This is a genomic window from Burkholderia pyrrocinia (genome assembly GCF_001028665.1).
Lineage (GTDB): Bacteria > Pseudomonadota > Gammaproteobacteria > Burkholderiales > Burkholderiaceae > Burkholderia > Burkholderia pyrrocinia.
In genome coordinates this window covers 3101425-3157958 of record NZ_CP011504.1, presented here as the reverse complement: position 1 = coordinate 3157958, position 56534 = coordinate 3101425, and the positions used below count along the sequence as shown (strand labels likewise).

Below are 56534 nucleotides of genomic sequence, written 5' to 3'. Positions count from 1 at the left end.
GAAGACGGCGTCGCGCCCGACCTGCTGACGATCGCGAAAGGGCTCGGCGCGGGCTACCAGCCGATCGGCGCGACGCTCGTCAGCGACCGCATCTACCGGACGATCGTCGACGGGTCGGGCTTCTTCCAGCACGGCCATACGTACCTCGGCCACGCGACCGCATGCGCAGCCGCACTCGAAGTGCAGCGCGTGATCGCCGAAGAGAAGCTGCTCGACAACGTGAAGGCGCGCGGCGAGCAGTTGCGCGCATCGCTCCGCGAGCACTACGGCGCGCATCCGCATGTCGGCGACGTGCGCGGCCGCGGGCTGTTCGTCGGCGTCGAGCTCGTGCGCGATCGCGACAGCAAGGCGACGTTCGATCCGGCGCTGAAGCTGCACGCGGCAGTCAAGCGCGAAGCGATGCAGCGCGGCCTGATGGTGTATCCGATGGGCGGGACGATCGACGGCGTCCACGGCGATCACATCCTGATCGCGCCGCCGTTCGTCTGCACCGCGCAGCAGATCGATACGATCGTCGAGCGGCTGTCGGGCGCGATCGACGCGGCGCTCGCCGCGGCCGGCGCGTGACGGCATCGATGCACTGAACCCTTACCGGAATCACCATGACAGACAGACTGCCGCCGTTCGATCCCGAATCGGCCACCGACGCCCAGAAGGCCGTGCTGGCCGACATTCTCAGCGGCCCGCGCGGCAATTTGAACGGGCCGTTTCTCGGCTGGATCGCCAGCCCCGAGGTGGCCCAGCACGCGCAGAAGCTCGGCGCGTTCTGCCGCTATCGCACGGGCCTGCCGCTGCGGCTGTCGGAGCTCGCGATTCTCGTGACGGCCGCGCGCTGGCGCTCGCAGGCCGAGTGGCACATCCACCATCCGATCGCGCTCGACGCGGGTGTACCGGCCGCGACCGCCGACGCGATCCGGCGGGGCATCGAACCTGCATTCGAGTCGGATGACGACGCGTTGATCCATGCGTTCGCGAGCGAGCTGTACGACACGCGGCGCGTCAGCGACGCGACGTTCGCGCGCGCGCAAGCGCGCTTCGGCCACGAAACCGTCGTGAATCTCGTTGCGCTGCTCGGCTATTACGCGCTCGTCGCGATGACGTTGAACACGTTCGGCATGCGTGCGGAAGGGCAAACCGATTTGCCGTTTCCGGAGTAATGGTCGTGCAAATGATCGTGCATTGATCGTGCCGGAACAGCGGCGCGATACGTCTGACGATCGCGCCGCCGGCATCAATGCAACCAAATGTATTCATGCGGGATCAACGGCCGATGGCCGCGTATGATGGCTTGTTCACGTCGACATGATCGGTGAACAAGCATGACGAGTACCCGCAAGACCTTGATGATTGCCGGTGGGCTCCTGGTAGCCGCTGCCGGCACTGCCTACGTGATGCTGCTGCGCGCGGACCACCGTGCGATCGAAGATTCGGGCATCGGCGATTCGTCCGCGCCGGTTGCCACGGCGCCCGTGAACAACGATCACGCGGTGCAGGGCGCTATCGCGCCGCCGGCACCGGCTGCCGCGACGGCAGCCCACGCCGATACGGCGCAGAAACAGGCAGCTGTTCCGCCGCCGCCACCCGCACCGGCGCAGAAACAGGTGGCTGTTCCGCCACCATCCGCACCGGCGCCCGCGCCGGCAGCACCCGCGCGCGTCAGCGCCGCACCTGCATCTGTCCCCGCCGTTCCGGTTGTCAGCGAGAAAGCGCAGCCGGTGACGAAGCCGAGCGCACCGCCGCCGAAGGTCAACGTCGTGACGGTTGATGCGCAGGATTCGACCCCGCCGGCCGCACAACCGGCACAGCCGGCACAGCCGGCCCCGCCGTCGCAGGCCACGCAACGCGCACCGCGCAAGCGCGACGGCCTCGAACGCCACGCGGCCGCAGCACCTTCAGCAACGAAATCCGAAACGGCGGAGACGGCCGCGCTCGTCAAGGAATCGGCGAAGCTCGACCCGTCGTTGCCGCCGCCGCCGATGTCGTCGATGTCGGCGGGTTCCGGTTCGGCTCGGCAGGGCGGTTCGTCGTCGGGCTCGAACCCGGTTGCCGCCGCGATGACCGAGCAACTGGTCAGGCAGTCGAGCAGTATCAAGGCGTCGCCGTCGGCGAATGGCGATTCGCCTGCGACCAAGTGAGCCGCGCGATTCGAGCGTGTATTTTTTGCGAAGATGATCGGGTTTCCTGCATTTGATTGACGCGCCCATTGCCCGGCAGTCGCAGGCGGTTTGACCTGTCCTGCGCAGGTACGCATCCTTGCGGTTTCCGATTCCTTACCTTAAAGTAAGGAAATCTGAATCGGAGGCGCTATGGCATCGGCAACCGTGACATCGAAGGGGCAGGTCACCATACCCGTGGACGTGAGAACCCGCCTGGGTCTTGCGACCGGGGATCGAATCGAGTTCATTCTCAACGAAAAGACCGGGCGGTACGAAGTCGTTCCCGCCACGGGTTCGATTACTTCTCTCAAAGGCATCATTCGCAAGCCGGCAAAACCCGTGTCGATCGAAGACATGAATGCTGCGATCGCGGAGCGGGGAGCGTCGGCGCGATGATCGGTCTCGACACGAATGTGCTCGTGAGATATCTCGTGCAGGATGACCCGGTCCAATCGAAGAAGGCGACCCGGCTGGTCGAATCGCTGACTGCCGAGCATCCCGGCTATATCACGCAGGTTGCGTTGGTCGAGGTCGTTTGGGTGCTTGCGCGGGCCTACGGTTCGGACCGCGACGAGATCGCGCAGGTGATCGAGGCGCTATTGCGAACGAAGGAACTGGTGGTCGAAGCCGCGGAAACGGTCTGGAAGGCATTGCGTGTGTATTCCGGCTCGTCCGCGGATTTCTCCGATTGTCTGATCGAACGGACGTGCCATGAGGCGCAATGCCAATACACGATGACGTTTGACGCGAAAGCGGCCAAGGTTGCCGGGATGCGACTCGTCAGTTAAGGACAATTCGCTATTTTTCTGCGCCTCCAGGCGTCGACACAAAAAAAGGACCCCGCACGCCGACCAAAGCATGCGGGGCCAAGAGAGACAAACCGTTGCGACGATGCGCTGAGGTGCGTTAAGCGGCGACCGCTTCTTCGGCCTGCGGCTGAGCCGCTGCTGCCGGCGTCACGTCCTGCCGGATCAGGTGGTCGAACGCGCCGAGCGATGCCTTCGCGCCTTCACCCACCGCGATCACGATCTGCTTGAACGGCACCGTCGTCACGTCGCCGGCCGCGAACACGCCGGGCACCGACGTCGCGCCGCGTGCATCGACGACGATCTCGCCGTGCTTCGACAGTTCGACCGTGCCTTTCAGCCATTCGGTGTTCGGCACGAGGCCGATCTGCACGAACACGCCTTCGAGATCGATGCGCTGCGTTTCGCCCGAGCGCAGGTCCTTGTAGACGAGCCCATTCAGCTTGCTGCCGTCGCCGGTCAGCTCGATTGTCTGCGCCTGCGTGACGATCGTCACGTTCGGCAGGCTGCGCAGCTTGCGCTGCAGCACTTCGTCCGCGCGCAGTTGCGCGCCGTATTCGATCAGCGTGACTTCCTTCACGATGCCGGCGAGGTCGATCGCGGCCTCGACGCCCGAGTTGCCGCCGCCGACCACCGCGACGCGCTTGCCCTTGAACAACGGGCCGTCGCAGTGCGGGCAGTAAGCGACACCGCGATTGCGGTATTCGCGCTCGCCCGGCACGTTGATTTCGCGCCAGCGCGCGCCGGTCGCGAGGATGATCGTCTTCGCCTTCAGCACCGCGCCGTTCGCGAGGCGGATCTGGTGCACGTCGCCCGGGATCAGCGCGTCGGCGCGCTGTACGTCCATGATGTCGACGTCGTATTGCTTCACGTGCTGCTCGAGCGCGGTCGCGAACTTGGGCCCTTCGGTTTCCTGCACCGACACGAAGTTCTCGATCGCCATCGTGTCGAGCACCTGGCCGCCGAAACGCTCGGCGACGACGCCCGTCGCGATGCCCTTGCGCGCCGAGTAGATTGCCGCGGCCGCGCCTGCCGGGCCGCCGCCGACGATCAGCGTGTCGAACACCGGCTTGTTCTCGAGCGACTTCGCGGCACGGGCGCTCGCGCCCGTATCGAGCTTCGCGAGGATTTCCTTCACGCTGCTGCGGCCCTGGCCGAACGATGCGCCGTTCAGGAACATCGTCGGCACGGCCATGATCTGGCGCGACTCGACTTCATTCTGGAACAGTGCGCCGTCGATCGCGACGTGGCGGATGCGCGGGTTGATCAGCGACATCACGTTCAGCGCCTGCACGACTTCCGGGCAGTTCTGGCACGACAGCGAAAAGTACGTCTCGAACGCGTAGTCGCCGTCGAGCGAGCGGATCTGTTCGATCACGTCGTCGTCGAGCTTGATCGGGTGGCCGCCCGTCTGCAGCAGCGCGAGCACGAGCGACGTGAATTCATGGCCCATCGGAATGCCGGCGAAGCGGATGCCGGACGGCTTGCCGGGCTCGCCGATCGAGAACGACGGCTTGCGCTCGGCGTCGTCGCGGCGTTCGGTCACGGTCACGCGATCCGTCAGCGACGCAATCTCGTTCAGCAGCGCATGCAGTTCCTGCGATTTCGCGCTGTCGTCGAGCGAGGCGACGAGTTCGATCGGGCGCGTGATCTTTTCGAGGTACGCTTTCAGTTGGTTCTTGAGATTGGCGTCGAGCATGGCGTTTCGGATTCCGTATTAATGATTATGGTCGGGCACGTCGTGCCGGAGGAGGGCGCGGGCCGCGCGATGCGGCGGCCCGTATTCGTGTGTCTCGCGCGCCTCGTGCGAGGCGCGCGGAGCGATCGTCAGATCTTGCCGATCAGGTCGAGCGACGGGGTCAGCGTTTCCGCACCCGGCGTCCACTTGGCCGGGCACACTTCACCCGGGTGCGCCGCGATGTATTGCGCAGCCTGCACCTTGCGCAGCAGTTCGCCTGCGTCGCGGCCGATGCCGTTGTCGTGGATTTCGCACAGCTTGATCTCGCCTTCCGGGTTGATCACGAACGTGCCGCGCAGCGCCATCCCTTCTTCCTCGATCAGCACGTCGAAGTTGCGCGACAGCGTGAGCGTCGGGTCGCCGATCATCGGGTACTTGATCTTGCCGATCGTGTCCGACGTGTCGTGCCATGCCTTGTGCGTGAAGTGCGTGTCGGTCGACACGCCGTAGATTTCGACACCCAGCTTCTGGAATTCCGCGTAACGGTCGGCGAGGTCGCCCAGCTCGGTCGGGCAGACGAACGTGAAGTCGGCCGGGTAGAACACGACGACGGACCACTTGCCCTTGAAGTTCTCTTCGGAGACGGGCACGAAATCGCCGTTGTGGTAAGCGGTTGCCTTGAACGGCTTGATTTGGGTGTTGATGATCGGCATGGGGTGGTTTCCTTTGCTTCAGTGGTGAGTGGAGTGTTGCCAGTATCCGGGTTCACCCTGATTTAGGGAAATTGCTTGTTTCAATCCAGGGCATCGAGAATTTCTATCTGCTTCCGGCCCTTGATTGGGTGGGGTGGGCGGAGGGCGCTTGAGACATTGCGCGTGCGGGCCGTGAGCCCGTTTGATGCGAGTGCGAGGGGGAGAGGGTGCGCAGCCGCGTGGATCGACGCCTTCAATCCGGATGCAAAGCGGCTCTGCGAGCGATTCGGTTACGCCGTGTTCGGGGAGCTGACCGGTTTTCCGGCGGGACGCTGCGCTACTTTTTGCAGAAGTGGTTCGGGGCGAATGCGTCGAGTTGACGCGTTTGCATTGCCGCCGCGCAGATAGGCTCAGACCTGATAGGGCACGCGAACGCCGGGTTCGGTGGCGGGAAAGTCTTTCGTGTTGCGCGACACGAGCAGCAGCCCGTTCACTTGCGCCGATGCCCAGACGATCGCGTCGGGCAGGCGTATGCGGCGTTCCTTGCGGATAGTCACGGCGCGATTCGCAATCGTGCTGTCGAGCGCGATGACATCGAATGACGAGAGCCATGCGCGAGTCGGGGCTTCGTCATGTGCGGACGTGCCGACCAGGACCTCCATCCACGAGATCGTGCTGATCGCACGATAGTGGTAGCGGGCCAACTCTACGCGTGCGGATTCCACGCCGCCCAGATAGTCGATCAGGATGTTGGTGTCGAAGAGAGCTTTTACCATTCCGAGCGCATTTCCTCCTGATACGCGAGCCCATCGACCGTGCGATCTTTCCAGAGACCGAATACGTCGTCGGCGAGCGGGCGCTTGTGCAGGGCAATGTAGGCATCAATCGCGTCGCGGATGATCGCGGCGCGGGGACGACGTTCAGTCTCGACGATGACGGCCAACTCGTCGAGCTGGCCATCCGACAGATCAACCAGAATCCGGCTCATGACAGCCTCCGATATATGATATGCATATCATATATACCAGATCGAGGGCATGCAAGACCCGGACTGGGTGCGGCGGGAGGCGCCTTCGCGTAAACCGTTGTCCGGCAAGGCGACAGGGCGCCTTCGCTCAAATCCCCGCCATCCTCCTCAACCACGCCGCCAGCCGCCGTGCCCCGTCCGGCATGTCCGCGTCCTCGCGCGTGCACAGGTAGTAATCGCGCCCGTCGTCGAGCGCGTGATCGAACAGCTGCACGAGTTCCCCGTTCGCCAGTTCGCGCTCGACCAGCGGCGCGCGCAGCAGCGCGGCGCCGAGATCCGCGCGTGCCGCGCTCAACGTCAACTGACCATCTTCGAACATCGGCCCGACCGCGTGCGACACATGCCGCACGCCGGCGCCCTGCAGCCAGTTGACCCACGTGCTGCGATCCTCGTCGTGCACGAGCGGCGCGCGCGCGAGATCGGCCGGCGTGCGGAACGGCCCGTGGCGCTTCAGGAACGACGGGCTGCACATCGGCACCATCGCGCCCGGCAGCAGCCGCTCGCAGCGGTAGCCGGGCCAGTCGCCGGTGCCGAAGCGGATCGACAGGTCCGACGCATCGCTTCGGTAGTTGCGGTGATGCGCATACAGCACGGTCACGTCGACATCCGTGTTGTCGGCCAGGAACGCGTGCAGCCGTGGAATGAACCAGCCAATGCCGAGCAACGGGATCAGGCTGACTGTGATCTGCCGCAGCGACGACCGGTCGCGCACGAAGCGCGTCGCGCTGCGCAGCACCGAGAACGCGGCGCTGATCGAGCGGTAGTAGTCGCGTCCTTCATCGGTGAGCGCGAGCAGCCGGCCCTCGCGCACCGTCAGTGGCGTCTGGATGAACGCTTCGAGCAGTTGCAGCTGATGGCTGACCGCCGATGGTGTGATGTCGAGTTCGCCCGCCGCCGCGGTGACCGACCCGAGACGAGCAAACGCTTCGAACGCACGCACCGCGCGCAACGGCGGATCGTGCGGCAATTGTTCGATATTTTTCATGTGTCGAATTTTATCGAAAAGTCGGGGTAGGCGACAACAAGGAAATATCTTGTGTTTACATGGTGTTGCGCTGATGTGTCGAGAACGGCATAAGCATCCAACAATTGAGTATTTGGGGTGTGAGTGATGAATATTTAATATTTTTCATGTTTTGATCCGATTCACCGATCCCCGCACATGAAAATCCCCTTCCTTCACGCCAGCCTCGTTTTCTCGGCGGCCGCCCTGGTCGCCTCCGTTCCCGCGTTCGCGCAATCCGCGCCGCAGACGATCTTGATCGGTCTCGCCGCGCCGCTCACCGGCCCGTCCGCGCGTATCGGCAAGGACCTGCAGAACGGCGCGCAACTCGCGATCGACGACGCGAATGCCAAGCATCCGACCATCGGCGGCAAGCCGGTCGTCTACAAGCTCGTCGCGGCCGACGACCAGTCCGATCCGCGCACGGCCGTCGCGGTCGCGCAGCAGCTCGTCGACCAGCACGTGATCGGCGTCGTCGGTCACTGGAACACGGGCTGCAGCGTGCCGGCGTCGCGCGTGTATCGCGATGCGGGCATTCCGCAGATCGCGCCGGCGTCCACCGGCCATCAATACACGCAGCAGGGCTACGCAACGGCGTTCCGCATCATGGGTCACGACGATGCGGGCGGCACCTTCACCGGCGCGTATGCGGTGAAGACGCTGAAGGCGAAGCGCGTCGCGGTGATCGACGATCGCACGTCGTTCGGCGCGGGGCTGGCCGACCAGTTCATCAAGGGCGTGCAGGCGAACGGCGGCGCGATCGTCGATCGCCAGTACGTGAACGACAAGACGACCGACTTCAGTGGCGTGCTGACCGCGATCAAGGGCAAGCGCGCGGATCTCGTGTTCTTCGGCGGCCTCGATGCACAGGCCGCGCCGATCGCGCGCCGGATGCGCCAGCTCGGCGTGAACGCGCCGCTGCTCGGCGCGGGCGGCTTCGTGAGCCAGACCTTCCTGTCGCTCGCGGGCAAGGACGGCGACGGCGTCACGGCGCTCGAACCGGGCCTGCCGCTCGAGCGGATGCCGGGCGGCAACGCGTTCGACACGCAATACCAGGCACGTTTCCGCGTACCGATCGAACTGCACGCGCCGTTCGCGTACGACGCGGCGGCCACGCTGATCGCGGCCGCGCAGAAGGCCGGCACGACGCAGCCGGCAAAGCTGGTCGCGGCGGTCCGTGCGATCGACCGGCCCGGCGTGACGGGCCGGATTGCGTTCGACGGCGAAGGCAACCTGAAGGATCCGGCCTTCACGATCTACCAGGTGCGCGGCGGCAAGTGGACCGTCGTCGACGTGCTCGGCGGCACGCGCACCGCGACCAAATAAACGACACGGACGATCCCCATGACCGAACCGACCCAGACATCCGCCGCCGCACCCGAGGACACGCGCCTCGGGATCCTCGCGCGGCGCCGCATCGAAGCGGAAATCATCAAGCCGATCTACGAGATCATGAAACGCGAGTTCGGCGCCGAGCGCGCGCAGGCCGTGATCGCGGAAGCCGTGCGCGGCGCAGCCGTCGACGCGGGCCGCACGTTCGCCGCGCAGGAGCCGGACGGCACGAGCGTGAAGTCGTTCATCGCGCTGCAGGTGCTGTGGGAGAAGGACGATGCGCTCGACGTCGAGGTGCGGCGTGCGGACGACGCGCACTACGACTACGACGTGCATCGCTGCAGCTACGCGGAGATGTATCACGCGATGGGGCTCGGCGAGATCGGCCACCTGCTGAGCTGCGCGCGCGACAGCTATTTCATCCAGGGTTATGCGCCGGGCATCGCGCTCACGCGTACGAGCACGATCATGCAGGGCGGCAAGCGCTGCGATTTCCGCTACGCGCTGCAGCGCGCGCCGGAGAACGGCGATGCGTGACGACAACGTGAGCGCGCCGCGCGTCGACAGCGACCGCCTGTGGGCGTCACTCGACCGGATGGCGCAGATCGGCGCGACGCCGAAGGGCGGCGTCTGCCGTCTCGCGCTGACCGATCTCGATCGCGAGTCGCGCGACCTGTTCGTGCAGTGGGCGCGCGACGCCGGTTGCACGGTGCGCGTGGACCGGATGGGCAACGTGTTCGCGCGCCGCGCGGGCCGCAATCCCGACGCCGCGCCGGTACTGACGGGATCGCACGCCGATTCGCAGCCGACGGGTGGCCGCTACGACGGCATCTACGGCGTGCTCGGCGGGCTCGAGGTCGTGCGCGCGCTGAACGACGCGGGCATCGAGACCGAACGCCCGATCGACGTCGTGATCTGGACCAACGAGGAAGGTTCGCGTTTCGCGCCGGCGATGATCTCGGCCGGCGTGTTCTCGGGCGTCTATACGCTCGAATACGGGCTGTCGCGTACCGACGGCGCAGGCAAGACGATCGGCGAGGAACTGGCGCGAATCGGCTACGCGGGCGCCGAGCCCGTCGGCGGTTATCCGGTGCATGCGGCGTACGAACTGCATATCGAGCAAGGCGCGATTCTCGAACGGGCCGGCAAGACGATCGGCGTCGTGACGGCCGGGCAGGGGCAGCGCTGGTATGAGGTGACGCTCACCGGTGTCGACGCGCACGCGGGCACGACACCGATGGAATTCCGTCGCGACGCGCTGGTCGGCGCCGCGCGGATGATCTCGTTCATCGACGCGCTCGGCCGCCGTTACGCGCCGTACGCGCGCGCGACGGTCGGGATGATCGACGCGCGGCCGAATTCGCGCAACACGGTGCCGGGCGGCTGTTTCTTCACGGTCGAATTCCGTCACCCCGACGATGCGGTGCTCGACGAACTGGACGCGGCGCTGCGCGCGGAACTCGCGCGCGTGGCGGAAGAGTCCGGCCTCGGCGCGCAGATCGAACAGATCTTCAAGTACCCGCCGATCCCGTTCGCGCCGCGCTGCATCGACGCGGTGCGTGACGCGGCCCGGGCGCTCGGGCTGTCGCACATGGATATCGTGTCCGGTGCGGGCCATGACGCGTGCTACGTTGCGCGCGTCGCGCCGGCCGGGATGATCTTCGTGCCGTGCGTCGACGGGCTGAGCCACAACGAAGCCGAAGCGATTACGCCGGAATGGGCGGCGGCGGGTGCCGACGTGTTGTTGCGTGCGGTATTGCAGAGCGCGGAGGAAGCCTGAGCGTGATATGTGCGGTCCGGCACGAGGGTGTTCGCCGGGCCGCGCCGATTCTGTCCCGATGATGCAAACGCGCGGTCCGCTTCAGGCAGGCGGCGCGTGCCGATCGATGTATCGCCGCATCACATGGAACGCGGTATCGGTGCGCCCCGGCATCGTCACCGGCGCGCCATCGGCTGCAAAGCCGAGCTTTTCGTAGAAGCGGTACGCTGATTCACGTGCCGTGCACCACACGAGCGCGGCACCGCGTTCCTCCGCGTGCCGCACGCACACCTGCACCAGCACGCGCCCGAAGCCCATGCCGCGCACGGCAGGGTCGACGGCCATTCCGCGAAGTCGCCACGCCGGCCGCGCACGGTCGTCGTCGCGCGGTTCCTCGCAGAGCGACGCGACCGCGACGATGCCCGACGGGTCGCATACACCGACGTGCAGCGTCGTCGGCGCATGGTCGCCGGGCAGTTCGCACGCGTTCAGATCGCCGTTCAGCAGGACCATCGCCCTGAGCGGGTGCGTCTGCGCGGCCTCGATCGATGCGATGGTGAACAGCGTGTCGCCTGACGTCATCAACGTTCCTTCTATTGTCCGGTCGCGCGTTACTTGTCCGCCTTGCGCCGCGCCATATACGCGAGATACGCGACGATCTGGTCGAGTTCCCGGTCGCTCAACTGATCGGGCGGAAACGCCGGCATGCTCCGGCCCGGCCAGTCGCGCACCGATGCCGGGTTGCGGATGTAGCGGCGCAGCGCGGCGGGCTGGAAGTAGTCGACCGGATTCATCGGTGCGTTCAGGTCGGGGCCGGCATGGCTGCTGCCCGCGCCGTCGACGCGGTGGCACGCGAGGCATTGCGTGACGAACAGGTGCTGGCCCGCGCGGGCCGGATCGTTTTCGGGCAGCGCGGGATCGACGGCGAGCGACGGCCAGCGCGCGACCGGCGACGATTCGATCGTGACGCGCACGATCTGGTACGGCCACTGCTCGCCGCGCACGGACGACGCATCCGGCCCGAGCCACACGAGATAGAACGGCCCGGCGCTGACCTGCTTGCCGGGCAGCTTCGGCCATGGATGGGCCGAATCCTCGATCGCGAGCCATGCGACGGCGCCAGCCGGCGCGCGGCGGCGCACGAGATCCAGCGGCAGTTGCGCGGCGAAGCCGTCGGACGCGCGCGTTTCGAGCACGCCGTCGGCCGGCAGCGGCGTGTCGCCGAGCAGTGCGGCGAACGGCACGGCGCGGAATGTCATCGGCCGGCCGTATGCGATGTCGTGCGGCACGTGGATCTCCGTCGCATCGGGGCGCGCGAGCAGCGTCTGCCGCGTGAGGGCGCGGGCCGTGCCGTCGGTCTCGAGCTCGAGCGTGGACTGGGCCGACGCGCGTTGTCCGATCAGGCAAACCGTCAGCAGCACAAGCGAAAACCACTGGCGCTTCAGCATTCGTTCTCCGGGAAAGGGCGTTGCGGCGGCGGCAGGACGCGGAAGCCGCGGCCGATGGAAGGAATCGGGCGACAGTCTATCCGGTACGCGCGGCGCTGGCGACTTCGGCGCGGGGAAGGTGGGGCGGGCACGATAGGACAGGCCCGCGACAGCGGGTCCGGCTACCAGGCCGCCAATTTGGTGTTGCGTTGTCGTCGCGCGGTTCAGGCAGGGAGAAAACGAAGGGCAGCGTGTCGAACACGCGGATTGCCGGCGTTCACGACATCCCCGTTACCGGGGCGTCGTCAACGACTCGTACACGGCATTTCGTTCTTCGGCAGCGGCGTGTCCTGCTGCGGCTCGAAATCGGCTTCGCGCGCGCCCGACGGCGTCAGCGACACGAAATGCATCACAGCGCCTTGCGCCGGGAAACCGGCAATGCCCGTCGTGCCCCACGGAATCGGCGAACGTTGCGCACCGCTCACTGAAATCTCCGCCGGCGCAAGCGCCAGCGTCAGCAGCCGCCCGTCGCGGGTCGGCACATACGCATGCGTGCCGGAAACGCCGATGCCGGATTCGCGCACCGACGCCGGCAGGCAGTCGAGCGTCGCCGTGCGGCGGCCATCCGGGGCAATCAGCATCGCGACGCCGCGATCGTTCGCGGTCGTCGTGACGACGATGAAGCGGTCGATCGCCGGCACGTAGGCCGACGCGTACACGTAGTACCGGATCGCGTCGTTCAGCGCCCCGAGCTTGTCCAGCTTCGCCGTGACCGGATCGAACATCGCGTATTCGAGCATCGCGTCCGTACTGCCTGCGATGAATTTCTGCCAGACGAGCAGCGCGTTGCGCGGCGAGCCTGCGATCACGGGCCACCATTCGCGGCGGTGCGGCGCGACCGCGACGTGGTTCAGTACGTGCCCGGTCGCGTCGTAGGTTTTCAGGTAGACGCCGTTGCCGGTGCCGAGGTTGCCGACGCCGCCGCCGTCGATCCAGTCGGCGGAATAGAACACGACGAAGCGTTCGCCGACCGTCGCGACATGCCCCGAGTGGCCGCCCGATTCGACGTCGTTCGGGTAGGGCTTGACGGGCTTCAGGTCGCGGCGGTAGACGCCGTAGCGCTGGCTGACTTCCTGCGGCGCGTTCCAGCCGTCCTCGAACGTGACGAAGATGTTGCCGCGCGCGTCCTGCGCGATCGACACGGGCTCCTGCGCCTCGGGGCGGCTGATGAACGGCCGGACGTGCAGCAGGTGCGGCTTGCCGGGCAGCCATTCGCCGACGTACACGTCGTGCGGCCAGTTGCCGTTGCGCATCGCGCCGCGCGGCACGACGCCGGAGCTGCTGAAGAATACCCAGCGTTTGCCGTTGCCCGCGTCGGCCACGCCGATGCCGTGCATGAAGCGCCGCGGGTCGCCGGTGTCCTGCGGCGCTGCCGAAGCCCGAACCGCGACCGTATGCACCGCCGGTTCGACGGCGCGAGCCGACGGCGGCGCCGCGACGATGCAACACGCGCCGCAGAGCGCAGCCGCGACGCGCCGTGTCACGGTCTGCGCCAGGCGCCTTCGCTCCGTCATTCGACGGTCACCGATTTCGCGAGGTTGCGCGGCTTGTCGACGTCGGCGCCGCGCGCGCAGCCGACGTGATACGCGAGCAACTGCAGCGGGACCACGTTGACGATCGGCGACAGCAGGTCGCCCGATTCGCGCACGCGGATCAGGTGCGTATCGCGGTCGGCGTCGATCTCGAGCTGGTTGCCGGCGAGCACGTAGAGCCGCCCGCCGCGCGCGCGCACCTCGGCCATGTTGGACTTCAGCTTCTGGAACAGGCGGTCGTCCGGCGCGATCGTGACGACCGGCATCGCGCTCGTGACGAGCGCGAGCGGCCCATGCTTCAGCTCGCCGGCCGCATAACCTTCCGCGTGGATGTACGACACCTCCTTGAGCTTCAGCGCGCCTTCCATCGCGATCGGGAAATGAATGCCGCGCCCGAGGAACAGCGCGTTCTCGGTGCGCGCGAACTTCGCGGCCCAGCCCATGATCTGCGTTTCCAGCGCGAGCGCGTGGCCGATGCGCTCGGGCAGCGCATGCAGCTGCTTCAGGTGCGTCGCGACCTGTGCGGCGTCGAGCCGGCCGCGCAACTGCGCGAGCGTCAGCGTCAGCACGAACAGCGCGACGAGCTGCGTCGTGAACGCCTTGGTCGACGCGACGCCGAGCTCGATGCCGGCCCGCGTCAGGAACCGCAGCGGCGCGTTGCGCGCGATCGTGCTGGTCGCGACGTTGCAGATCGCTATCGACAGTTCCTGGCCCATCTCGCGCGCACGCTCGATCGCGCCGATCGTGTCGGCCGTCTCGCCCGACTGCGAGATGCCGACGACGAGCGTGCGCGGATCGGCCACGGTGTCGCGGTAGCGGTATTCGCTGGCGATCTCGACCTGCGCCGGCACGCCCGCGATGCTTTCGAGCCAGTATTTCGCGGTCAGGCCCGCGTAGTAGCTGGTGCCGCAGCCGAGCAGCAGCACGCTCCGAACGCGCGACAGCAGCGCTCGCGTGCTGTCGCTCGCGTCGAACAGCGCCGGTGAAATCGTGTCGATGCCGTCGAGCGTGCTGGCGATCGCCTTCGGTTGCTCGAAGATCTCCTTCTGCATGAAGTGCTGGTACGGGCCGAGCGCGGCGTCGCCGTCGCGCGCCTTCACCTGGCACAGCGGGCGTTGCGCTTCGTGCCCGCCCGAGTCGACCACTGCGATGCGCTCCGGCGTGATCAGCGCGACGTCGCCGTCCTCCAGGTAGATGAAACGGTCGGTCAGGTCGCCGAGCGCCGCGCAGTCCGACGCGAGGTAGTTCTGTTCGGCGCCGATGCCGATCACGAGCGGCGAGCCGGCGCGCGCGGCGACGAGGCGCTGCGGCTCGCGCGCGCTCAGGACCGCGATCGCGTACGCACCGTGCAGCCGCTTGACGGCGTGCATGACGGCGTCGAACAGGTCGTCGCGATAGATGCTGTGGATCAGGTGTGCGATCACCTCGGTGTCGGTTTCGCCGCGAAACGCGTAGCCGCGCTGCCGCAGCTCGGCGCGCAGCGCGTCGTGGTTCTCGATGATGCCGTTGTGCACGACCGCGATCATGTCGCCCGACATGATCGGATGCGCGTTCATCTCGGACGGCGCACCGTGCGTCGCCCAGCGCGTATGCGCGATGCAGGTCTGCGCTTCGAGGCCGAGCGTCAGCACACGATCCTGCAGGTCCGTGACGCGCCGCAGCGTGCGTTCGCTGAGCAGGCGTCCGCCGTCCTGCACGGCGATGCCGCACGAATCGTAGCCGCGATACTCGAGCCGGCTCAGCGCATTGACCAGTTGCGGCACCTGATTGTTCAGGCCGCTTGCTCCGACGATTCCGCACATGATTCACCTCGTCCACAAGAAGTTGCCGGCCTGCCGGCGATGCACGGCAGCGCGGCGTCAGGAGCGGCGCCGCGCCGCACGGATGGCGTCCCGTGCGCGGCGGCGCATCTCCGCTGATCTACTCGCGGGGCGGCGGCCCCGCATGGGCAACCCATTCGATGCCGGAAATCGATCCGTTCGCGTCGTGCGACGCGACGAGAATGCGCGTCGTGCGCCGCGCGCCGCGCCGGCGGGCGCCGGCCAGCGCGGTCGGCGGCACCGCGCGCACCTGCGCGCTGGCCGAGCGCCGCAGCATCTTCGACACGCGCAGCCGGTACGCGAGCGGATGCACGACGCGCCCCGCGATCAGCCACGTGACCGTCGTGCCCGCGATGATCGCGATGCAGGTCGCGTAGAACACCATCTGTTCGATCGGCATCTCGGCCTGGTTGAACGGCAGCAGGTAGCGGTACGTGTAGATGCAGATCGATGCCCACACGGCGCCCACCAGCGCGGGCCGCACGAGGCGGAACCAGACGACCATCACGAGCCCGACGATGCGGCCGCGCTCGGCGATCATTTCGCGCGGCGTGCGCAGGGAAAGGTCAATAATCGGTGCGTTCTTCATGTTGAATGCCTCGGTCGGGGCTGACCCATACGGCCCGCTTGCCGCGGCCCCGCAGCACGATGGCGGGCAGGGCGACGACGGTGGTGATCATGCTGATCAGCCAGAAGGCCACGGGATACCAGACGGTGTCCAGGAAATACATCAGGAGTTTTTCGTCGTAACGACGATCGATCATGCTGCCGACGATCAGTTGCAGGATGCAGGTTGCGACCAGCAGCATCCCGTGCCAGTGCGGCACGACCGATACGTGCCAGCTCTGCGGCAAAGGATGGAACACGTCGACGAGCGCGAGCAGCAGGATGAACGACATCGAGTAGGCCCACGCGATGCCGATCAGGTACTCGATGAACAGCGGCCACATCATCATCTGTGTCGGCCGCGCGAGCGTGCCCGCATACTTCATCAGCACCTGGATGCCGCCTTTCGCCCAGCGCAACCGCTGCCGGTACAGTCCCTTCAGCGTTTCGGGCATCAGGATCCAGCTCAGCGCATGCGGCTCGTACACGACGCGCCAGTCGCGGCACTGCAGCTTCCAGCTGATGTCGATGTCCTCGGTCAGCATGTCCGAGCTCCAGTAGCCGACGTCGGCGAGCGCGGTCTTGCGGAACATCGTGATCACGCCCGACACCGTGAAGATGCGGCCATAGACCTGCTGCGTGCGCTTGATCAGCCCGACGATCGACGAGAATTCGCCGACCTGCATGCGGCCGAGCAGCGACGTGCGCGTGCGGATGCGCGGGTTGCCGGTCACGGCGCCGACGCCCGGGTCGGTCAGGAAGTGCTCGAGCATCCAGCCGATCGCGTCGTGCGCGAGCAGCGAATCGCCGTCGATGCACAGCAGGTATTCCGCGTTCGACACGGCCGCCGCGGTCGTGAGCCCGACCGCCTTGCCTTCGTTGCGCGCGTGATGGATCACGAGCAGCCGCGGGATCTCCACGGCCAGTTCGTTGAGGATCTCGCCGGTGCGATCCTTGCTGCCGTCGTTGACCGCGATGATGTCGTAGTTCGGGTACTGCATCGCGTTCAGGTGGCCGATCACGCTGCGCGCGTTCGCGGCTTCGTTGAAGCAGGGCACGACGATCGAGATCTTCGGGATGCCGCTCGACGCGATCGTCCGCGTCGACAGCACGCGGCCCTCTTCGAGCAGGAAGTAGTGCACGACGCCGCCGATCATCCACAGATACGACATGAAGAACGGGTAGTAGAAGACGAAATCCTGCAGGCGCTGGATGATGCCGTGGGTCGTCATGGTGTTTTCGTCCCCTGCGAATGCTGTCTCTGCATCAGCGCGTTGATCGACGTCGGATCGAGGCGCGACTTCAGCGACATCACGTCGCGCATCGTGTCGAGATCCGGCTGGTTGTTCAGGAAGTTGTCCGGGTAGTAGCCGAAGTTCACCGCGCCCTTGCTGCGCAGCCGCCGCATCTGCGCGATCAGCGCGTTGCCGCCGATGTCCTTGCGTGCGCGCCAGTCGTACGACTGCAGTTCGAACACGGTGCGCGCGAGGCCGCGCTGTTTCGCGCGCACGGCGTCGACGAGCCGGTCCATCCAGCGCTCGGGGTCCGGCGCCTGTTCCATGTACGGCATCGCCATCAGCGCGACGAAGTCGTAGGTGGCGAGGAAGTCGTCGTAGTTCTGCGCGAACCACGCTTCGGACTCGGGTTGCAGTACCGGCAGCGCGAAGATGTTGCGCGCGGTCAGCACGTCGCCCGCGTTCTGGTTCGCGAGCACGATCTGTTCGAGCTGGCGCGTCAGGTCGATCAGGTAGCGCGTCTTCTGCCGCGTCCAGCGGCTCATCAGGTCCGGCGTCGCGCGGATCTTGCCGATGTCGGCCGGCAGCCCCCACTGCGAATACGTGCTCAGCGCGTGCCGGCCGGCATCCTCGTAATCGTCGAGCACGGCGTCGTCGCTGAACAGGATGCCGCTGAACGACGCGTACTTGCCGAGATCCTCGTAGATCTGCTGGATCATCAGCCGCGCCTGCGGGTCGAACGGGCTCAGGCGGTACAGGCGCGAGCCGTTTTCGCGCGCAGGCGCGCCGCCGTACGCGCTGACGGCTTCGAGCCCGCGATGCTTGTCGGACGGCGGGCGGAACGCGAGCACCGGCATCCATGCGTAGACCTGAACGTTCGAGCGCGTGTTGAGCTGCCACGCGGCGCGAGAGAACAGGTCGGCGCGCATCGGCAGGTGCCGGTTCGGGAAGTACAGCGATTCCGCGACGCCCGTGCCCTTCGGATCGGCGAACGCCTGCAGGTACACCGATCTCGGCTGCATCCGGTAGATGCGCTCGACGAGCTTGCCGAGATTCGTTTCCTGCCGCGCCGGATCGGGATCGTAGACCTGGTCGAGATCGACCTGCACGACACGCTCGGGGACATCGACGTCGCCGCGGTTGGTCGCCGGCTCGCGCATCGACCGCTCGAACCCGCCGATGTCGACGTCGTACATCATCAGGATCCGCCTCAGCCGGTCGAGCGGCACGTCCGGCGTATTCGGGCCGGCGTCGAGGCTGAACTGGATGTCCATGCCGAGCGACGTCGAGATCTTGCGCACGGGCTGGTTCTCAGCGCCGTATGGCCAGACCATCGAGCGTGCGACGATGCCGGTGCGTTCGCGAATCTGCCGCACGCATGTCTGCAGGTCGTTGTGCACGCGGGCTTCGAACTCGGCGTCGGTTTCATAGCGTTTCTCGCTTTCGAGGTACAGGTGCGACGTGGTGGCCGGCAACTCGTTGCCCTGCGGATTCGCGACCGCGCCGTGGTGGAGGTTGTGCGTGTGGCACGCGAGCTCGACGAGGTTCGACTGGCCGACCTTCTGCACCTCGTCCCACGACATGAAGTAGTCGCGCGGCATCTCGATCCTGTCGCTGATCCTGATCGGCGCATCCGGCGGCGCGTCGATCCACGCGGTGACGATGCCCATCACGGCCGGATACTTGAAGCGTTCGAGCAGCGGCAGGACTTTCGTGTAGTGGCTGCGGTAGCCGTCGTCGAACGTGAGCAGCACCGCGCGCGGCGGCAGCGGCTTGCCGCCGTGCCGCGACGCCTCGATTTGCCTGACCGTGATGGTGTGGTAGTTGTTGGTCTGCAGCCACGAGAAGATGGCCGTCAGCGTGCCGGTGTCGACCGCGTACGGATCGACCATCGTCGACGTGGCGAACGACGACAGCAGGTTGTCGCGCACGTCGTGCAGGCAGATCACGCGGAACGTCTTGCCGTCGACCGGATCGGACGGCGGCAGCAGGTCGATCATCCGCGCGTTCGTCACGCCGGGGAACAACGAACAGGCCGCAAACGTGCCGAGGCATCCGCACATGAAGGTCCGTCTGGATTGCATCCCGATCTCCTTGCTAGAACGGCAGGTTGACCGACAGGAAGCCGGTTTCGGAGCGCTCGCGCTGGCCGTCGTACGCATGGCTGGCGACTTCGACGCCGTAGGTCAGCGTGATGTCGTGCTTGAACGTCCATGCATGCTCGAGGCGGGCGCTCCACAGCGGGCTGGTGCCGAAGCCGCGCTCGTTGTACACGCCGCCGGACGCCGACAGGCGCTGCTGCAACGACATGTCGCCCTTCTTCCACAGCGTCAACTGGTGCATGACGGTCGCCGCGGCCGCGTAGTCGCGGCCCGGGCTGAAGTAGGGCGCGTTCTGCCGCGTGTTGCTGTCGGTGCCGAGATTCAGCGACACGTTGACGAGCTGGTTCGCGGACGTGTACACGCGCTGCGTGCCGGTCGCGGAAATTTCCTGGTGCAGGTTCGCATCGCTGTAGCGGCTCACGCCGTAGCTCAGCTTGACTTCGCGGCGGTCGTTCTGCCGATACACGACCTCGACGTTCGCGGAGCGGCCCCAGATGTGCGCGACATACGCCTTCCACGGCAGCGTGTTGTCGTTGGAGTCGAGCGCGCCGCTGACCGTCCAGTAGTCGTTGAGGTTGTACGTGATCGAGCCGCGGCCGCCGGTTCGCCCGTCGGTGCCGAGCGAGCGCGTGACTTCGCCCAGGATCGTGAGCGGCCCGTGCCGGTAGTCGCCGCCGACACCCGTGCGCGTGCGGCTGATGCTGCCGGCGTCGGTTTGCGCATGGCCGAAGAACGTGTGGGAAAACACGCGCCAGTTGTCGCCGAACGGTTGCGAATACACGTAACTGTCCGACGAGAAGCTGTTGTCGGCCAGCGCGCTGTTGCCGTGTTCGTAGCTCAGGTCGGTCGTGAACACGGGGCTGCGGTACGCGTTGTAGTCGCGCTTGAACGCGCGCACCGCGCCGCTGTCGGGGAACGTGTTGTCGAGGGTCTGGTCGACGCTTTTCGCGGTCGCGAAGTCGTCGGCCGTCAGCGATGCGCGGCCGAGCCCGGCAAGCATTTCCACGCTGTCCGGGTGGTCGGTCAGCGACGCGCGATACATCGCGATCGCCTGGCGCGGATGCGACTGGCCCGACACGGCGTCGGCGTGCGCGGCGCGGACTTCCGCATTGAACGGCACTTCCTTCTCGAGTTTTTCCAGCGCGGCGATCCCTTCCTCCACCCGGCCGGTATAGATCAGGTATTGCGCCTGCAGCCGGTAGTAGCGCAGGTAGTCGTCGCTTTCCGGCCCCCACGTCCGCACCTGGTCGGCCGGCGGCAGCGATTTGCCCATGTCGTCGAGCGCCTGCTTCGCGTCGGCCGCGCGTCCCTGGTCGACGTACGACCAGAACAGGCCCTCGCGCAACTCGATCGGGCGCGTGCGCGGGCCGTACTGGAAGCCGCGCGTCGCACGGTCCGTCGTCGACGCGGTTGCCTGCTTCAGCGCGCGCTGGTACACGGCGTTGGCCTTGCCCGGTTCGCTCAGGTACAGGTACGCGTCGCCGACGGCCGCCAGCGCGTCGATCGAGATTTCCGCGTCCGGCGGAATCGTCTCGAACGTCGCGACGGCCTTCCTCATGTCGCCGCGCGCCGCGTAGGCGACCGTCCGGTCGCCGGCGAGCGCCGTCCTGACCTGCGAATACTCGGGCGTGACCGGCATCCGCTTGTCGAGGTCGTCCGCCGCGCGCAATGCGTTGTCGAGCCCGTCGAAGCGGTCGGCGCTCGTCATCGAGCGCGACTTGTCGCGTCCGCCGCGCACCTGCTGGCGAATCGACAGTTCCTCGAGCTGCGCGAGATCGACGGCGGAAAAGACGTCGGGGCGCGCCTTCGCTTCCTCCAGCGCCTTGACCGCGCCGCCGCTCGATGCGAGCCCGAACACGTCGTTGCGGACGGTGGCCGGATCGGCGGTACGGAGGTCGGGCATCTGCGCGTTCGGCGTTTCCGCGTCGGGTATCCGGGCGCCTGGCGGTTGGGTACCGGGCGTTTGGGCACCGGGCGCCTGCGCATCCGGCGTTGGCGTACGCGGCATCGGCGGGCTCTGTGTTTGAGCAGCGGGGGGCGGCGTACCCGGCGGCGGGCTTTGCGTTTGAGCGGCGGGTGCCGCGGCATTCGGCATCGGGGTGCTCGACGCCTGCGCGATCAGCGTCGGCGCATTCGGCGGTTGCGCGTCCGGCGTCAGCGAACCCCGTATCGGCACGTCCGGCGGCTTCGGATCCGGCGCATCGTGGGTGCCGGCGATTTCACCGGCGCTGCCCGATTCCGTATCGCCGTCGGCGGAGAAGCAAGGGCCGGACGCGACGAGCAGCAACACCAGCGGCGCATGCAGGAGGATCCGCCGGTTGGACGGAGCGACGGTGGTGCAGTGTTGTTTCCGATTGTTGTCCACGGTGTTTCCTCACTATGAAACGGTCGCATCGGTTGCACACCCGACGCTGCCCGCCGCCGCTCGTCGCGCGGCCGGGCAGCGGGCCCGGCCATGCGGAACCGGCTCACAGGCGATTGCGGACCGCTTGACCAAGCAACGCGCGCGATTCGCTGTTCTTCGGGTCGATCGCGAGCGCCCGGCTCGCGTTTTGCTCCACACAGTTCCATTCGTCGATCTGCGCGCACCAGCGTGCCTTTGCCAGTGCGCGGGCGCCTTCCAGTTCCGCGTGCGTGACGCTTGCCGTCTGCATGTGCGCCGGGTCGGTGCCGTACGAGTGCGGCTTCGGCGCGAGGTCCATGCGCTTTCTCGTGCCCGCCAGCGTCTCGGTTCGCGGCGCGCGATGCGCAGCGACGGACCGTGTGCCGGCACGGTCGAGGACCGACCCGGCATGCGTCTGGGCCGCGAGTGTCATGGGAGGTGCGTGCGACGGTAGCCGGCGTTTCGCGGCGGCACGGTGCGCTGCCCGCGGCGCGGCTTCCGGTTCGGCCGCGAGCGCGACGGGCGGCACTGCCGGCACCTCGGCCGCTGTGGACTTGGGCGGTGCCGGCGGCACGGCCTGTGCGATCGTCGGCGCCGGCCCGGGGGCGGCCGATGCTCCGGACACGCCGGACACGCCGGACGCGCCGGACGCGCCGGTTGCGCGGGACGTCGCGGCCACGATCGCGTTGCGGTACTTCCCGACGGCGGTTGCGACCGCGCCGGAGAAGTCGTGCGTCACGCTCGCATGGCCGAGCGCCGTGTCCCGCTCGGTATAGGCGAAGAGGCCGAAGATCGTGGCGAACGCGACGAAGCTGAGCGCGGCATTCTTGCCAGGACCCCAGGAGGGTTTCGGCTGGCGGGCAGGCGAGTCGTCCGGTCGTTCTGCGCGAGTCATTCAATGCTCCTTGATTCGAGACGCTGCGGTGAATGACACAATCGGAGCGGGTTCAGGCGGCGTTCACCATCGCAACTGCGTGGTGAGCACGCCCGTTTCGACGATCGCGAACTGCGTGGCCCCCTGATAGGTCCCTTCGACCCGGTAGCTCGCATCGGGCACGCTGAACAGGCAGCGCGACCCCGATGCATTGAATTCGACGAGCACGCGGCCATGTCGCCGCAGGCGCACCTGCACGTTGGAAAGCGGTTGCCCGGTCTGGGCCGAAGCGAACGACACGCCCAGGTTGTACGGACGGCCGTCGGGGGGAAGCGGTGCGGTCCCGTCGATCCGCGCGTCGCCGCAGATATACGAAATCACGTAGCGGCCTGTGCCCGGACCGGATGCGGGTGCCTGGGCCATCGCATTGAGGCAGAGCGTTGAGATGACGACGCTCAGGAAAGGGAAAGCATGCTGTCGAAACGAGGAAGACATTGCAACCTCCCGTCCGGAATCAATGGCAACGCATTTAATCCGATTCAAGTTTCCAGCGTTCTTTTTGCGACACGCTATTGATACACGATGGTTTTTGAATCGACAACCACGTGTGGTTGAAATGGGACGGCGGTGAAATATCCTATTTAAATAGGATAACGACGGATTCGTCTGACTCGCTTACCGCTGAAGAAAGTCGATATTGCTGGATATGATCATTGCTTTTCGGTAGCGATGATCGAGCACGCTTTGAATCACATCGGAGGTATCGACATTCGTGCCGAAAAATAACGACTGATAAAAGGAATTATTGCGGCTGTGTTCGATGCGAATCGATTGGGGTCCGGATACAGGGTGCGAGATTTAAAATGGGGTGCGACGTTTTTGATATTGTCGGTTGTTACAGATAAATGGAAAATTTTATTTTGTTCTGTAACGGCGTATTTCTGCCGAGAAAATCAGACGGATTATTCAGGCATGCGGCGGCGGTAATAAAAAACCTGATCCCGAAGCGCAAACGTTTGCGTTTTCTTTAATGTCGATTACGGGCCGGGTTCGGTGATTTCACTTGCCGCGCACGATCGTCGATTGCTGTCGGGGCGAGTTCGATACGAAGCCGTGCGACGAGGATGCATGCGGAAGACGGATTGCCCGGGGCTGACTGCACTGCACCCGCACCCGCACCCGCACCCGCACCCGCACCCGCACCGTGGACGAACACGACGCGAGCGCGACTGTCAGCGGCTGCCGCCCGCGCTTCGCCGCGCGATGCGCATGGCCGGTGCGGCCGACGGCTCGGCGCCGCTCGCACCTTCGACCGCCGTGCGCGGCCGGTTCATGATGTAGGTCCACAACTGCTCGGCCGCGAGCCCGCGCTTGCGTGCCGATCGATACAGGCGGATTTCGAGTTCGGTGATCCAGTCCCCGGAACCGGCGCACACGAGCGTGCCTTCCGCGAGCTCTTTCGCGACGCAGCTTTCCGGCAGCCAGCCGATCCCGTGCCCGGCCACGACCATGCCCTTCAGCGCCTCGGACATGTGCGTCTCGAAGCACCGGTGCAGCGCATACGGCTCGGTCGCATTCAGCAGCAGCATCTCGACGATGTTCCCGAGAAACGCGCCCGACGAATACGCGAGCAGCGGCAGCGGGGCATCGGGCGTGCCCGGCAGCTGGAACACGGGCTTGCCGCGCGCGTCGGGCGTCGACACCGGCAGGATCCGCTCGACGCCGAGGTTGACGAACGGGAAGTGGTTCGGGTCCAGCACGATCGGCAACTGCGGATGGTGATAGCCGAGCAGCAGGTCGCATTCGCCTTCGACGAGCTGCTGCACGCCTTCCGGCACGTTCACCGCGTTGACGCGCGCGGTCACGTGGCCGACCTCGCCGTTGAGCTGCTTGAGCCATTCGGGGAACAGCGTGAAGACGAGCGTATGCGCGACGGCGAAGCGTACGACCTGGTCGCTGGCCGCGAACTGGTCGTAGCCGTTCACGAGATTGCGCGCCGCATACATGCTGCGCAGGATGTCGGCGGCCAGGCCGCGGAACATCTGGCCGGCCGGCGTCAGCGTGATCGGGTTGATGCTCCGGTCGACCAGCTTCGCGTCCATCCAGGTTTCGAGCGCGGCGATTCGTCTGCTGAATGCCGACTGCGTCAGGTGCCGGTTACGCGCGGCCCGGGAAAAGCTCTTGGTATCCGCAAGGCTCAGGAAATCTTCCAGCCACTTTGCTTCCATTTCGATCTTCGCTTTTTATAGTCGGGCGCCTGAAAGGCGGCGCCGCTTCGCTGCACCAACTTTCTAGACTACCGCGCCTCGAGCCGGTTGGCCCGATGTTTTTTTTCGATGGGTGTCAGTCGAAATATGCATGGGCATTGTCGGCGGGATTACGGCTACATAGCGTTGAGGTGCCGGACCCGGCTAACCGGTTAGTTCATCGCGTCGAACTGCCGGGGCGCCGCAGACGGTACTTCCCCAGGGCCCGGCACGCGCGGTGTGCGTGCCGGCCCGCCTTTTCCTCCCTCCGCTCCGGCGGTCCGGCGCTTCAGGCGGGCCGTTTTTTGTGCAGTGCAGATTGCACATTCGTGACACGCGGGAGAACTATGTTCGTTAGACGCAGCGCAGCATCGTGCGCGATCGCGGCGCATCGATGCCGCCATCGGCGTCGCGCGCCGCACCGTAATGGTGCGGCATGCCGCGCGGGCATGCCCGGCGCGGCGCAAAAAGGGGGGTATCGCAAGGCACGGTCCTTGCAGAGTAGTCGTTACGCCGGTCCGGCATGCGCAATGCCGGGGAAAACGATCGATGGAGAAAAGATCGATGAAGCCATTCGATGAAATGCTGCAATCCGGCGACATGGTAAGGGCGCCTTACGCGCGCCTGAAGCAATGGCTCGACACGCAGAATCCCGCGAGCCTCGCCCAGAAAGCCCACGACGCGGAGGGCGTGTTCCGCAAGACGGGCATCACGTTCGCCGTCTACGGCGACGCGGAGGCCGCCGAGCGGCTGATTCCGTTCGATATCGTCCCGCGCATCATCTCGGGTCCGGAATGGAGCCGGCTGTCGCTCGGCATCGAGCAGCGCGTGATGGCGCTCAACGCGTTCCTCGACGACATCTACCACCGCCAGGAGATCGTGCGCGCGGGCATCGTGCCGAAGCACCTGATCGCGCACAACGAAGCGTTCATCCCGGAGATGATCGATTTCCGGCCGCCCGGCAACGTTTACACGCACATCATCGGCGTCGACATCGTGCGCACCGGCGAGAACGAGTTCTACGTGCTGGAGGACAACGCGCGCACGCCGTCCGGCGTGTCGTACATGCTGGAAAACCGCGAGACGATGATGCAGCTCTTCCCCGAGCTGTTCCAGCAGGTGAAGGTGCGCCCGGTCGAAACCTATCCGCAGATGCTGCGCCAGTCGCTCGCGGCCGTGTGCCCGCCGGGCGGCAACGCGGACAACCCGACCATCGCCGTGCTGACGCCCGGCATCCACAATTCCGCGTACTACGAACATTCGTTCCTCGCCGACCAGATGGGCGTGCACCTCGTCGAGGGCAGCGACCTGCAGGTGATCGACGGCCGCGTCGCGATGCGCACGACCGAAGGCTTCCAGCCGATCGACGTGCTGTACCGGCGCGTCGACGATGCCTTCCTCGATCCGCTCACGTTCCGCCCCGATTCGGTGCTCGGCGTCGCGGGGATCATGGATGTCTATCGCGCGGGCAACATCACGATCGCGAACGCGCCCGGCACCGGCATTGCCGACGACAAGGCGATCTACTCGTACATGCCGGAGATCGTCGAGTTCTACACTGGCCGCAAGGCGCTGCTGGAGAACGTGCCGACCTGGCGCTGCGGCGATGCGGACAGCCTGAAATACGTGCTCGAGCATCTGGACGAACTGGTCGTGAAGGAAGTGCACGGCTCGGGCGGCTACGGGATGCTCGTCGGGCCGTGCGCGTCGAAGGCCGAGATCGAGGCGTTTTCCGCGAAGCTGCGCGCGCGGCCCGCGAACTACATCGCGCAACCCACGCTGGCGTTGTCCACGACGCCGATCCTGACCGAAGCCGGCCTTGCGCCGCGCCACGTCGACCTGCGGCCGTTCGTGCTGGTGTCGGACCGGATCCGCATCACGCCGGGCGGGCTCACGCGCGTCGCGCTGAAGGAGGGCTCGCTCGTCGTCAACTCGAGCCAGGGCGGCGGCACCAAGGACACGTGGGTGCTGGCCGACTGAGCCGGGCACGACCGCGCGCGCCGGAGCCGGCGCGCGAACCGAACGAAGACGGAGTGGACACGAGATGCTTCTGGGACGAACTGCAAGCGGTCTCTTCTGGATGTACCGCTATATCGAGCGCGCGGAGAACATCGCGCGCATCGTCGATGCCGGGCTGCGGATGGCGCTCACGCGCACGGCCGACGCGCCGGCCGAATGGTCGTCGGTGCTCGTCAGCTCGGGCGCCGACGAAGGCTACCGGCAGAAATACGACGCGTACGCGGCCGATACCGTGACCGACTACCTGCTGCGCGACCGCGACAACCCGTCGAGCGTGCTCTCGTGCATCGAGGCCGCGCGCTCGAACGCGCGGATGGTGCGCACGGCGCTCACGCGCGAGGCGTGGGAGAGCGTGAACGGCGCGTGGCTCGCGCTGCGCCGCGCGCTCGCTCGGCCGGTGCCGGAAAGCGAGCTGCCGGCGGTGCTCGACGAGGTGAAGCGCGAAACCGCGCTGATCCTCGGCAGCTTCTACAGCACGATGCTGCGCAACGAGATCTTCGATTTCGCGCAGATCGGCGCATTCATCGAGCGCGCGGACAACACCGCGCGGATCATCGACGTGAAATACCACCTGCTGCTGCCGTCGGTGTCGCACGTCGGCACGATCCTCGACAACTACCAGTGGGAGACGATCCTGCGCTGCGTGGCCGCGCACCGTTCGTACCGCTGGGTGTACGACGTGCAGTACAAGCCGATGAACATCGCCGACTACCTGATCCTGAACGGCCGCATGCCGCGTTCGCTGCGTTATTGCTACGGGCGCGTCGTGTCGAGCCTGAACCTGCTCGCGAAGGATTACGGCGTGACACACCCGTGTCACGACACGGCCACGAAGATTCTGCAGATGCTGTCCGATACCTCGGTCGAGCGGATCTTCAAGAGCGGCCTGCACGAATTCCTGACCGACTTCATCGGCCGCAACAACAGCCTCGGGCTCGAAATCGCCCAGGCCTACAACTTCGACTGAGACTTGCCATGCGACTCGCCATCCGACACATCTCGCGTTATCAGTTCGACGATCAAGCCACCCACGCGCTGCAACGGCTGCGGCTGCGCCCGCAGTCCGGGCCCGGGCAGACGGTGCGCGCGTGGCAGGTCACGATCGACGGCGTCGAGCCGACGCTGTCGTACGCCGACGGGCTCGGCAACCGGATCGACCTCGTGCGTCACGACCGCGGCGCGAAGGCCGAGATCGTCGTCGTCGCGGCCGGCGTCGTCGAGACGCAGGACCGCGCGGGCATTCTCGGCAATCCCGAAGGTTATGCGCCGCCGTGGATCTTCGAGCGCGAGACCACGCTCACGAAGGCGGGCGATACCGTGCGCGCGCTCGCGCAGGCGCTGCCGATCGAGCCGCGCGGCCTCGACGCATTGCACTGGCTGATGACGGAGGTGCACGGCCGCATCGCGTACGCGCCGAACCTGGCCGCCGACGCGCCCGTCGATGCGGAAACCGCGCTGCAAAGCGGCGAGGGGACGAGCCGCGACCATGCGCACGCGTTCATCGCGGCCGCGCGTGTGCTGAAGATACCCGCGCGCTATATCTCGGGCTACGTGCTCGCCGACAGCGCGATGCAGCGCATCGCCGATGCGAAGCAGAACGCGGGCGACGACGAAGAGGAGGAAGCGGTCGCGTTGCAGAGCGGCGAGGGCATGCAGCAGGCGCTCGGCGTGTCGCGTGCCTCACAGTCGCAATCGCAGTCGCAGTCTCAGGGGCAGTCGCAGGCGGCGCTCGGCGCGCAGCCGCAAGCCGCCGCACTGATGCAGCAGCCGGCCGGCCATGCATGGGCCGAGGCCTATGTCGAAGGGCTCGGCTGGGTCGGGTTCGATCCGTTCATGAACCGCTGCCCGGACGAGCGCTACGTGCGTATCGCGGTCGGCCTCGACTATCGCGACGCGCAACCGGTGACGGGGCTCGGCGCGACGGCCGTCGGCGTCGAGATCAGCGTCGTGCAGACGCCCGAACTCGTCTGACCTGACGCGCGCTTTCGCCGAATCCGCCATGCCGGGCCGCCGCGTCGAGGGCGACGCGGCGGCCCGGCCGGCTCAACCCGAATCGAGCTCCCATGTCCATTCACGTCGCGCTGCATCACACCACCCGCTATCGCTACGACCGGCTCGTCAACCTCGGCCCGCAGGTCGTGCGGCTGCGGCCCGCGCCGCATTGCCGGACGCCGATCCTCGCGTATTCGATGACGGTCGAGCCCGCGCAGCATTTCATCAACTGGCAGCAGGACCCGTTCTCGAACTATCTCGCGCGACTCGTGTTTCCGGAGCGCACCGAGTACTTCGAGGTCACGATCGATCTCGTCGCCGAGATGTCGGTGTACAACCCGTTCGACTTCTTCCTGGAAGCGAGCGCGGACCAATACCCGTTCAGCTATGACGACGCGCTGAAGACCGAACTCGCGCCGTATCTCGCCTGCGATCCGCAAACGAGTGCGTCGCCGCTGTTCCGCGCGTATGTCGACGGCGTCGACCGCACGCCGGCCGGCACCGTGAACTTCCTCGTCGCGCTGAACCAGCAGCTTCAGCGCGACATCGGCTACCTCGTGCGGATGGAGCCGGGCGTGCAGACGCCCGTACAGACGCTGGAACTCGCATCCGGCTCGTGCCGCGACAGCGCGTGGCTGCTCGTGCAGCTTTGCCGGCATCTCGGCATCGCCGCGCGTTTTGTGTCGGGCTACCTGATCCAGCTCACGCCCGACGTGAAATCGCTCGACGGCCCGAGCGGCACGTCGGTCGACTTCACCGACCTGCACGCGTGGTGCGAGGTCTACCTGCCCGGTGCCGGCTGGATCGGCTTCGATCCGACGTCGGGCCTGCTCGCCGGCGAAGGGCATATTCCGCTCGCGTGCACGCCGCAGCCGACCAGCGCCGCGCCGGTCGAAGGGCTGATCGACGAATGCGAGGTGTCGTTCGAGCACGAGATGGCGGTGACGCGCGTGTACGAATCGCCGCGCGTGACGAAGCCGTATACGGAGTCGCAATGGGATGCCGTGCGCACGCTCGGCACGCAGGTCGACGGCGCGCTGGCGGCCGGCGACGTGCGGCTCACGCAGGGCGGCGAGCCGACCTTCGTGTCGATCGACGATCGCGACGGCGCCGAATGGAACACCGATGCGCTCGGCCCGACCAAGCGCGGCTATGCGACCGAACTCGTACAGCGGCTGCGCGCCGAATACGGCGACGGCGGTTTCCTGCATTTCGGGCAGGGCAAGTGGTATCCGGGCGAGCAACTGCCGCGCTGGGCGCTGTCGATCTTCTGGCGCGCGGACGGCCAGCCCGTGTGGCACGATCCGTCGCTGTTCGCCGACGAGCGCGAGCCGTCCGCGTATACGACCGACGACGCGAAACGCTTCATCGACGCGCTGGCTGCGCGGCTGAACCTGACCGGCGAATTCATCCGCCCCGGCTACGAGGACGTCTGGTACTACCTGTGGCGCGAACGCCGGCTGCCGGTCAACGTCGATCCGTTCGACTCGCGCCTCGACGACGAGCTCGAACGCGCGCGGCTGCGCAAGGTGTTCGAGCAGCAGCTCGACAGCGTGGTCGGCTACGTGCTGCCGGTCAAGCGCGCGGACGACGCGCGGGGCCGCCATCGGCCGGGCCTCGACGGCCCGCGCTGGGAGACGGGCCCGTGGTTCTTCCGCGACGAGCGGATGTACCTCGTGCCCGGCGATTCGCCGATGGGCTATCGGCTGCCGCTCGATTCGCTGCCGTGGGCCGCCCGCGCCGACCATCCGTACCTGGTCGAACGCGATCCGTTCGCGCCGCGCGCCGCGCTGCCGGACGCCGCCGCCATCCGCGCGCGCCATACGGGCCCGGCCGATGCGCCGCGCTACCTGTCCGGCGTGCATCGCGAAGCGTCCGCGCAGACCGTGATGCAGTGGCGCAACGACGACCCGGCCAGCGGGCGGCATGCCGCGCATGCGCACGACCCGCAGCGCAGGCCCGAGCGTTTCGAATCGGCCGCGTGGATCACGCGCACCGCGCTGTGCGTCGAAGTGCGCAACGGCATCCTGTACCTGTTCATGCCGCCGCTCGCCGCGCTCGAGGATTATCTCGACCTGCTGGGCGCGATCGAGCTGACCGCGCACGCGCTCGGCGTGAAGCTCGTGCTCGAAGGCTATCCACCGCCGCGCGACGCACGGCTGAAGCTGCTGCAGGTGACGCCCGATCCCGGCGTGATCGAGGTGAACATCCATCCGGCCGCGAGCTTCGACGAACTCGTCGATCACACCGAATTCCTGTACGACGCCGCGTGGCAGTCGCGGCTGTGCAGCGAGAAGTTCATGGTCGACGGCCGCCACGTCGGCACGGGCGGCGGCAACCACTTCGTGCTCGGCGGTGCGACGCCGGCCGACAGCCCGTTCCTGCGGCGCCCGGACCTGCTCGCGAGCCTGATCGCGTACTGGCACAACCATCCGTCGCTGTCGTACCTGTTCTCCGGGCTGTTCATCGGGCCGACGAGCCAGGCGCCGCGCGTCGACGAGGCGCGCAACGACCAGCTCTACGAACTCGACATCGCGTTCGCCGAGATCCAGCGCAACAAGCTGCTGTACGGGCAGGACATGCCGCCGTGGCTCGTCGACCGCGTGCTGCGCAACCTGCTGATCGACGTGACGGGCAACACGCACCGCAGCGAATTCTGCATCGACAAGCTGTATTCGCCCGATTCGTCGACCGGCCGGCTCGGCCTGCTCGAACTGCGCGCGTTCGAGATGCCGCCGCATGCGCGGATGAGCATCGTGCAGCAATTGCTGCTGCGCGCGCTGGTCGCGCGCTTCTGGGCCGCGCCGTACACGACGCCGCTCACGCGCTGGGGCACCGCGCTGCACGACCGCTTCATGCTGCCCGCATTTCTTCAGATGGATTTCGACGACGTGCTGGCCGAACTGCGCGACGCCGGTTTCGGGTTCGATCCGGCATGGTTCGCGCCGCACTTCGAATTCCGCTTCCCGCTGTTCGGCCAGATCGCGGTGAACGGGATGCAGCTATCGCTGCGCGGCGCGCTGGAGCCGTGGCACGTGATGGGCGAGGAGGGCGCGCCCGGCGGCACGGTGCGCTACGTCGATTCGTCGGTCGAACGACTCGAAGTGCGCGTGACGGGGCTGAACGACAACCGGCACGTCGTGACGGTCAACGGCCGCGCGCTGCCGCTGCAGCCGACCGGCACCGTCGGCGAATATGTCGCCGGCGTGCGGTACAAGGCGTGGGCGCCGCCGTCGGCGCTGCATCCGACCATCGGCGTGCATGCGCCGCTCACGTTCGATATCGTCGATACGTGGCTGCAGCGCTCGCTCGGCGGCTGCCGCTATCACGTCGCGCATCCGGGCGGGCGCAACTACGCGACGTTCCCCGTCAATGCGTACGAGGCCGAGAGCCGCCGGCTCGCGCGCTTCGTCGAGATGGGGCACACGCCGGGGCGGATGAGCGTGTCGGCCGCCGCGCCGAGCCGCGAATTCCCGTTCACGCTCGACCTGCGGCGGCCGTGACGGGCCGATGAAGGGGCGGGCGACGATGTGCGGTTCGCGATCTCCCGGCGCGCCGGCCGCTGGCGGCCCCGCCGGAATGCTAGGATGCGGGCAGATTGCGGCCGCGCGCCGCGGCCCGCCGCCCGTGCGGCGGCGTGCATGCGCGCCCGCGCCCTGACGACGAAACGACACCGTGCAGCCCATTCACTCCGACCATCTCGCCGACCCCGACGCGATGCCCACGCTATTCGATACCGGCGCGCAGCCGGACGCCGCCGAACTGGCCGCCGCGCTCGCGGCGCCGGCGGCCGCCGGCCGTTACGACGAACTGCGCGGCAGCGCGGCCGGCCTGAACGCGCCCGCGCTCGCGCCCGCATGGCGCAGTTTCTTCACATCGATCGGCAGCGACGGCGTGGCCGACCTCGATCGCCGCGCCGACGCGTTGCACCGGCGCATGCGCGAGAACGGCCTGTTCTACCAGTTGCACGAGCAGCGTGCCGGCGACGGCGCGGCCGGCCCGTGGTCGCTCGATCTGCTGCCGTTGATCGTCACGCCGGAGGACTGGGTTGCGATCGAACGCGGCGTGCTGCAGCGCGTGCGGCTGCTCAACGCGACGATGGCCGACCTGTACGGGCCGCAGACGATCCTGCAGCGCGGGCTGCTGCCGCCCGCGCTCGTCACCGGGCATCCGGGCTACCTGCGCGCGATGCGCGGCGCGCGCGTGCCGGGCGACACGTGGCTGCACGTCGTCGCGTTCGATCTTGCACGCGGCCCGGACGGGCAGTGGCGGATCGTCGCGCAGCACACGCAGGGCGCGGCCGGGCTCGGCTACCTGCTCGAAAACCGGCTGATCGTGTCGCGGCTGTTTCCGCGCGGGTTTCGCGGGCTGCGCGTGCAGCGGCTCGCGTCTGCCTACCGCGCGCTGCTGCAGAGCATGCAGGCGCTCAGCCCGGCCCGCAAGAATTCGCGGATCGTGCTGCTGACGCCGGGGCCGCACAGCGCGACGTATTTCGAGCATGCGTATCTCGCGCGCTACCTCGGCCTCACGCTCGTCGAGGGCGGCGACCTGACCGCGCGCGACAACCGCGTGTTCCTGAAGACGCTGCGCGGGCTCGAACCGGTGCACGGCATCCTGCGGCGCGTCGATGACGCGTGGCTCGATCCGCTCGAACTGCGGCCCGATTCGATGCTCGGCGTACCGGGGCTGCTGCAGGCCGTGCGCGCGGGCAACGTGCTGCTCGCGAATGCGCCGGGCTCGGGCTTCCTCGAATCGCCGGCCATGCTCGGCTTCATGCCGCGTCTCGCGGAAGGCTTGCTCGGCGAAACGCTGACGCTGCCGGCCGTGCATTCGTGGTGGTGCGGCGAGGCGGCCGCGTGCGACGATGCGCTGCCGCAGCTCGCGCGCGGCATCGTGAAGGCGTCGTATCCGGCCGACGTGCAGGCGGGCGGCCCGTTCGATCCGGTGATCGGCGCGCGGCTCACGCAGGCGCAGCTTGCCGACTGGCGCGCGCGGATACTCGCGCGGCCCGAACACTACACGGTGCAGGCCGATTTGCCGCTGTCGCAGGCGCCGACCTGGCCGGGGCACGGCACGCCCGAAGGCAACGGCGGCGCACGCATCGTGCCGAAGCCGCTGCTGCTGCGCGTGTTCGCGCTCGCCGACGGCGCGCAGCGCTGGCGGCTCCTGCCCGGCGGGCTGTCGCGGGTCGGCACGCGCGACACGCTGTTCAACGCACCGATGCCGCGCGGCGGCAGCACCGTCGATACGTGGGTGATGACCGAGGGCATCGTCGATTCGACGACGCTGCTGCAGACGCACCTCGGCCCCGACGACCTCGTCGAGCGGCCGCGCGCGATCGCGAGCCGCGCGGCCGAGAACCTGTTCTGGCTCGGCCGCTATACCGAGCGCGCGACCAACCTGATGCGCCTGGCGCGCGCCGCACTCGAACGGCTGCGCGGCGAGGACGACGTCGACAGCCCCGCGCATCTGGAGCTGCTCGACACGCTGTGCCGCGACACGGGCCTGATCGCGGCCGATACGCCGAACGCCGTCGATGCGCCGCGCGCGTTCCAGCACGCGCTCGCAACGTCGCTGACGCGCGGCGCCGATCGCACGTCGGGCATCGCGTCGTGCCTGTTCGGGATGCGCGGCGCCGCTGCCGCGATCCGCGAACGGCTGTCGAGCGATCAGTGGCGGCTGATCGACGACGCGACACAACTGTTCGCGGACAGCGCCGACCATCCGGAAGCCGACGAGCAGATCGGTAACGAAGCGCTGCAACTGCTGGAGCGTCTCGGCCTGCTGCTCGGCGCGATCACCGGCGCGCAGACCGACAACATGACGCGCGACGACGGCTGGCGATTGCTGTCGATCGGCCGGCAGATCGACCGGCTGGATTTCCTGTGCAGTGTGCTGAAGTTCGCGTTCGACGATGGCGCCGTGTACCGGCAGGACGGCTTCGAGCTCGTGCTGGAGCTGTTCGACAGCACGATCACGTTTCGCTCGCGGTTCCAGCGCGGCTTCGACGTCGCGCCGTTGCTGTCGCTCGTCGTGCTCGATACCGACAACCCGCGCTCGCTCGGCTGGGTCGTGCAGGCGCTGCGCGGCCGGCTGGCGAAGGTCGAGCGCAGCGAAGGTTATGCGCTGTCCGAGCTGGCCGAGACGATTCCGGACGTGCCGGCGTGGTCGCTGCACGAACTGTGCGAAACCGCTGACGGCGGCCGGCACGACAAGCTGCTCGCCGCGCTCGACGTGACGGTGAAGGCGGTCTGGGAGCTATCGAACCGGATCGGCGAACGCTATTTCAGCCACGTGCGCGAGGCGGGCAGGACGCTATGGTGACGACGAAAGGCACGGCGAAAACGCCGTCCGGTTCCGGCAACGGACGACAGGCAGCGGCACCGGCACCGGCCGCGCCGGCCGCTGGGGCGCCCGGCCGCTTGCTGCGCGTCACGCACGACACCGAATACCGTTACGCGGCGCGCGTCGAATCGGCGCAGCACCAGGCGCGCCTGCAACCGCTCGCGACGCCACGGCAGCAGGTGCTGTCGTTCTCGCTCGACATCGAGCCCGCGCCGGAATCGATCTGCACGGAGATCGACGCATTTGGCAACGCGCGTGCATCGTTCGCGCTGAACCAGCCGCACGACGCGCTGCTCGTGCGCAGCCGCAGCACGGTGCGCGTGACGCCGCCCGTGTGGTCGCGCGGTGCGCGCGGCGAGCCGCCGCCCGCGATCGCGCATCCCGACGGAAAACAGGCGACTGCATGGGAAGCCGTGCGCGACCGCTTGCGGTTCCGCGCGGGGCAGCCTTACGACGCGGCGAGCGAATTCGTGTTTGCTTCGCCGCACGTCGCGTGCGATCCCGAACTCGCCGCGTATGCGGCCGCGAGCTTCACGCCGCAACGGCCGCTCGTGCAGGCCGCATGGGACCTGATGCGGCGCGTCCACGCCGATTTTGCGTACACGCCGAACAGCACCGACATCACGACGTCGGCACTCGATGCGCTGCGGTTGCGCAAGGGCGTCTGCCAGGATTTCGCGCACGTGATGATCGGCGCGCTGCGCTCGCTCGGGCTGGCCGCGCGTTACGTGAGCGGTTATCTGCTGACGCAGCCGCCGCCCGGGCAGCCGAGGCTGATCGGCGCCGACGCATCGCATGCGTGGGTCGACGTGTACGACCCGGCGTGGCCCGAGGACAACGGCTGGCTGCAGCTCGATCCGACCAACGACCGCGCGCCGGGCGACGACTACGTGATGCTGTCGATCGGCCGCGACTATGCGGACGTGACGCCGCTGCGCGGCGTGATTCGCGGCGGCGGCGCGGATCAGGAACTGAAGGTCGGCGTGACGGTCGAGCCGCTCGATGCGCCGTGATGCGGCGCGATGCCGCCTGCCCGGGCGATGCGCCGTTTAAGTCTTCGTTAATTCTGCACGCCTAGCATGGTCGTGCCGGCGAACGGATCGAGGCCCGATCCGGCGCCGGCGGCACGCGCGGGTGCGTCGACGTCACGGCGCCGCGCCGTCGCGCCTCGCCATTCCCTTGCAACGGCGACAGATCATGATCAAGCACTTCGACTACACGCTCGGCAGCGAGACGATTGCGCTATGCGCGAGCTTCGGCGCGGGGCCGGCGTTGCGCCGCGTGCTCGTGAGCCGTGCGGATTCGATGGAAACGCTCGTGGTGCTCGACGCGCGCGGCCTGTCGGGCCTGCTGAAGGTGGCGACCGAGGAGCCGGAAGGGCTGCTCGACGACGCGATCCGCAAGGTCGGTGACGAACAGCTCGTCGAGCGCGCGATCAGCGGCAGGACGATCGTAGAAACCGTACTTTGATCGGGCGGCGCGGCGCATGCCGGCAGGCATGGCCGCACGCGCCGCGTTGCGTTGCGTCGATTACGCGGCGAACCGGTCCGTTGCCGCGAGCAGCGCCTGCAGGATCCCCGGCTCGTTGTACGCGTGCCCGGCGCCGGGCACGATCTCGAACGTCGCGTCCGGCCACGCCTTCGACAGGTCCCATGCGGTGCGCGCGGGCGTCGCGATGTCGTAGCGGCCTTGCACGATCACGCCCGGAATGCCGGCGAGGCGATGCGCGTCGCGCAGCAACTGGCCTTCTTCGACGAAACCCCGGTTCACGAAGTAGTGGTTTTCGATCCGCGCGAACGCAAGTGCGTAGTGGCCGTCCGCGAAGTGCGCGGCGAGCGCGGGATCGGGCAGCAGCGTGATCGTGCGGCCTTCCCAGATACTCCATGCGCGCGCGGCTTCGAGCTTCGCGGCTTCGTCGTCGCCCGTCAGCCGGCGATGGTAGGCGGCCATCAGGTCGCCGCGCTCGGCCTCCGGAATCGGTGCAAGGAACGCTTCCCACAGGTCGGGGAACAGCCACGACGCGCCTTCCTGGTAGTACCACAGCAATTCCGCGCGACGCATCGTGAAGATGCCGCGCACGATCAGCGCGCTCACGCGTTCGGGGTGCGTTTCCGCGTACGCGAGCGACAGCGCGCTGCCCCACGAGCCGCCGAATACCAGCCATTGCTCGGCGCCGACCATCTCGCGCAGGCGTTCGATATCGGCGACCAGATGCCACGTCGTGTTGTTCTCGAGGCTCGCATGCGGCGTCGAGCGCCCGCAGCCGCGCTGGTCGAACAGCAGGATGTCGTAGCGCTCCGGGTCGAACAGGCGGCGATGGTCGGGGCTGCAGCCCGCGCCGGGGCCGCCGTGCAGGAACACGGCGGGCTTGCCGGCCGGGTTGCCGCAGCGTTCCCAGTAGATGCGATGGCCGTCGCCGGTGTCGAGGTGGCCGTGGGCGTAGGGTTCGATCGGTGGGTACACAGACAGGCTCCGGGTGAGGGTCGACAGGAGGCGGACGAGGCGGGCCGGTGTGCGGGCGGGGCACGGTATTGCGGATAGTGCGGCGCCGCAAAAAATTCGTTGCGTGGGCATCGGACCGGCCGCCGCCGGACAAGGCTTGTCATTATGCCAATTCGCCGCCGCGGACGTTGGCTCGCCAGGGTGTGCGGCATCGCCGGTGTCCGCCCCGGATTTTTGAAGCAATTTCATTCCGATATTTTTCATACAAAATCCCGGCGGCATATCGGCGTGCCGACCGGGGCGCCTGCCAATCTCCTGCTTCTTTACCGTGCCAACGGGAACCAGCCGATGAACCATCGCGTCACGCAGTTGACCGGGTTGCGCGCCGTCGCGGTGTCGATGGTCGTCGTCGGCCATGCCGAGCATGTGCTGCCGGGTGGCTACACGGGCTGGTACGCCCCGTTGCGGCTGATCGCCGACGGCCGGCTCGGCGTGCTGATCTTCTTCGTCCTCAGCGGTTTCCTGATCACCAACGTGCTGCGCGCCGAGTTCGCGCGCACGGGCGGCATCGCGCTGACGTCGTTCTACGTGCGGCGCGCGTTGCGAATCTGGCCGGCTTGCTATGTCTATCTCGCGGCCGTTGCGATCGTGGCCTTCGCCGGCTGGTTCGACGTCGATCGCCGGCAGTGGCTGTATGCCGCGCTGCACCTGTGGAATTACTCGGCGTGGTTCGGGCTGACCGGCGACAACGCGTTGCATCCGGACGGCGCATGGTATCTCGGCCATTTCTGGTCGCTCGCGCTCGAGGAGCAGTTCTACTGGTTCTGGCCGCTGCTGTTCGTGTACGGCGCGCGCCGCAGCGGCACGCGCTGGCTGGCCGCGTTGATCCTGATCGTGCCGCTGGTGCGCGCCGTCACGTATTTTGTTGCACCGGCGCTGCGCGGGCAGCTCGGGATGATGCTCCACACGGGCGTCGATCCGATCCTGATCGGCTGCTATGCGGCGCTCAACCGCGAACGGCTCGAAGCGTGGATCCGCTCGTGGCGCGGCGAGACTCGGATCGTGACGGCGATCGTCTTCATCGTGCTGTTCGGCATGCCGCTCGCCGAACATCGGCTCGGCGGCTTCTGGAACGCGACGTACGGCGTGACGCTCGAAGCCGCGCTGATCGCGATCGTGATCGTCGTGCTGAATTTCCGCGGCGAGTTCTGGTGCGCGCGCTGGCTGCGCGCGCGGCCGGTCGTGTTCATCGGCACGATCTCGTTCAGCCTTTATCTGTGGCAGCAGCCGTTCGCGAACCCGGATCTGCCGGTCGCGCATGCGTTTCCGCTTGGGATCGTGTGGGCGCTGCTGGTCGCGACGGCCAGTTATTTCCTCGTCGAGAAGCCGTTCCTGCGGCTCAAGGATCGCTATACGGCGCGCGAGGCGCGGCGTGTGCGCGACGACGCACTGCGGATGCCGGCGCCGACCGATGCGATCGGGCCGAAGGTGGCGGAGTAGGTCACCGCGTTATTTCATCGCCGAAGGCGGATACCAGAAGTTCCGGAACATGTCGATCCCGTACGTCTTGCCGTCATAGCGGACTACCGTGCGCGCGGTGCGCGTGCCCGTGTCCGAGTAGTCGCCGTCCTTGCGCTGCGACTTCGTGATGTGCGCGGTGATGGACAGGTCCGAGAAACCGTGGCTCGCGGTTTTCTCGACGGCGATCGTCATGCGCGCCGATTCGCTGCGTGCGTCGCCGGTGGCAGGGCCGCAGGCCGTGCCTTCGCTACTGACCCAGCCGTAGAGGTTGGTGCCGAATACCGGGCGGATGCGGTTGCCTTCGCGTACCCACAGCGTCAATTCTTCGCTGGCAGCGGCATCGGGGCAGCTCGGCCCGCGCGCGCTGCTTGTGAACACGACACCGAACGCGCGCACATCGGGCGACAGCCGGTACGGCGCGGTGTCGATGCGATAGCTGCTTGCGCCGATCTCTGTCGTCGCGTCTTCCTGGACCATCGACCGCTCGGCCGCGACGACCTTGCCGCCCTCGACGAGCGCGACGACCTGCAGCTTGTCGCTTTCGTCCGGGTTCTTGCTTTTGGGCAGCGGATCGAACGCGACGGCTGCGATCGTCGTGCCCGGCGCGTTCGGCATGACCTTGCACGCCGACGCGATGACAAGCCGGTCCGCGTCGCGCGTGGCGATGCGTGCGCTTGCGATGCCGGCCCAGCGGGCGACGGCCGTGACGGTATCGTCGCCGCAAGGCTGACTGTCGGCGGCGTGCACGACGGGAGCGGCGGCGAGCGCCAGCAAAGGAACGAAGCGACGGATTTTCATGGTCTCGATGGGGAAACGGGTTCTTCGCAGATTTCCTGGGAACGCGGGGTAGAGCGTCGGTGTCCGGCCAGTTTAAGACACTCGACTCCACGACCGGATTGCCGACAAGCGTTGGCATACAGGCGCAGCCGAACATCAGGGCAAGCCATCGGCCACCATTACTGCGCGAGCATCAGGTTCAGGTTCTGAACCGCAGCGCCGGCTGCGCCTTTGCCGAGATTATCGAAAACCGCGGACAGGAGAACGTGCCCGTGTTCCATGTTGGGAAACACGCTCAAGCGCATATCGTCCGTACCGTTCAGTACCTGCGGATCCAGCTGCTTCAAAGCGCACGATTCGTGCAGCGGCAAGACCTGTACGTGGGCCGCCTCGGCATAGTGGCGTGCGAGGCACGCGTGTAACGTGGCGCCGTCTACGTGGGGTGCCAGCAGCCGCACATCCAGGGGCACCGTCAGCGCGATGCCCTGGCGGAACGCACCATACGCAGGGACGAAAATCGGACGCCGCGCGAGTCCCGCGTGCTGCTGGATCTCCGGCGTGTGCTTGTGCGCGAGCTCCAGGCCATACACCTGGTACGGCGGTGCGTTGACGGCACCCGGCCCCTCGTGTTCTTCCACGCCGGCACGCCCGCGTCCGGAGTAACCAGACACCGCGTAAATGCTGATCGGGTGGTTCCCGGGAATGAGCCCGGCTTGCAGCAGGGGACGCAGCAGGCCAATTGCACCGGTCGGATAGCAACCTGGATTGGTGACCCGACGTGCGGTCGCAATGCGCTCGGCCTGTCCCGGAGTCATTTCCGGAAAGCCGTATGTCCAGTCCGGCTGCGTGCGATGGGCGGAACTTGCGTCGATTACCCTGACGGCAGGGTTGACAATGGCGCCCACCGCTTCGCGCGCGGCGTCATCGGGCAGGCAGAGGATCGCGATGTCGCAGGCGTTGATGGCTTCGGCGCGACGCCTGGAGTCCTTGCGTTCCGCCGAGGGAAGCGTGACCAGTTTCAGATCGGTCCGGCCGCGAAGCCGTTCGTGAATTTGCAACCCGGTGGTGCCTTGGTCGCCGTCGATGAAAACAAGGGGAGAGCTCATGCGCGCGGTACTCCGGTGACTGGTAACAAGTGGAACGAGCCTGTTATCTTCCGCGCACCGCTAGAATAGCGAAAGTTGAATTTCATAACCTGGACATTCAGTTGTTCTGAATCGGGACGCCGACATGCGAGAGATCAGCCTGGACCGCTTGCGCACCCTGGTCGCGATTGCCGACCGTGGCTCATTCGCCGACGCGGCGCGTGCGTTGCATCTGGCGCCGCCAACGGTCAGCCTCCACATCGCTGAACTGGAAGAGCGCATCGGGGCTCCGCTCCTGTCGCGCAAGCGTGGACATGTTCGGCCGTCGGCCACAGGCGAGTTGTTGGTCGAGCGCGCACGTCGACTGTTGGCCGACGCGGAACAGGCGTTAGACGATGTTCACCGCCAGGTTCAAGGGCTTGTCGGGCGCGTTCGGCTCGGAGCGTCGACCGGCGCGATTGCGCATCTTTTGCCGCAAGCGCTTGAAGTGCTGCGTCAGCACCATCCCGCTATCGATATTCAGATCGCGGTACTCACCTCGCATGAAACGCTAACCCGATTGGCGGATGGGACGCTGGATATCGGGCTGGTCGCACTGCCTCAGCCTCCGGTGGCTGGGCTCGTGATAAAGCCGTGGCGCCGCGACCCCGTGATGGCCTTCGTGCCGGCGCATTGGCGGTGTCCGGCTCGCATTACGCCTGAATGGCTCGCCGCTCAACCGCTCATTCTCAATGATGCGACCACGCGTCTCTCGCGCCTGACTGCGGAGTGGTTCGCGACTGGAGGGCAGCATCCCGCGCCGCGCATTCAGCTCAATTACAACGATGCGATCAAGAGTCTGGTAGCGGCAGGTTATGGCGCGACGCTGTTGCCTCATGAGGCCGCTACGCCATTACCCGACACGCGCATTGTCATGCGCCCGCTGCGCCCGGCGTTGTGGCGTCGGCTCGGCATTGCGCATCGTGCGGGGCACGTCGAGCGTTCGACGCAACATGTACTCGATGCGTTGTGGGATCTGCGATTGGCGTAGGAGTTTGCCCTTTCTCGCTTCGGTTCGTTCTCGCGACGGGGCGGTAGCCTGTTGCACGCCACGACGAACGAACGGCCGGCTTGTAGCTATTCGACCGGCAGACTTGGGTCGACAAGCGACACCCACGGAAATCCGCGAAAAACAAAAAAGGCCCTTGCGGGCCTTAGGTCGACGAGAAAGAGCGGCCGCTTACCGCGTCAACTCGGTAAACCCGTCCAGCAACCGCTCGACATCAGCCGCGCCGATCGCGCCCATCGTCGAGATGCGGAACAGTTCCTTCGACAACCCGCCTTGCCCCGCGTAAATCACGAAGCCGCGCGCCTTCAGGCCGTCGTGCAGCGTCTCGTACGTGACGCCCTGCGGCAGCCGGTACGCGCGCAGCACGACTGACGACGCGCCTTCCGGCAGCACCAGCGGCATCCCGCGCGCGGCGAGGCCGGCCTGCGCCTGGTCGGCCAGCGCCTTGTAATGCGCATGGCGCGCACGCCAGCCGCCGGCTTCGTCGAATTCGCGCAGCGCCTCGACGAGCGCGTAGTACGCGTGCACAGACGGCGTGAACGGCGTGTTGCGCTGGTCCTGCAGCTTCGCGAGACGGCCGAGGTCGAGGTAGTACGTGCGGCTCGCGGCCTTCGCGAGCGCACTGCGGCGCACGATCACGAATGCCGCGCCCGGCACGCCGTGCAGGCACTTGTTCGCGGTCGCGGCAACCGCGTCGATATCGCCGCCGGCGAAGTCGAGCGCTTCCGCGCCGAAGCTGCTGACGCCGTCGACGAGCAGCTTCACGCCGCGTGCGCGGCAAACTTCGGCGATCGCGCCGAGGTCGTTCAGGCGGCCCGTCGTCGTTTCGTGATGGATCACCGCGACATGCGAGAAGCCACCCGCGTCGAGGCGCGCGGCGATCTGCGCGAGGTCGGGCGCCTGCATCCATTCGTGCTTCAGCACGTCGTGCGCGATCCCGTACTGCGTCGCGATCTGCGCGATCCGCTCGCCGTACACGCCGTTCTCGATCACGAGCAGCTTGCCGTCCTGCGGCACGAGCGCCGCGATCATGCTCTCGACGGCGGCGGTGCCCGAGCCCGTCATCAGCACGGCGGCCCATTCGGCCGGATCGAGTTCGTATGCGGCGACGAGGCGCGCGCGCGCTTCGTCCTGCAGATCGAAGAATTCGCTTTCGCGATGGCACAGGTCGGGTTGCAGCAGGCTGCGGCGCACGCGTTCGGTGAGCGTTACCGGGCCGGGATTCAGCAGCAGCATCAAAGGGCTCCTTCAGCGTGGGCTTCGGTCTGCGCGGCGCCGAGGTGCCGCATCAGACGGGTCTTGACCTCGACCGGCGTGACGGTCGGGCGCGGCAGGCCGTCGGGCACGCCCGTGCGGATCGCGAGGCGCACGAACTGTGCACCGGATGGCCGGACCCCATCGCCCGGCGCAGCCAGCGTCGCATCGAGCACGTCGAGCGTGTCGCCTTCGACCGCCGACGCGTAGCCGCATGCGGCCGCGACGCCCGCGAACGACACATGCTGCGACACGGTTGCCTGGCCGCCCGTCGATTCGTGCGCGCCGTTGTCGAGCAGCACGTGCGTGAGATTGGCCGGGCCGTAGGTGCCGAGCGTCGCGAACACGCCCATGCGCATCAGCGCGGCGCCGTCGCCGTCGACGGCCACCACGCGCAGGTCGGGGCGCGCGAGCGCGAGGCCGAGTGCGAGCGGCGTCACGCAACCCATCGAGCCGACCATGTACAACTGGTTCGGGCGATCGTCGATTGCGTAGAGTTCGCGGCCGCAGAAACCGGTCGACGCGAGCACCACGGTCGAATCGACCGGTGTGTGCGCGATCACGCGCTGCAGCGCGTCGTGACGGGTCGGCCACGCGTCGGCCGACGCGGCGCGCGACGACGCTTGCGCGGCGACATGCGCGCGCGGCTGCGCCGCCGGGTTCGCCTTCAGTTCATACGGCGCGACGCTGCCTTTCTGCATCACGAGCGCGTACGGGCGGCCCGTCGCGTCCATGTGCGCGATCGCGCGGTCGAGCGCCGGGCCGACCTGTTCGGGGTCGGTCGGGAACGTCTCCCACGGGATCTCCATCGTGTCGAGCATCGCGGGCGTGATCGGGCCCATCAGCGCGTGCTGCGGCTCGTCGGCGACACCGGGCTGGCCGCGCCACGTGACGATCAGCAGTTGCGGCAGCCGGAACGTCCAGGTCAGCGACGTCAGCGGGCTCACCGCGTTGCCGAGCCCCGAGTTCTGCATCATCGCGATCCCGCGCTTGCCGCCGAGCGTCGCGCCCGCGATCAGCGCGACCGCGTCGCCTTCGTTCGCGGCCGACACGTAGTGCAGCGTCGGGTCCTGCAGCACGTAGTTGATGAACGGCGTCAGGTACGAGCAGGGCACGCCCGCGTACCAGTCGAAGCCGCGTTCGCGCGCGGCCTCGACGAACTGGGCCGCTTCGATCATTGCGCGCCCCCGTTGCCGGCGCCCGGTTCGGACAGCGGCGTCTGGCCGTGCGCGAAGTCGCCCGCGCGGCGGAAGTCCTCGAGATCGTTGACGCCGCGCCAGTGGCCGTGCACGTACTGCACCTCGATCTTCTCGCCGGCGGCGATCAGTTCGTTGAGGAGCGTGGGGATGTCGAGCGTGTCGAAATCGTCGCGCGCCTGCAGCGTCGCGAGCATCGCCTTCAGGCGATCGACGCCCGCGCCGCGCACGTTCAGCAGGCCGATCCAGCGGCCGTGCGGCGTGCCTGCGGCGACGTCGCTCGATACACGTTGCAGATACGTCTTCTGGCCGAACAGGCCGCGATCGTCCGCCGCCGAGCAGAGCGCGAAGTCGCGCACGCTCTGGTTGGTCGGCTCCGTCAGCGACGAATCGACCACCACGCTGAATTCGGCCTCGCTCTCCGCGAGGTCGCGCAGGATGTAGCTGCGGAACAGCAGGTCGCCGTACGAGATCACGGTGTCGCCGGTCAGGCGTTCCGCCGCGCAGGCGAGCGACGCGAGTTCGCCGGTTTGCGCATGGCGCTCGTTGACGACGAGCTTGATGCCCGACGTGTCGATCGCGTCGGCGCGATAGCCGCCGACCACGGTGATGTCGTTCACGCCTTGCTTCTTGAAGCCGTCGACGAGCCAGCGCAGCAGCGGCTTGCCGGCGACCGGCAGCATGACCTTGGGCTTGTCTTCGGTGACGGCTTCGAGGCCCTTGCCGCGGCTCGCGGCGAGCACGACCGCGGCGTTCGACGCGCGCGACGACGACGACAGGTAGATGCGCTCGGCCGCCGAGTATTCGTCGGCGTCCTGCAGGCGGAAGATCTCGTTGACCGATGCGACGCGGTCTTCGACGTTGATCAGCGTTTCGTTCTCGTGGATCTCGCGCGCGACGGCCTGCATCGCCGAAGCCGATGCGCGGATCAGGTGGTTCGCCCAGATCACGGTGCTGATGCCGGCCTGGCGGAACACGTCGGTCGGCGTGCTGTAGTACTTGGTCGGCACGATCACGAGCGGCGCCTTGCCACTCCATTCGCGCGCGAACTGCAGGATCTCGTCCGGGCGCGACAGCTTGCTGTGGATCAGGATCGCGTCGGCGCCGGCTTCCGCATACGCGTTCGCGCGGCGCAGCGCCTCGTCCATCCCCCAGCCCGCGATCAGCGCCTCGACGCGCGCGACGATCGAGAAGTCGGGATCGGTCTGCGAATCCTTGCCGGCCTTGATCTTGCCGCAGAACTCGTCGATCTCGGCGAGCGGCTGGCGCTCGCCGTCGATGAAGCTGTTCGTTTTCGGGAACTGCTTGTCCTCGATGCAGACGCCGGCGATGCCGCGCTGTTCGAGCTTCTTCACGAGGCGGCGCACGTTGTTGAAGTTGCCGTAGCCGGTGTCGCCATCGAGCAGGATCGGCAGGTCGCTCGCGTCGGCCATGAATTCGAGCACGTCGACGACCTGCGTCCAGCTGGCCTCGTTGTTGTCGCGCACGCCGAACTGCGCGGAAATCGCGAGGCCCGACGCCCAGATCCCCTTGAAGCCGGCCTCGCGGACGATCCGCGCGGACAGCCCGTTGTGCGCTTCCATCAGGAATTCGAGGTCGCTGCTGACGAGCATGCGGCGCAGGCGCGCGCTGCGCGATTCGGTGAAATTGGGTTCGCGTGCGTTCATCGTGCGGCTCCGGCGGTAGTACGTTGAATCAGGGGGAGGATTTCTTGCGTCGCGCGTGCGACGTCGTTCGGGAAGTCGATCTCGATCCACGGCGAGCCGGTGACGTCGGCGACGTCGAACGAATGACCGCCTTCGAGCAGCAGGTCGCGCACGGCTTCCTCGTGCGGCATGTTCGCGCGGCCGCTGTCGACGTAGCCCGCGACGATCGTCGCGAGGCGGCGCGCGGTGCCTTCGGTGAAGCGGAAGAAGCCGACCGATTCGCCGATCGTGTCGTAGTCGAGGTCGACCGCGAGCTGCTTGCGCAGCTCGACCGGCACGCCGTTCTTCACGCACAGCTTGACGGGTTCGTCGCCGGCCTCGAAGTCGCGGTCGATCAGCAGGCGATCGACCGCCTTGTCGGGATCGGCCACCAGCGCGTGCAGGATGTTCTCGTCATACAGCACGTCGGCGTCCATCAGCAGCACGTCGCCGCCGCGCGTCATCGCATCGGCGACGGTATGCACGGTCAGCACGCTGCCGAGGTCGTAGCGCTCGTTCAGCACGATCTCGGCCTGGCGGCCGAGGCGCTTCAATTCCTGCTCGACCTTCCCGGCCTGGAAGCCGAGCCCGAGCACGATCTCGTCGATGCCCGCGGCGTCGAGCACGCGCAGATGGCGCTCGAGCAGCGAAACGTCGTCGAAGCGCAGCAGGCACTTCGGGAACTGCGCCTCGGGCGGTTGTTGCAGGCGCAAGCCGAGGCCTGCCGCAAGAATGATGGCTCGCATGGGTTCTCCAACCAAAAAGCCGGCGGATCTGAACGATCAGTCGGCGAGCGGCTGCGGCGCACGGCGCCGCTGCCAGTTTCTTTCACTGAAATGCAGATAGAGCAGGCCGGGCAGGCCGAGCGCGAGTTCGCGCGCGCGCTTCGCGAGCGACAGCGCGAGCGCCGCGTCGGGCGGCAGGCCGACCAGCGGCGCGAGCAGCAGGTAACCGCCTTCCTGCGCGCCGAGCGAGCCCGGGATCGCGAAGGCCGCGCCGCGGATCGCCTGGCCGACGCTTTCGAGCAGCAGCGCGTCGAGCCAGCTCACCGGGTGCCCGAGGAAGTGCAGCGCGAGCCACACTTCCGCGGTGCCGACGATCCAGCCGACGAGGCTCAATGCGAAGGTCTTCGCGACCTTCGCACGATCGCGGTACAGCGCACCGACCGCGTCGTCGATCGCGTCGGCGCGGGTCGCGAGCGACGACCAGTCGCGCGGGCCGAGCAGCTTCGACGCGAGGCGCAGGCCGCGGCCGAACAGCCCGCGCCGCTGCGCCAGGTAGAACAGCGCGGCGAGCGCACCGAGCACGCCGGTGGCGATCAGCGCGGGCGTGCGCAGGTGCGCGACCGACTCGTGCGTGGCATAGAGGCTGAACGCGGCGATGCCGATCAGCGCGAACGCCATCTGCGCGAGCGCCTGCATCGTCGTACTGACGGTCACGGCGGCGGCCGCGTCGGCCATCCGCGTGCCGCGCTGCGCGAGGTGGCGCACCATCAGCACGGGGCCGCCGATCTGCCCGGCGGGCAGCAGGCTATTGACCGATTCGCCGACCCAGCGCGCGCGCAGCGCGTTGCCGAGCTCGGCGCCCGGCTGGCCGCGGCGGAACATCACGGAGATCGCGATCGCGTCGATCACGAGCGGCACGACGTGGAACGCCGCGACGAGCGCGAGGCCCCAGCCGGCCGCGAGGAACGTGGACGCGACCGCGCCGATGCCCTGCCATGCCAGGAGTGCGATGAAGAGTGCCGTCCCGAGGGACAGCAGGATCAGGCCGGCGCGTGTCATGACCCGGTCGTGCGTCGCGTGGCCAGTTGCTTGAACACCTGGCGGAAGCCGAAATACGCGATCGCGTCCTTCATGTTCGATATGAAGCGCTTCCACGGCCGCATGCCGGGGTTCGTCACGTATTCGAAAGTCAGCGACACGCGCATCTCGTTCTGGCCGAGCGGCGTGATGCGGTGGCGCAGCTTGTCGCCGTCGAACAGCACGATGCCGCCGTCGGCGATCTGCACGGAGCCCGGTTCGTCGGGCACGTCCGGGTTGCGCGTGTGCAGCTCGTAGTCGAGCCGGCACGACGATTCGTCGATCACGCCGATCAGCAGCGTGTAGCGGCGGCCGTCGTAGTACGACGTGTCGTAGTGCCAGCCGATGTGGTCGCCGGGCTTCGTGTAGTAATACAGCGCATACGCGTGCGGATCGTCGTCCGGCGACAGCATCAGCTTGTCGCCCGTAACCTTCTCGAGGAAGCCGATCAGCGCCTTCGACCGATACAGCTCGGCGATGTACGGCGCCTGCTCGTCGATCGCATGGCGGCTCACGCTGCCGCCCTGCTTGTGGCCGGGCAGGTAATTGCGGTTCAGGCCGGCCTGCATCGCGCGGGCCGCCGCCGCGAGCTTCGCGTGCGCGTCGGCCGGCAGGAACGCGTCGAGGTACAGGAACGACCCCTGGCGCGTGTAGTCGTCGCGCAGGCGGTCGAGGTCGAGATGGCCGACGCAGTCGGCCACCGTGCGATCGGGGGCGGACGCGGCCGCGCGCGCAGGCGCGGGGCGTGCCGGGCTCAGCACGGAGTCGTCGCGCGTGCTCGGAGTCATTTGGAAGCCTGGATTTCGGTTGGGTTTTGAGCGCCCCCGGACCTGTCGCTGCGCGCCAGGCCCCCCGACGGGGTCAAGAAAACCTGGGGCGACCCGGCGTTTTCTTGCGGGAGGTTGCCGCGCCGGACGATGCGCCACCAGTCGATCACGACCCACGCGGCGAACAGCGGGGCGCCGATCGACGCCGCGAGCAGGAACGGCTCGACGCCGTCGACGAGCGTCACGATCGGCAGCAGGTACAGCACGTCTTCGGTCTCGAAGCCGCCGGCGAATGCCTGCTTGGTGCCGGCCTTGCCGGCGATCGATTCGATCCGCATGCGCAGGAAGAAGATCAGCGCGACGGCCGCGCCGGCCACCGCGCCGAGCAGCACCGGCGACGCGGCCATCTGGCCGCCCTGGGCGACGATGCCGAGGCCCATGCTGACGAACAGCGCGATCGTCACGAGCGCATCGGCCGCGAGGTCGTAAAAGTGACCGATCTTGCTGGATTTGCCGCTGATGCGCGCGAGTTCGCCGTCGGTGTGGTCGACGAAGTTCGACAGCACGATCAGGAACGCGCCCGCGTTGCTCCAGCCGAAGCCGCCGTGCGCGAGGCACCAGGCGCCGGCAAGGCCAATCAGCAGACGAAGCGTAGTGAGGTGATTCGGGGTGACCGGCGTATCGACAAGCGGTCGGACAAGCGAGCGCGCGAGCCGCGCATCCCAGGTGCGTGGCAGGGGGGGCTCGGAGCGTGTGGCGGTTTTTCTTTGGTCCATCGGCGAAATATATACGGAATTGTAATTTGTTGCTTTTTATTCGATCAGTGTCCTGACATACAGGGGTGTTACCGCGTCTTGCGGGGCGTGGCCGGTCGAAAACCGGGCGTGCGAAAGGGCGCGCAAACGCGGCGGCCGGGCCCGTATTCCAGTGTGGTTCGCATCACGCGGCTGTCAAGGACGGACGGGCCTCGAAGGCCGGCGCGGCAGTGCTTTTCGTACCTGCCGGCGGACGGCGCGCGGCGCATGCGACCTTGACCTGCGACAGGCCCGGAAAAGGCGCATCGGGCGACAATTGGCCGCGCCGCAAGCGGGTCGGCAATTGTCGATGGACAGGCGATAAATTCCAATGGGAATCCGCTGATTAATACGCATGGGTTGGCGATCGTCGGCTGGCCATTCGGCTCGCTGCTTTCATGCACCTTTCGTGTGCATCCGGTGCATCCGGTGCATCCGGTTCATGCGGAGCGCCTGTCACAGAACGGTCGTTCGATACCCGGCAAATCCGGCAAGGATCTTTTGCATCCAGCGGACATTTCGCGGCGATCGCCTCTGCGATACTCCGACCATGCCTGTGGTGCCGGCCGCCCCGCGCGGCCCCAAGGGCTTCATGTCGCTCCGGAGACACCCCCCGCGACGTCAACGACAGACCAAAGCGTCAGAAACCAGCCATGTCTTCATCACGCATCCTTGCTCCCGCCCTGCGTTCGCTCGTCCGCACCGCCGACGAAGCCGCCGCGCTGATCCGTCCCGGCATGACCGTCGCCATGAGCGGCTTCACCGGGTCGGGCTATCCGAAGGCCGTACCGGCCGCGCTTGCCGCCCACATCGACGCGGCTCACGCGCGCGGCGAGGACTTCCGGATCAACGTGCTGACGGGCGCGTCGACCGCGCCGGAACTCGACGGCGCGCTCGCCCGCACCAACGGCATCTCGATGCGGCTGCCGTACCAGTCTGACCCGACGCTGCGCGACAAGATCAACAGCGGCGAAGTCGACTACCAGGACGTCCACCTGAGCCACGTCGCGCAATACGCATGGTTCGGGCTATACGGCGATCTCGACGTCGCGATCGTCGAAGTCGCGGGCATTCGCGAGGACGGGCTGCTGATTCCGTCCGCGTCGATCGGCAACAACAAGACGTGGCTCGAACGCGCGAAGCACGTGATCCTCGAGGTCAATTCGCGCCAGCCGCTCGGCCTCGACGGGATGCACGACATTTACTACGGCACCGCGCTGCCGCCGCATCGCAAGCCGATTCCGCTGACGAAAAGCGACGACCGGATCGGCGAGCCGTACCTGCGCTGTCCGGCCGACAAGATCGTCGCGATCGTCGAGACCGACGCGCCCGATCGCAGCAATGCGTTCTCCGCGCCGGACGAAACGTCGAAGCAGATCGCGCTGCAACTGATCGACTTCCTGCGCCACGAAGTGAAGCGCGGCCGCCTGCCTGAAAACCTGCTGCCGCTGCAGTCGGGCGTCGGCAACATCACGAACGCGGTGCTCGCGGAACTCAGCTCGGCCGGCTTCTCGAACCTCACCGCGTACACCGAAGTGATCCAGGACGCCATGCTCGACCTGCTCGACGACGGCACGCTCAGCTTCGCGTCGGCCACCGCGCTGTCGCTGAGCCCGGCCGCCGTGCAGCGCTTCGCCGACGAGATCGCGACGTTCCGCGAGAAGATCGTGCTGCGCTCGCAGGAGATCAGCAACCATCCGGAACTCGTGCGCCGCCTCGGCTGCATCGCGATGAACGGGATGATCGAGGCCGACATCTACGGCAACGTGAACTCGACGCACGTGATGGGTACGAAGATCCAGAACGGCATCGGCGGTTCGGGCGACTTCGCGCGCAACGGCTACCTGTCGTGCTTCATGTCGGCGAGTACCGCGAAGGGCGGCGCGATCTCGCGGATCGTGCCGATGGCGAGCCACGTCGACCATACCGAGCACGACGTCGCGGTGGTCGTCACCGAGCAGGGCCTCGCTGACCTGCGCGGCCTGTCGCCGAAGCAGCGCGCACGCAAGGTCATCGCGACCTGCGCGCACCCGGATTACCGGCCGATGCTCGAGGACTACTTTGAGCGTGCGTCGCGCGAGAGCTTCGGCAAGCACACGCCGCACCTGCTTGCCGAAGCGCTGTCGTGGCACGAGCGCTACGTGCGGACCGGGACGATGAAGGTCTGACGAGGCGCGGCGCGAAGCGGGCGCGCGCCGCGCGTGCGCTCGCCGTGATCGTCAATCCATCGCCGCGTGCGCGACATCGACGCTCGCCGTTTTCTGCGGCGGGCGGATCAGCAGCAACAGCGGAATCATCAGCAGCGTCGCGACGAACATCAGCTTGAAGTCGTTCAGGTACGCGATCATCGTCGCCTGCTGGTTGATCGTGCGGTCGAGCAGTGCGAAGTCGAGCCGGCTGCCGGCCATCGCCTGCACGGCCGGGTTGAACGGCGTGATGTGGGTCGCGAGGTCGGCATGCGCGACCTGCGTGTTGCGCGTCATCAGCGTCTGCACGATCGAGATGCCGATACTGCTGCCGATGTTGCGCATCAGGCTGTAGGTGGCCGTGCCGTCCGCACGCAGGTCGGGCGGCAGCGTCGAGAACGACAGCGCGCTCAGCGGCACGAACACGAGCCCCAGGCCGAAGCCCTGGACGACGCCTGGCCACACGATGTCCGACTCGGACAGCACCGCCGTGTACTGCATCATCTGCCACAGCGCGAGCGCTGAGATCGACAGCCCCGCGAGCAGCAGCAGCCGCGCATCCACGTATTTCAGCAGCCGCCCGACGAATAGCATCGCGATCATCGTGCCCGCGCCGCTCGGCGCGGTGACGAGGCCCGTCGTCGCGACCGGGTAGCCCATCAGGTTCTGCAGCATCGGCGGCAGCAGCGCGCGCGTCGCGTACAGCACCGCGCCGACGACGAAGATGAACAGCGTGCCGGTTGCGAAGTTCGGGTCGCGCAGCAGTTCCGACTTGAAGAACGACGCCTTGCCGACGGTCGCCGTATGCACGAGGAAGAACGCGAAGCCGAGCGCCGCGACGAGCGCCTCGATGCGGATTTCGTATGAACCGAACCAGTCGAGTTGTTCGCCGCGGTCGAGCATCGCCTGGAACGCGCCGATCGCGAGCGCCAGCGTCGCGAAGCCGAACGCGTCGAATTTCACGTGTGGGCGCGGTGCGCGCGCGGGCAGGAAGGTCATCACGCCGGCCAGCGCGAGCGCGCCGATCGGCACGTTGATGAAGAACACCCAGCGCCAGTTGTAGCTGTCGGTGAGCCAGCCGCCGAGCGTCGGGCCGAGGATCGGGCCGACCATCACGCCCATCCCCCAGATCGCCATCGCCTGGCCCTGTTTCTCGCGCGGGTTGATGTCGAGCAGGATCGACTGCGACAGCGGCACCAGCGAAGCGCCGAACACGCCCTGCAGCAGCCGCGCGCCGACGATCTGCACGAGCGTTTCGGACAGCCCGCACAGCGCCGATGCGACCGTGAAACCCGCGATCGACACGATCAGCAGCCGCTTGACGCTCAGCCGGTCGGACAGCCAGCCGGTGAGCGGCGTCGCGATTGCCGCGGCAACGATATAGGAGGTCAGCACCCACGTGATCTCGTCCTGCGACGCGGACAGCGTGCCCTGCATGTGCGGCAGCGCGACGTTCGCGATCGTGCTGTCGAGGGTCTGGATCAGCGTGGCGAGCATGATCGACAGGGTCAGCATCGGCCGGTTCAGGGCGGGCGAGGCGGGGGCGTCGGCGGCGGGGTTCAAGCGGTGTCTCCGTGGGGCGGTCGCCGTGGGCGGCGATCCGACATGACTCGAATTATAAGCACGCTTATTATATATCTGCTTATCGCCGGGTCTCGAGCCGAGGGCCAGTGACGGCTTGACCCTATAATCGCCGGATGGACAAGACCTACGAGAACCGGATCGGCTACCTGATTTCAGACGTAGCCCGCCTGCAAGGACGCCTGTTCGACCGGCGCGCGAAGCGCATCGGGCTGACGCGTGCGCAAAGCCGCGTGCTCGCGTACCTGACTTGGAAGGGCGAGATGAACCAGGCGCGGCTCGCCGAATGGCTCGAGATCACGCCGATCTCGCTCACGCGGCTGCTCGACCGGATGGAAGCTTATGGCTGGATCGAACGCATCGCGAACGACGACGACCGCCGCGCGTTCGTGATCCGGCTGACCGACAAGTCGCGCGAGATCTTTCCGCAGATGCTCGAAGTCGGCGATACCGTCGCCGACGACGGGCTGCGCGGCTTCACGCCCGACGAGCGCGATACGCTGGTGCGGCTTCTCGGGCGCGTGCGCCACAACCTGATCGACTGCGGCGGCGAATGATGCGCGTCGCCATCCGGGCGCGCCGGATGGCGGGATCGAAAACGACGGGAACGCCGGGAGACATGGCACGGGCACGACGTAGCGCGGGTTTCGGCGACGGCCGGCCGAGCCGGACCCGGACCCACCCGGCATGGCTCCTGCAAAGCCGTGTGCTCAACGGGCCAGCGCCGCGAGCGTGAACGCCGCCAGATAGAGCCCCACGCCGTACGACAGATGCGTGACGAGACTGCGTCGGCGCGCGACGCCCGGATGCGGCGTGCGCGACGCCGCAATGCCGAAGCCGAACGCAGGCTGCATCACGAAGAACGGTGCGACCACGCTGGCGAGGCCGGCCACGAGCGCGGGGAGCGGCGTCGGCGTGCCGATCCATTCCGTGCCCGCGATCGCGACGGGCAGCGCCGCGAACGCGATGCCGATCGCGTAATGCGCGATCCAGCCGAGCGCACGCTCGCCCGGCACGGGCGGTGCGGCGACGATCGACACATGCCGGAACCGGCCGTGCATCATGTGGCCGACCCAGCGGCCGACCAGTGCATAGTCGAGCGACGGAATGCCGAACGCACGCTGCCGGAACAGCGTCCACAGATCCATCACGAGGGTGGCGCCCGCGCCGATCGGCAGCAGGTCGAGCAGGACGTCGGGCGGGCTCATCGCGCACCTCCGCGGCGAACGGCGACGGCTGCGCGGCGCAGCGGAATACGAGTCGGTTTCAGCGGTTTCATGGCGGTCCACGCTTGTCTTTACGAAGTCGAGCGACTATCTTGCAACTTCAAGTTAACTTGAGGTCAAGCATGAGCCGTCTGGACATTGCGGACGTCGCGCGGCGCACGGGATTGCCCGCGTCGACGCTGCGCTACTACGAGGAGAAGGGGCTGATCGTCCCGACCGGCCGGCATGGGCTGCGGCGGCAATACGACGAATCGGTGCTGGAGCGCCTGGCGTTGATCGCGCTCGGCCGCGAGGCCGGTTTTTCGCTCGACGACATCCTCGCGATGGTCGGCGCGGACGGCCGGCCCGCGATCGATCGCGCGAAGCTCGACGGCAAGGCCGACGAACTCGATCGCACGATTCGCCGTCTCGGCGCCGTGCGCGATGCGCTGCGGCATGCGGCCGTGTGTCCGGCGCCGAACCATCTCGAATGTCCGTCGTTCCAGAAGCTGCTGCGGATCGCCGCGCATCGTCATCCGGCGCGCCGTACCAAGGCGGACGGCGCGTAAGTCGTCCGCCTGCGCGATGCGCGTGCATCGACGGGTGGCGGAGTCGGTCGGACTACCGGGCGGCGCGCTGCGCCAGTGCGGCCGGACGTCGTCAACAAGACGTCCGACGCATGACTCATCCCGCGTAATACACGCGGCACTCCATCTCGCGCCCGCGCACGATGCGCTTGCCGACGAGCGAGCCGAACGTTTCGGTGAAGACGGTGCGCTGGTGTTCGCACTGCACCGCGTCGTAGAAATAGAGCGAAACCCAGTCCATCGTGTGGCCGGATTCCGGCGTGCGCGCGGCGGCGTGCAGGCACAGCGCCGTGAAATGCCAGCCGCCTTTCGTCATGTGCATCACGGGCGGCGGCACGTAGTCGTCCGCGTTCATGCGTCGGTGCGTGAGCATCGGCAGCATGCCGGCGGCGGCCTTGTTGCGGTACTGGCGATCGATGTAGAGCAGCAGCTCGATGGGCGGCTCCGTGCCGGGGCCGGCGTTTTCCACGTGGCCCTGCCAGCGCCGGCGGCGGCTCAGCACGTCGTCGAGCGCGGTGCGGATGCCGACCGCACGCCGCGGGCCGACGCCCGCGATCGTTTCGAGCTGGCCGTTGCGGGCCGCGCGTTCGAGCTCCTCGAGCGTGTCGATGTGCAGCGTGTCGTGAATGCGCAGCGCGAGCGCGTGGCCGATACCCGGCACGGCCTCGAATGCGGACGTCCGTTCGGCATCGCCGCGCAGCCGGTCGAGCTGGCGCCAGCGTCCCGTCACCAGCAACTCGGCGATCGCCTGCGCGACACCCGTGCCGATGTCGGGCAGTGCGCCCAGCGCATCGACGCCGCCGGCTTCGAACAATGTGCGGAGGTTGCGGTCGAGTACATCGACCGTATCGGCCGACGCGCGGTACGCAGCGACGCGGTAAGGATTCGCGCCCTGGTCGGCAAGCCACTGCGCGGCCTCGCGCAGGCATGCCGCGATGTGCCGGTTTTCCTCGTACGTTTGGCTGGCGGTCGACTGCATGGAGAGGGACCCGGGGAAGCACAAACGGAATGGACGCGGCGAGCGATGCGCCGGTCGGCTTTTGATCATTGTCGCGACGCACGACGTGCAAAACTTGATGCACATCAAATCGCAAACGTAACACAGGCGCGGAGTGTACGGTCGTGCCGCATGCCGGCACGACCGTGCGTCGCGTGACGCGATTACGCGTCGAGAAACGACTGCGCGTTCTCGGCCTCGGCGGCCGTGCGCAGCGCGGCGAGCGCCCGCTTCTCGATCTGCCGCACGCGTTCGCGCGACATGCCCGCGTCCTGCGCGATCGCGTCGTACGTATCGGGCTCGGTGCCGCCGAGGCCGAACCGCCGGCGCAGCACGTCGGCCTCGGCCGGCGTGACCGAACGCAGCAGCGACGTCACGCATTCGCGCATGCGTGTGTCGGCCAGTTGCTCGAACGGGCTGGCCGACGCACGATCCTCGATCAGGTCCACGAGGCCGGTGTCCGTGTCGGGCAGCGGCGTGTCGAGCGAGACGGGCTCGGCGGGCAGCGCGAGC

At 67.4% G+C, this 56534-nt stretch carries 50 protein-coding genes (2 of these 50 only partly in view); 20 read left to right on the top strand and 30 right to left on the bottom strand.

Going from position 1 to position 56534, the window contains the following annotated elements:
* The 5 genes from ABD05_RS30100 to ABD05_RS30080 all read left to right on the top strand — a co-directional run.
* Positions 1–567, top strand: the end of a protein-coding gene (locus ABD05_RS30100) for an aspartate aminotransferase family protein (RefSeq protein WP_047903566.1). Its footprint begins 768 nt before the window's first position; only the last 567 of its 1335 coding nucleotides appear in the window; its start codon lies beyond the left edge, outside the window; it ends in the stop codon at positions 565–567.
* Positions 568–602: 35 nt separating this feature from the next.
* On the top strand, positions 603–1157 hold the full coding sequence (locus ABD05_RS30095) for a carboxymuconolactone decarboxylase family protein (RefSeq protein WP_047903565.1): 555 nt from the start codon (positions 603–605) through the stop codon (positions 1155–1157).
* Between the two features lie 162 nt (positions 1158–1319).
* The gene (locus ABD05_RS30090; protein ID WP_047903564.1) at positions 1320–2135 is read left to right on the top strand and encodes a hypothetical protein; all 816 of its coding nucleotides are present in this window, start codon (positions 1320–1322) and stop codon (positions 2133–2135) included.
* 171 nt (positions 2136–2306) lie between these two features.
* Positions 2307–2552, top strand: coding sequence for an AbrB/MazE/SpoVT family DNA-binding domain-containing protein (locus tag ABD05_RS30085; RefSeq protein ID WP_047903563.1), 246 nt, complete (start codon positions 2307–2309; stop codon positions 2550–2552).
* A complete protein-coding gene (locus tag ABD05_RS30080; protein ID WP_047903562.1) occupies positions 2549–2944 on the top strand; it encodes a PIN domain-containing protein in 396 nt (131 codons plus the stop codon). The genes ABD05_RS30085 and ABD05_RS30080 overlap by 4 nt, the downstream gene beginning before the upstream one ends.
* Positions 2945–3062: 118 nt before the next feature.
* On the opposite strand, the gene ahpF is transcribed toward ABD05_RS30080, so the two are convergent.
* From ahpF to ABD05_RS30055, 5 genes are all read right to left on the bottom strand, one after another.
* Positions 3063–4661 carry an alkyl hydroperoxide reductase subunit F gene (gene ahpF, locus ABD05_RS30075; RefSeq protein WP_047903561.1) on the bottom strand — a complete coding sequence of 533 codons (1599 nt, stop codon included), beginning with the start codon at positions 4659–4661 and terminating at the stop codon, positions 3063–3065.
* 128 nt (positions 4662–4789) lie between these two features.
* Entirely contained in the window at positions 4790–5353 is a 564-nt protein-coding gene (gene ahpC / locus ABD05_RS30070) for an alkyl hydroperoxide reductase subunit C (protein WP_006488685.1), read from the bottom strand.
* A 389-nt stretch (positions 5354–5742) separates the two neighbouring features.
* Positions 5743–6108 (bottom strand): type II toxin-antitoxin system VapC family toxin, encoded by a 366-nt coding sequence (locus ABD05_RS30065; protein WP_047903560.1) that lies wholly within the window; start codon positions 6106–6108, stop codon positions 5743–5745.
* Complete coding sequence (locus ABD05_RS30060) at positions 6102–6320, bottom strand: ribbon-helix-helix protein, CopG family (RefSeq protein WP_034179821.1); 219 nt, start codon at positions 6318–6320, stop codon at positions 6102–6104. The genes ABD05_RS30065 and ABD05_RS30060 overlap by 7 nt, the downstream gene beginning before the upstream one ends.
* A gap of 127 nt (positions 6321–6447) precedes the next feature.
* Positions 6448–7344: a LysR substrate-binding domain-containing protein gene (locus tag ABD05_RS30055; RefSeq protein ID WP_047903559.1), complete on the bottom strand. Its 897-nt coding sequence runs from the start codon at positions 7342–7344 to the stop codon at positions 6448–6450.
* 177 nt (positions 7345–7521) lie between these two features.
* Between ABD05_RS30055 and ABD05_RS30050 the strand changes: the two genes are divergently transcribed.
* Genes ABD05_RS30050 through ABD05_RS30040 form a run of 3 tightly spaced genes read left to right on the top strand, consistent with a single transcriptional unit; the run spans position 7522 to position 10474 of the window.
* Positions 7522–8688 (top strand): branched-chain amino acid ABC transporter substrate-binding protein, encoded by a 1167-nt coding sequence (locus ABD05_RS30050; RefSeq protein WP_047903558.1) that lies wholly within the window; start codon positions 7522–7524, stop codon positions 8686–8688.
* An 18-nt stretch (positions 8689–8706) separates the two neighbouring features.
* Entirely contained in the window at positions 8707–9231 is a 525-nt protein-coding gene (locus ABD05_RS30045) for an L-2-amino-thiazoline-4-carboxylic acid hydrolase (protein WP_047903557.1), read from the top strand.
* Positions 9224–10474 (top strand): Zn-dependent hydrolase, encoded by a 1251-nt coding sequence (locus ABD05_RS30040; RefSeq protein ID WP_047903556.1) that lies wholly within the window; start codon positions 9224–9226, stop codon positions 10472–10474. Before ABD05_RS30045 ends, ABD05_RS30040 begins: the two co-directional genes overlap by 8 nt.
* Positions 10475–10555: 81 nt before the next feature.
* Here ABD05_RS30040 and ABD05_RS30035 read toward each other — a convergent pair whose 3' ends face one another.
* The 11 genes from ABD05_RS30035 to ABD05_RS29985 all read right to left on the bottom strand — a co-directional run bounded on the left by ABD05_RS30035 (position 10556) and on the right by ABD05_RS29985 (position 24720).
* Positions 10556–11035, bottom strand: a complete 480-nt coding sequence (locus tag ABD05_RS30035; RefSeq protein ID WP_047903555.1) for a GNAT family N-acetyltransferase — start codon at positions 11033–11035, stop codon at positions 10556–10558.
* Between the two features lie 29 nt (positions 11036–11064).
* Positions 11065–11901 carry a c-type cytochrome gene (locus ABD05_RS30030; protein ID WP_047903554.1) on the bottom strand — a complete coding sequence of 279 codons (837 nt, stop codon included), beginning with the start codon at positions 11899–11901 and terminating at the stop codon, positions 11065–11067.
* A gap of 284 nt (positions 11902–12185) precedes the next feature.
* A complete protein-coding gene (locus ABD05_RS30025) occupies positions 12186–13454 on the bottom strand; it encodes a hypothetical protein (protein ID WP_047903553.1) in 1269 nt (422 codons plus the stop codon).
* A complete protein-coding gene (gene glmS / locus ABD05_RS30020) occupies positions 13451–15274 on the bottom strand; it encodes a glutamine--fructose-6-phosphate transaminase (isomerizing) (RefSeq protein WP_047903552.1) in 1824 nt (607 codons plus the stop codon). Before glmS ends, ABD05_RS30025 begins: the two co-directional genes overlap by 4 nt.
* Before the next feature lie 118 nt (positions 15275–15392).
* The gene (locus ABD05_RS30015; protein ID WP_047903551.1) at positions 15393–15881 is read right to left on the bottom strand and encodes a hypothetical protein; all 489 of its coding nucleotides are present in this window, start codon (positions 15879–15881) and stop codon (positions 15393–15395) included.
* Positions 15859–17130 (bottom strand): poly-beta-1,6-N-acetyl-D-glucosamine synthase, encoded by a 1272-nt coding sequence (pgaC, locus tag ABD05_RS30010; RefSeq protein WP_047903550.1) that lies wholly within the window; start codon positions 17128–17130, stop codon positions 15859–15861. The genes ABD05_RS30015 and pgaC overlap by 23 nt, the downstream gene beginning before the upstream one ends.
* Entirely contained in the window at positions 17127–19217 is a 2091-nt protein-coding gene (gene pgaB, locus ABD05_RS30005; RefSeq protein WP_047903549.1) for a poly-beta-1,6-N-acetyl-D-glucosamine N-deacetylase PgaB, read from the bottom strand. Before pgaB ends, pgaC begins: the two co-directional genes overlap by 4 nt.
* A gap of 13 nt (positions 19218–19230) precedes the next feature.
* The gene (pgaA, locus tag ABD05_RS30000; RefSeq protein WP_047903548.1) at positions 19231–21600 is read right to left on the bottom strand and encodes a poly-beta-1,6 N-acetyl-D-glucosamine export porin PgaA; all 2370 of its coding nucleotides are present in this window, start codon (positions 21598–21600) and stop codon (positions 19231–19233) included.
* Positions 21601–21703: 103 nt separating this feature from the next.
* On the bottom strand, positions 21704–22513 hold the full coding sequence (locus ABD05_RS29995; RefSeq protein ID WP_047903547.1) for a hypothetical protein: 810 nt from the start codon (positions 22511–22513) through the stop codon (positions 21704–21706).
* A gap of 63 nt (positions 22514–22576) precedes the next feature.
* The gene (locus tag ABD05_RS29990) at positions 22577–22987 is read right to left on the bottom strand and encodes a ubiquitin family protein (protein ID WP_047903546.1); all 411 of its coding nucleotides are present in this window, start codon (positions 22985–22987) and stop codon (positions 22577–22579) included.
* A 737-nt stretch (positions 22988–23724) separates the two neighbouring features.
* Positions 23725–24720, bottom strand: a complete 996-nt coding sequence (locus tag ABD05_RS29985; protein ID WP_047903545.1) for a LysR substrate-binding domain-containing protein — start codon at positions 24718–24720, stop codon at positions 23725–23727.
* Positions 24721–25302: 582 nt separating this feature from the next.
* Between ABD05_RS29985 and ABD05_RS29980 the strand changes: the two genes are divergently transcribed.
* From ABD05_RS29980 to ABD05_RS29950, 7 genes are all read left to right on the top strand, one after another.
* Positions 25303–26718, top strand: a complete 1416-nt coding sequence (locus ABD05_RS29980; protein ID WP_047903544.1) for a circularly permuted type 2 ATP-grasp protein — start codon at positions 25303–25305, stop codon at positions 26716–26718.
* Between the two features lie 64 nt (positions 26719–26782).
* Positions 26783–27724, top strand: coding sequence for an alpha-E domain-containing protein (locus ABD05_RS29975; RefSeq protein WP_047903543.1), 942 nt, complete (start codon positions 26783–26785; stop codon positions 27722–27724).
* Positions 27725–27732: 8 nt separating this feature from the next.
* Entirely contained in the window at positions 27733–28728 is a 996-nt protein-coding gene (locus ABD05_RS29970) for a transglutaminase family protein (protein WP_047903542.1), read from the top strand.
* Between the two features lie 92 nt (positions 28729–28820).
* A complete protein-coding gene (locus ABD05_RS29965; RefSeq protein WP_047903541.1) occupies positions 28821–32252 on the top strand; it encodes a transglutaminase family protein in 3432 nt (1143 codons plus the stop codon).
* Between the two features lie 214 nt (positions 32253–32466).
* The gene (locus ABD05_RS29960; protein ID WP_047903540.1) at positions 32467–35073 is read left to right on the top strand and encodes a circularly permuted type 2 ATP-grasp protein; all 2607 of its coding nucleotides are present in this window, start codon (positions 32467–32469) and stop codon (positions 35071–35073) included.
* Entirely contained in the window at positions 35067–36107 is a 1041-nt protein-coding gene (locus ABD05_RS29955; protein ID WP_047903539.1) for a transglutaminase family protein, read from the top strand. Before ABD05_RS29960 ends, ABD05_RS29955 begins: the two co-directional genes overlap by 7 nt.
* A 184-nt stretch (positions 36108–36291) precedes the next feature.
* Positions 36292–36564 (top strand): hypothetical protein, encoded by a 273-nt coding sequence (locus tag ABD05_RS29950; RefSeq protein ID WP_047903538.1) that lies wholly within the window; start codon positions 36292–36294, stop codon positions 36562–36564.
* A 60-nt stretch (positions 36565–36624) separates the two neighbouring features.
* Here ABD05_RS29950 and pip read toward each other — a convergent pair whose 3' ends face one another.
* The gene (gene pip, locus ABD05_RS29945; RefSeq protein WP_047903537.1) at positions 36625–37557 is read right to left on the bottom strand and encodes a prolyl aminopeptidase; all 933 of its coding nucleotides are present in this window, start codon (positions 37555–37557) and stop codon (positions 36625–36627) included.
* Positions 37558–37884: 327 nt separating this feature from the next.
* Here pip and ABD05_RS29940 point away from each other — a divergent pair, with 327 nt between their 5' ends.
* Complete coding sequence (locus ABD05_RS29940; RefSeq protein ID WP_047903536.1) at positions 37885–39036, top strand: acyltransferase family protein; 1152 nt, start codon at positions 37885–37887, stop codon at positions 39034–39036.
* 9 nt (positions 39037–39045) lie between these two features.
* On the opposite strand, the gene ABD05_RS29935 is transcribed toward ABD05_RS29940, so the two are convergent.
* Positions 39046–39855 carry a PA3715 family protein gene (locus tag ABD05_RS29935; protein WP_047903535.1) on the bottom strand — a complete coding sequence of 270 codons (810 nt, stop codon included), beginning with the start codon at positions 39853–39855 and terminating at the stop codon, positions 39046–39048.
* Positions 39856–40013: 158 nt separating this feature from the next.
* Positions 40014–40940, bottom strand: a complete 927-nt coding sequence (gene argC / locus ABD05_RS29930) for an N-acetyl-gamma-glutamyl-phosphate reductase (RefSeq protein WP_047903534.1) — start codon at positions 40938–40940, stop codon at positions 40014–40016.
* A gap of 124 nt (positions 40941–41064) precedes the next feature.
* On the opposite strand from argC, the gene ABD05_RS29925 reads away from it, so the two are divergent.
* Entirely contained in the window at positions 41065–41949 is an 885-nt protein-coding gene (locus tag ABD05_RS29925) for a LysR family transcriptional regulator (RefSeq protein ID WP_047903533.1), read from the top strand.
* A gap of 189 nt (positions 41950–42138) precedes the next feature.
* On the opposite strand, the gene ABD05_RS29920 is transcribed toward ABD05_RS29925, so the two are convergent.
* Genes ABD05_RS29920 through ABD05_RS29890 form a run of 7 tightly spaced genes read right to left on the bottom strand, consistent with a single transcriptional unit; the run spans position 42139 to position 49447 of the window.
* Positions 42139–43203, bottom strand: coding sequence for a 2-aminoethylphosphonate aminotransferase (locus ABD05_RS29920; protein WP_047903532.1), 1065 nt, complete (start codon positions 43201–43203; stop codon positions 42139–42141).
* A complete protein-coding gene (gene aepY / locus ABD05_RS29915; RefSeq protein WP_047903531.1) occupies positions 43203–44399 on the bottom strand; it encodes a phosphonopyruvate decarboxylase in 1197 nt (398 codons plus the stop codon). Before aepY ends, ABD05_RS29920 begins: the two co-directional genes overlap by 1 nt.
* Positions 44396–46084 (bottom strand): phosphoenolpyruvate mutase, encoded by a 1689-nt coding sequence (gene aepX / locus ABD05_RS29910; protein ID WP_047903530.1) that lies wholly within the window; start codon positions 46082–46084, stop codon positions 44396–44398. The genes aepY and aepX overlap by 4 nt, the downstream gene beginning before the upstream one ends.
* Entirely contained in the window at positions 46081–46848 is a 768-nt protein-coding gene (locus ABD05_RS29905) for a phosphocholine cytidylyltransferase family protein (RefSeq protein ID WP_047903529.1), read from the bottom strand. Before ABD05_RS29905 ends, aepX begins: the two co-directional genes overlap by 4 nt.
* A 36-nt stretch (positions 46849–46884) precedes the next feature.
* Positions 46885–47886 carry an HpnL family protein gene (locus ABD05_RS29900; protein ID WP_047903528.1) on the bottom strand — a complete coding sequence of 334 codons (1002 nt, stop codon included), beginning with the start codon at positions 47884–47886 and terminating at the stop codon, positions 46885–46887.
* On the bottom strand, positions 47883–48692 hold the full coding sequence (locus ABD05_RS29895) for a HalD/BesD family halogenase (protein WP_047903527.1): 810 nt from the start codon (positions 48690–48692) through the stop codon (positions 47883–47885). The genes ABD05_RS29900 and ABD05_RS29895 overlap by 4 nt, the downstream gene beginning before the upstream one ends.
* A complete protein-coding gene (locus ABD05_RS29890) occupies positions 48689–49447 on the bottom strand; it encodes a CDP-alcohol phosphatidyltransferase family protein (protein ID WP_047903526.1) in 759 nt (252 codons plus the stop codon). The genes ABD05_RS29895 and ABD05_RS29890 overlap by 4 nt, the downstream gene beginning before the upstream one ends.
* Positions 49448–50118: 671 nt before the next feature.
* On the opposite strand from ABD05_RS29890, the gene ABD05_RS29885 reads away from it, so the two are divergent.
* Entirely contained in the window at positions 50119–51633 is a 1515-nt protein-coding gene (locus tag ABD05_RS29885; RefSeq protein ID WP_047903525.1) for an acetyl-CoA hydrolase/transferase family protein, read from the top strand.
* A gap of 51 nt (positions 51634–51684) precedes the next feature.
* On the opposite strand, the gene ABD05_RS29880 is transcribed toward ABD05_RS29885, so the two are convergent.
* Entirely contained in the window at positions 51685–53214 is a 1530-nt protein-coding gene (locus ABD05_RS29880) for a DHA2 family efflux MFS transporter permease subunit (protein WP_047903524.1), read from the bottom strand.
* 134 nt (positions 53215–53348) lie between these two features.
* Between ABD05_RS29880 and ABD05_RS29875 the strand changes: the two genes are divergently transcribed.
* Positions 53349–53789 (top strand): MarR family winged helix-turn-helix transcriptional regulator, encoded by a 441-nt coding sequence (locus ABD05_RS29875; RefSeq protein WP_047903523.1) that lies wholly within the window; start codon positions 53349–53351, stop codon positions 53787–53789.
* A gap of 153 nt (positions 53790–53942) precedes the next feature.
* On the opposite strand, the gene ABD05_RS29870 is transcribed toward ABD05_RS29875, so the two are convergent.
* A complete protein-coding gene (locus tag ABD05_RS29870; RefSeq protein ID WP_047903522.1) occupies positions 53943–54440 on the bottom strand; it encodes a DUF2938 domain-containing protein in 498 nt (165 codons plus the stop codon).
* Positions 54441–54580: 140 nt separating this feature from the next.
* Here ABD05_RS29870 and ABD05_RS29865 point away from each other — a divergent pair, with 140 nt between their 5' ends.
* Complete coding sequence (locus ABD05_RS29865) at positions 54581–55006, top strand: helix-turn-helix domain-containing protein (protein ID WP_047903521.1); 426 nt, start codon at positions 54581–54583, stop codon at positions 55004–55006.
* 115 nt (positions 55007–55121) lie between these two features.
* Here ABD05_RS29865 and ABD05_RS29860 read toward each other — a convergent pair whose 3' ends face one another.
* Entirely contained in the window at positions 55122–56003 is an 882-nt protein-coding gene (locus ABD05_RS29860; RefSeq protein WP_047903520.1) for a helix-hairpin-helix domain-containing protein, read from the bottom strand.
* 182 nt (positions 56004–56185) lie between these two features.
* On the bottom strand, positions 56186–56534 hold the 3' end of the coding sequence (locus ABD05_RS29855) for a sigma-70 family RNA polymerase sigma factor (RefSeq protein ID WP_047903519.1). It continues 1187 nt past the right edge of the window; 349 of the gene's 1536 nt are visible here — the last part of the coding sequence; its start codon lies off the right edge, out of view; its stop codon occupies positions 56186–56188.

What these genes read in the sequence shown, in the direction of transcription:
- ABD05_RS30095 (WP_047903565.1), top strand. Translation starts at nt 603, where the DNA reads ATGACAGACAGACTGCCGCCGTTCGATCCCGAATCGGCCACCGACGCC.
- ABD05_RS30090 (WP_047903564.1), top strand. Translation starts at nt 1,320, where the DNA reads ATGACGAGTACCCGCAAGACCTTGATGATTGCCGGTGGGCTCCTGGTA.
- ABD05_RS30085 (WP_047903563.1), top strand. Translation starts at nt 2,307, where the DNA reads ATGGCATCGGCAACCGTGACATCGAAGGGGCAGGTCACCATACCCGTG.
- ABD05_RS30080 (WP_047903562.1), top strand. Translation starts at nt 2,549, where the DNA reads ATGATCGGTCTCGACACGAATGTGCTCGTGAGATATCTCGTGCAGGAT.
- ahpF (WP_047903561.1), bottom strand. Translation starts at nt 4,661, where the DNA reads ATGCTCGACGCCAATCTCAAGAACCAACTGAAAGCGTACCTCGAAAAG.
- ahpC (WP_006488685.1), bottom strand. Translation starts at nt 5,353, where the DNA reads ATGCCGATCATCAACACCCAAATCAAGCCGTTCAAGGCAACCGCTTAC.
- ABD05_RS30065 (WP_047903560.1), bottom strand. Translation starts at nt 6,108, where the DNA reads ATGGTAAAAGCTCTCTTCGACACCAACATCCTGATCGACTATCTGGGC.
- ABD05_RS30060 (WP_034179821.1), bottom strand. Translation starts at nt 6,320, where the DNA reads ATGAGCCGGATTCTGGTTGATCTGTCGGATGGCCAGCTCGACGAGTTG.
- ABD05_RS30055 (WP_047903559.1), bottom strand. Translation starts at nt 7,344, where the DNA reads ATGAAAAATATCGAACAATTGCCGCACGATCCGCCGTTGCGCGCGGTG.
- ABD05_RS30050 (WP_047903558.1), top strand. Translation starts at nt 7,522, where the DNA reads ATGAAAATCCCCTTCCTTCACGCCAGCCTCGTTTTCTCGGCGGCCGCC.
- ABD05_RS30045 (WP_047903557.1), top strand. Translation starts at nt 8,707, where the DNA reads ATGACCGAACCGACCCAGACATCCGCCGCCGCACCCGAGGACACGCGC.
- ABD05_RS30040 (WP_047903556.1), top strand. Translation starts at nt 9,224, where the DNA reads ATGCGTGACGACAACGTGAGCGCGCCGCGCGTCGACAGCGACCGCCTG.
- ABD05_RS30035 (WP_047903555.1), bottom strand. Translation starts at nt 11,035, where the DNA reads ATGACGTCAGGCGACACGCTGTTCACCATCGCATCGATCGAGGCCGCG.
- ABD05_RS30030 (WP_047903554.1), bottom strand. Translation starts at nt 11,901, where the DNA reads ATGCTGAAGCGCCAGTGGTTTTCGCTTGTGCTGCTGACGGTTTGCCTG.
- ABD05_RS30025 (WP_047903553.1), bottom strand. Translation starts at nt 13,454, where the DNA reads ATGACGGAGCGAAGGCGCCTGGCGCAGACCGTGACACGGCGCGTCGCG.
- glmS (WP_047903552.1), bottom strand. Translation starts at nt 15,274, where the DNA reads ATGTGCGGAATCGTCGGAGCAAGCGGCCTGAACAATCAGGTGCCGCAA.
- ABD05_RS30015 (WP_047903551.1), bottom strand. Translation starts at nt 15,881, where the DNA reads ATGAAGAACGCACCGATTATTGACCTTTCCCTGCGCACGCCGCGCGAA.
- pgaC (WP_047903550.1), bottom strand. Translation starts at nt 17,130, where the DNA reads ATGACGACCCACGGCATCATCCAGCGCCTGCAGGATTTCGTCTTCTAC.
- pgaB (WP_047903549.1), bottom strand. Translation starts at nt 19,217, where the DNA reads ATGCAATCCAGACGGACCTTCATGTGCGGATGCCTCGGCACGTTTGCG.
- ABD05_RS29995 (WP_047903547.1), bottom strand. Translation starts at nt 22,513, where the DNA reads ATGACTCGCGCAGAACGACCGGACGACTCGCCTGCCCGCCAGCCGAAA.
- ABD05_RS29990 (WP_047903546.1), bottom strand. Translation starts at nt 22,987, where the DNA reads ATGTCTTCCTCGTTTCGACAGCATGCTTTCCCTTTCCTGAGCGTCGTC.
- ABD05_RS29985 (WP_047903545.1), bottom strand. Translation starts at nt 24,720, where the DNA reads ATGGAAGCAAAGTGGCTGGAAGATTTCCTGAGCCTTGCGGATACCAAG.
- ABD05_RS29980 (WP_047903544.1), top strand. Translation starts at nt 25,303, where the DNA reads ATGAAGCCATTCGATGAAATGCTGCAATCCGGCGACATGGTAAGGGCG.
- ABD05_RS29975 (WP_047903543.1), top strand. Translation starts at nt 26,783, where the DNA reads ATGCTTCTGGGACGAACTGCAAGCGGTCTCTTCTGGATGTACCGCTAT.
- ABD05_RS29970 (WP_047903542.1), top strand. Translation starts at nt 27,733, where the DNA reads ATGCGACTCGCCATCCGACACATCTCGCGTTATCAGTTCGACGATCAA.
- ABD05_RS29965 (WP_047903541.1), top strand. Translation starts at nt 28,821, where the DNA reads ATGTCCATTCACGTCGCGCTGCATCACACCACCCGCTATCGCTACGAC.
- ABD05_RS29960 (WP_047903540.1), top strand. Translation starts at nt 32,467, where the DNA reads ATGCCCACGCTATTCGATACCGGCGCGCAGCCGGACGCCGCCGAACTG.
- ABD05_RS29955 (WP_047903539.1), top strand. Translation starts at nt 35,067, where the DNA reads ATGGTGACGACGAAAGGCACGGCGAAAACGCCGTCCGGTTCCGGCAAC.
- ABD05_RS29950 (WP_047903538.1), top strand. Translation starts at nt 36,292, where the DNA reads ATGATCAAGCACTTCGACTACACGCTCGGCAGCGAGACGATTGCGCTA.
- ABD05_RS29940 (WP_047903536.1), top strand. Translation starts at nt 37,885, where the DNA reads ATGAACCATCGCGTCACGCAGTTGACCGGGTTGCGCGCCGTCGCGGTG.
- ABD05_RS29935 (WP_047903535.1), bottom strand. Translation starts at nt 39,855, where the DNA reads ATGAAAATCCGTCGCTTCGTTCCTTTGCTGGCGCTCGCCGCCGCTCCC.
- argC (WP_047903534.1), bottom strand. Translation starts at nt 40,940, where the DNA reads ATGAGCTCTCCCCTTGTTTTCATCGACGGCGACCAAGGCACCACCGGG.
- ABD05_RS29925 (WP_047903533.1), top strand. Translation starts at nt 41,065, where the DNA reads ATGCGAGAGATCAGCCTGGACCGCTTGCGCACCCTGGTCGCGATTGCC.
- ABD05_RS29920 (WP_047903532.1), bottom strand. Translation starts at nt 43,203, where the DNA reads ATGCTGCTGCTGAATCCCGGCCCGGTAACGCTCACCGAACGCGTGCGC.
- aepY (WP_047903531.1), bottom strand. Translation starts at nt 44,399, where the DNA reads ATGATCGAAGCGGCCCAGTTCGTCGAGGCCGCGCGCGAACGCGGCTTC.
- aepX (WP_047903530.1), bottom strand. Translation starts at nt 46,084, where the DNA reads ATGAACGCACGCGAACCCAATTTCACCGAATCGCGCAGCGCGCGCCTG.
- ABD05_RS29905 (WP_047903529.1), bottom strand. Translation starts at nt 46,848, where the DNA reads ATGCGAGCCATCATTCTTGCGGCAGGCCTCGGCTTGCGCCTGCAACAA.
- ABD05_RS29900 (WP_047903528.1), bottom strand. Translation starts at nt 47,886, where the DNA reads ATGACACGCGCCGGCCTGATCCTGCTGTCCCTCGGGACGGCACTCTTC.
- ABD05_RS29895 (WP_047903527.1), bottom strand. Translation starts at nt 48,692, where the DNA reads ATGACTCCGAGCACGCGCGACGACTCCGTGCTGAGCCCGGCACGCCCC.
- ABD05_RS29890 (WP_047903526.1), bottom strand. Translation starts at nt 49,447, where the DNA reads ATGGACCAAAGAAAAACCGCCACACGCTCCGAGCCCCCCCTGCCACGC.
- ABD05_RS29885 (WP_047903525.1), top strand. Translation starts at nt 50,119, where the DNA reads ATGTCTTCATCACGCATCCTTGCTCCCGCCCTGCGTTCGCTCGTCCGC.
- ABD05_RS29875 (WP_047903523.1), top strand. Translation starts at nt 53,349, where the DNA reads ATGGACAAGACCTACGAGAACCGGATCGGCTACCTGATTTCAGACGTA.
- ABD05_RS29870 (WP_047903522.1), bottom strand. Translation starts at nt 54,440, where the DNA reads ATGAGCCCGCCCGACGTCCTGCTCGACCTGCTGCCGATCGGCGCGGGC.
- ABD05_RS29865 (WP_047903521.1), top strand. Translation starts at nt 54,581, where the DNA reads ATGAGCCGTCTGGACATTGCGGACGTCGCGCGGCGCACGGGATTGCCC.
- ABD05_RS29860 (WP_047903520.1), bottom strand. Translation starts at nt 56,003, where the DNA reads ATGCAGTCGACCGCCAGCCAAACGTACGAGGAAAACCGGCACATCGCG.